The sequence below is a fragment of the Fructilactobacillus sp. X8R2C1 genome (assembly GCF_059900955.1).
Genome location: NZ_JBWXVI010000001.1, coordinates 230,687 through 288,357 on the forward strand (window position 1 = coordinate 230,687; position 57,671 = coordinate 288,357).

A 57,671-nucleotide genomic window follows, 5' to 3' on the forward strand; every position below is an offset into this window, starting at 1 on the left:
ATCGTTTCAACCGAGTCCTTTTTCGAAACATTCAGTTGAACTAATTCGGTCGTACCGTCCTTTGAAATCAGTTGTTTCTTGGCGGCGGCATTCTCGTTTGCTGAGGTAACACCCTTAATTCCATAGTAATCGGCATCATTTTTTAGCTTCGAAACGGTTCGATCAATGTTAGCCTGTTTACTAGCATTAATGCGTTTATTGCCGTTGTTATATACCAGTACAACTTGTCTGGTATCGCTAATATGATGGCCCCAATGCTTTTGAATATTTTCAGCAACCTGACTCTGCATGTTAGCTGGAATCTTAGTCTGTCCATGTTGTGCAGTTACCTGTGAAATGCTGGGCAAAAAGAAAATGGCAGCTAAAACAGCAAGAACCCAAAATATCGCAAAAAATATGTATTTTTTGACGAACCTATTCATCAAACTCCTCCTCAATGCTTAATATTTTACTTAAAACATTAATTCATTCATAACGCTTCCAATTATACAAAATTGATCACAAACAAGCAATCCGCCAAAAGCAGTTCAATCAAAAAAGCACCAACCGATTAGTCAGTGCTGAAGTGATGCTTTTCTGGGTCTGATTGCCAGGATAAAAACGGTACTCAAGACCAAAATGCCACCAATGATTTCATAGATATTGAAACTGGTATGTAAGAAAACCACGGTTCCAATCGTTGCCGACAAAGGTTCAAAAGTATCGAGTAGACCGGCAGTCGTAGCGGACACGTACCTTAAACTCGATGTGAAGCATAGAAATGACAACATTGTGCCAAAAAGCACAATGAAGGCCACTCCCAAAATGCCACCAAGAGAAAGCTTGGGAACATTCACCCAAAAGGGATGAACGCAGGTGAAGATCACTCCGCCAACGATCATTGCCCATCCAATGATGACAAACGTGCTGAACTTTTCCTGGAGTTTGACCGGCAGCATGGTCTGAAGCGCGCCAGCAAAGGCCAGGCAGAGGCCAAGCGTAAACGCTTTAGGACTCATTGCGAGATGGGTCAAATCTCCCTTTGTTACCAGTAACCACGTTCCAAGTAGGGCTACCACTACAGCGACACCCTGCTGAATCGTTGGTGCTTTTTTGTACACAATCACCGTCAAAATCATAATGATGACCGTTCCAAGGCTCTGCATGATAGTTGAAGTTGCCGCATTACTGGCTCTCGTTGTCAGTAAGTATAGGTACTGAACGGCCGATAAACCAAAAATCGCATAACAGAGCAGGATGACCCAGCTATATCCGGTGTGCCAAATCTTTAAAATCCTATTTCTTTGAACAAACTTTGTAAATAAAAGAATTAAGATGCCGGCAACCGACATCTTAACTCCCATTAACCATTCCGTTGAAAAATTCTTATCTTGAAACAAGAACTGCGAAACAGGTCCTTGAATTCCCCACATGATGGCTCCAGCAATTGCTAGGATGACACCAATGTAAGTTTTACTTTTCTTCAATATTTGTGCCCCATTTACTTATCTTCGTAACCATTTGGATGCTTAGTCTTCCAGGTCCAAGCGGTTTTAATGATTTCTTCAACGTTATCAAACTGTGGTTTCCAACCAAGAACTTCTCTCGCCTTGTCAGAGTTAGCAATCAAGGTATCAGGATCGCCACCACGTCTTGCGTCAATTTCAACCGGAATCTTCTTACCAGTAACCTTTCGAGCGGCATCAACGATCTGTTTATTGGAAAAACCAGTTGATGAACCGAGGTTAAAGATGTTACTTGGATTACCCTTTTCCAGATACTTCATGGCTAAAATATGAGCGTCCGCTAAATCAAGGACGTGCACGTAATCACGAACGTTGGTCCCGTCTGGCGTGTCATAATCATCCCCAAAAATCTTCATGGTATCCTGCTGACCTGCGGCAACCTTTAAGACGATGGGAATTAAATGGGTTTCTGGATGATGATCCTCCCCAATGGAACCGTCTTCCTTGGCTCCAGCAGCGTTAAAGTATCTAAGAGCAACAAACTTAATGCCGTAAGCTTCATCAACCCACTTCATAATGTGCTCCATGATTAACTTGCTTTCACCATAAGGGTTGATGGGGTCTTTTCGATCCTTTTCATAGATTGGAATTCGCTCTGGATTACCGTAGGTCGCAGCGGTGGAAGAAAAGACCAAGTACTTAATCCCAGCTTTCTTCATTGACTCCAACAGCTTAATCATCCCAATCACGTTGTTATCAAAATACTTCAAAGGATCCTTCATTGATTCGGGAACCAGTGAGAAAGCATCCATGTGGATTACAGCATCGATATTTTCCTTAGCGAAAACGTCATCCAAAAAGTCAGAATCACGAGTATCCCCCTCATAAAACTTTGCTTTAGGATTAACGGCCTTGCGGTGTCCCGTTGACAAATTATCAACCACTACAACATCGTAACCTTTATTAATTAATTGATCGACCATGTGTGAGCCAATGTATCCAGCTCCTCCAGCAACTAATACAGCCATCTTAATTACCTCCTATTTATCTAATAAATCATCATATTGAGTATTTTTTTCGAAAAATTTAACGGCAAAGGAACAAACTGGTTTGATTAAATCATGGTTTTCTTTGGCGTAATCAATCATTACCATAATTAACTTTCCAGCTAAACCCTGGCCACGATAACTGGGGTTCACAAATGTTTCGTTAATGGAGACTATTCCATTATCTTCAGTAAAAGTAACTTCAGCAATTAAATCACCATGGACATCGTTAGCATAGAAACGGCCTGGTTCATAATCAAATTTCATTTGTCTCACCACCTTAGCGTAAGTATATCACAGTCTTGACATCAATATAAAGGCGCTTACATTGACGGAGTGTCGGACTTTAATTATAATCCATATTAGAAGTTACAATTCAAACTATTCGACGTGGAAAAATTATTTCCAGGAGGAAAATTATGAGTGCAACAGATACTAAACAAGAATATGATAACTGGGTTTCTCAAGAAGATATGCCGGCAGAATTAAAAATCGATTTGGCCAAAATGAGAAACGATTCGGAACAAATTGAAGACGCTTTTGGGTCATCACTTTCATTTGGAACGGCCGGAATGCGTGGAACGCTCGGTGCTGGAACGAACCGGATGAACGTTTATACCGTTAGACAAGCCACTGAGGGTCTCGCCCAATTGATGGACACCCTTGATCCTGAGGTAAAAAAGCGTGGGGTTGTTATTAGTTTTGATCCCCGATACAACTCGCAACTCTTTGCTCACGAAGCGGCTCGGGTACTTGGTGCTCACGGCATCAAGACGTTTGTTTTTGATGACATTCGCCCAACTCCGGAACTTTCATTTGCTGTGCGTCACTTACACACTTACGCCGGAATCATGATTACCGCTAGTCACAATCCAAAACAATACAATGGTTACAAAATTTACGGTGAAGATGGTGGCCAAATGCCACCCAAAGAATCCGATCTAATAACTACTTACATCCGCAAGGTCAACGACCTCTTTAAAATTCCAGTTTCAGAGGAAAAGGACCTTAGAAAGGATGGGCTCATGAGTATCGTTGGTGAAAACGTCGACGTTCCTTATCTAGAAGCAGTTCAAACGGTCAACGTGAACCATGACCTGATTAATAAGGTAGGAAAAGACCTGAAGTTTGTCTACACCCCCCTTCATGGAACTGGTAAAATTGTTGCTAGACGGGCACTCTCAGACGCTGGGTTCAAGAACTACGACGCGGTTGTTGAACAAACCATCGCCGACCCTGAATTTCCTACTACACCATTTCCTAATCCAGAATTCCCGCAAACCTTCGATCTTGCCATCAAATTGGGTAAAAAAGAAGATGCGGACGTTCTGATTGCGACCGACCCTGACGCTGACCGTTTGGGAGCTGCCGTTAGACAACCCGATGGTGAGTACAAACTGATGACTGGAAACCAAATTGCCAGTGTTCTTTTAAATTATATTCTTCAAGCCAAAAAAGACGCTGGTACCCTTCCAAAGGATGGAGTAGTGGTCAAATCAATCGTTTCAACTGAACTTGCTACCGATATTGCCAAGAATTACGGGATCGAGATGAAGAACGTCCTAACCGGCTTCAAGTTTATTGCGGAACAAATCAAAAACTTTGAACAAAATCACGATCACACCTTCCTCTTTGGATTTGAAGAAAGCTACGGTTATCTTATCAAACCGTTTGTAAGAGATAAGGACGCCATTCAGTCGACCCTACTGCTTGCTGAAGTTGCTGCCTACTACCGGGAAAAAGGGATGACCCTGTACGACGGCCTTCAGGATATCTACAAGAAGTACGGTTACTTTAGAGAAAAGACCATCTCCAAGGAATTCGATGGTCTAGAGGGTAAATCCAAGATGGCCGCAATCATGACAGACTTTAGAGACCATCCCATGACAACATTCAACGGCGCCAAGGTAATTAAGCTTGAAGACTTCCAGACTTCCACCACCACGATGGCTGACGGTTCAACCCAAAAGATTGAGTTACCACAATCGAACGTTTTAAAGTATTGGCTTGATGATGGGACTTGGCTTGCAATTCGTCCTTCTGGAACTGAACCCAAGATCAAGTTTTACATCGGTGTTAAAGCTGATACAGCAAAGGCAGCTGATCAAAAACTCGAGAGCTACACTCAAGCCGTTGACGATGAACTATTAAATAAATAATTTTAAGCAAACAAAAAACTGGACTCGTTTGAGTCCAGTTTTTTGATACTTTCATTTAGTTACTGGTTCATCAGCATTAACAAGTGCGACCGTGTACACTTTTTCAACCTTAAATTCCTTAATGGCCTTCTCACTACGCCAGAACATCTGGATCGCAGCATGACCAGTTGTTCCCTGGCGCATATCACGCCGCATTCCCGTAACATAATCAGAAACATACGTAATCATCTTAATCAACTGCGCAATTAAGGAGGCCAACTTTGATTTTTTGGGTGCGTCCATTCTCTTTAACAATTTAATCGAATAAGCGCATTTTTCAAGCAAGTTATCGTCATTGACTAGGTCACCAATCGCAAACGCAAATGAATTCTCAACGGTGTAACCATCACCACGATAATGAACTAACCCGGAGTTATCTTTAAAACTATTAACAACCGTTTCAAGGTATTTTCCTTCGTTATCAATGAATTGAACGTTATCGGCCAGTTTCGAATCCGAAAGGCTCGGGGTCTCCTTATCCGTCAAATTACTAAACCAACTTTTTAAGCTCAAATTGCCAACCCCTTTCTGATGTTTGGTTTGTGAATTATTACTTTCATTATATCATTAGCTGTAAGCGCTTACCAATAGTAACTTTCTCTCGGTAAAATCATTGGTTTGTTAATTCCTGCTTACATAACCAATTAACAATGATGTATCATTATTATCATAATGATAAATTAAGGAGTGAATCACATGAAAATTGGAGTATTAGGCGCCGGCCATATGGGCAGCGCCATCATTAAAGGACTTGTCAACAAATATAACGCGAGTGACATTTTAGTAAAGGGACATCACGTAACCAACGAGCTCAAAAACTTCTCAAAAGACCTTGGCTTCACAATTGTCACCGATGATTTTCCAAGTGACTTAAACGTCCTATTTGTAACAACTCCCGCACCAATCACAGTGGCAGTGCTGAAGAACACCAAATTGCCAGACCAAACTGTGATCGTTTCAGCGGCCCAGGGGGTTAGTGAACAAGCCATTAATGACGTGCACCAAAACAACTCAGTGGTTTGTATCGTACCTAACATCCCGGTTGCCGTGAACGCCGGTTGCATCGCCGTTGGTAAATCTAAGAATGCTAATGAAGCAGACGTTAAGTCGGCTTTAGACGTTGTAACTAACCTAGGAACGCTCATTAAGACCAGTAACCAAAACCTTGGCATCGTGGGAACGGTTGCTGGATGTGGCCCAGCTTTTGTCGACGTCTTCATGGACGCCTTAGCTGACGCCGCCGTTCAAAATGGCCTTGACCGTGAGACCGCCTTTAAGGTCGCTGCAAGTATGGTTCAAGGCAGTGGCAAATTAGCACTCGATACTGGCATTTCACCGGCAACTTTGAAAGACCAAGTTACCTCACCTGGTGGTTCTACCATTCGTGGGGTGGTTGCTTTAGACGCCACCGGCTTTAGAAATGCCGTCAACAAGGCGGTTAACGACGCCAACAAATAAAATACGGTAATGGAGGAAATTATTTGGATTCAAAAGTAAGCTTAAAAACCAAAATCGCGATCCTCGCCACCGCGTTACTATCATTTTGTGGAATTCTATTAGAAACTTCAATGAACGTTACGTTTCCAGAACTCTCACAAATTTTTCACATTTCGTTAAACTTAGTTCAGTGGATTTCAACTGGATACCTACTAGTCGTTACCATTACCATGGCAACGACAGCATACCTCCTAAAGAAATTCCCACTAAAAAACATTTTCGTCTTTGCGGTCACCGCGTTTATCCTTGGTGATATTTTGTGTGCGGTCGCACCCAACTTCTGGCTCCTATTAGTCGGACGACTAATTCAAGCAGCTGCCACCGGAATCTCACTTCCGATGATGTATCAAATCATTTTTGCTGAAGTACCCCGACCAAAAATCGGCTTTTATACTGGAATTGCTTCAATGGTTATCTCACTAGCTCCCGCACTGGGACCAACTTACGGGGGAACGCTATCATCACTACTTTCATGGCGTTACATCTTCATCGTGGCTTTCCCAATCGTCCTAGTTACCCTGTTTATCGGACTTAAGAGCATTGATCTTAAAGCTCCGGGAATCTCCAAACGATTTGATTTCGTTAGCTTTGCCCTCTTGATCGTGACCCTATTCTCATTTGTTTGGGGTGCTAACCAGTTTGGCGTCAAGGGTGCAACGTTTATGAGTGGCCTCATTCCCATCGTCATTGGATTAATCACCCTGGTCTTATTTATCTACCTCAATGGTCACGGTGATTCACAGCTAATGTCGCTTCATCCCCTCAAGATCCCTACGGTTTCACTGAACGCCGTGAACTACTTCTTATTGATGTTCATTAACATCGGGGCGTCATTTGTAATTCCAATTTACGCTGAGACGGTCCTTCATACCAGTGCCATGGTTGCTGGACTGATCCTGCTTCCAGGTTCAATCATTGGTGGACTCATTTCGCCATTTGCGGGAGGCGCTTATGACCGGTTCGGAGCCTTTAAACCAATCATGATTGGGATGGTTCTTCTCTCAATCGCCACGCTCTTGTTTAGTTCCATGACGGCGGCCTTCACGGTTATCGTGTTGACGCTGTTATTCGCACTTTTACGAATTGGATTTAACTGCGCGTTCTCCTGTACCATTACCAACGCTCAAGAAACCGCTCCACAATCTGATTCAGCCGACGTGAACTCGTTATTTAACATGCTCCAACAATACGCTGGTTCAATCGGTACTAGTGTCCTGGCAACGATCTACGCCTTTAACCAGAATCAGGCTCACAGTGCTGCCCAATACGTCTCAAAGACGGTCATGGGTGGTCACATGGACTTCTTACTCCTGTTCGTACTGGCCGTTTTCGGCTTAATCCTTGCACTAGTTAACTGGACCATTCAAAGAAAGCACCTCGCAAAAAATGCATAACAATCAAGCAATTAAGAAACTTGCTCCCAACCTTCACCATTTAACTACGGAACAGGAACAATTAATTAATCAAATCGAACAATTTATTAATCAACGAATCGATCAAAAACAACCGTCCGTTTTCACGATCTTTGGAGATGCCGGTACGGGTAAAAGTGTCATTTTGAGTCAACTCTTTTTCAACCTTCAACAAGCCGCAAAGAAAAAAGGCAAGCTTCATGACACTAAGAACTACTTCTTAGTTAACCATCCAGAAATTTTGAAGGTTTACAAACAAATTGCTGGATCCGAAGATAATGTTTTAAAAAAGAACTTTATGCGTCCTACCTCATTTATTAACCAAATGCACAAGCGAAACGAACGTGCTGACGTTGTGATTGTTGATGAGGCCCATTTACTACTGTCTTCACCGGACCATTACAATAATTTCTACCAGGAAAACCAGTTAGAAGAAATCATTAAGTCAAGCAAGGTCGTCATTGCCATCTTTGACATGAATCAGGTACTACGAACCAAGTGTTACTGGGACAAGCAACGTTTAAACAAACTACTTGAACCCTACTATCACGAAAGTTATCAACTGACCCATCAGTTTCGCATGACCGCTAAACCAGACCTAGTTCACTGGATCAACGAATTTACGAGAGGCTAGTTGCTGCCAATCCCCAAGGACGCCGATACTGGTTACGACTTTCAAATCTTTGATGACGCTGAAAAAATGCGCCAAGCGATTGTGAAGAAAAACCATGAGGTGGGCTTATCCCGAATTGTTTCGACCACCGGCTATCCATCAACTTTAGATGGCGGAAAACATTACATCAAAGAGCTTGGCGGTTTCAAAATGCCGTGGGATCAGTACAATTACACCAGTACCCCGTGGGCGGAAATTCCCCAGACCATCAATGAGGTTGGTTCCATTTACACCTGTCAGGGATTTGATTTGAACTACGTTGGCATTATTTTAGGGCCACCAATCTATCTTGACCCTAAAGACCATCGCGTAAAGGTTGACTTAAAAAAGCAAACCGATGTTGAAAGCAAAAAACACCGAAAAGACATCACGGATCCAAAAAAATTTGCACAAATAAGGCGGCAAATCATCCTGAACTCCGTGAATGTGTTGATGAAGCGCGGCGTCTTTGGGACTTTCATCTTTGCTCACGACCCGAAGCTTAGAGAAGCATTGATGAAATCATTTCAAAAGATCAACCACTAAGTAAGTTCCATTTTAAAGATAATTAAGCTAAAAGGCCCCATAATGTTCGTATTTTGGGGTCTTTTTGGTTGTTCTGATAAAAAGATTTACTTTTGTGTAACAAAATGTGCCATCAGTGCTAGTAATTTCCTTTCAATGCGTATAATCTAGTCATAACCCCAAAATACATTTTTTGGAGCTTATGATAAGGAGGACAATTTAATGGGATCAATCATTCAATTCAAAGACGTAGAAAAGTACTACGGCAAATTTCACGCGTTAACCAACATTAACCTTGATATTCACGAAGGTGAAAACGTTGTGTTAATCGGACCATCTGGATCGGGTAAATCAACTTTACTTAGAACCATTAATGGACTAGAGACCATTCAACAGGGACAACTCATTGTTGACGGCAAAGATCTGTCAAGCAACAAAACCAACCTTAATAAACTTAGAACTGACGTTGGGATGGTCTTTCAACATTTCAACCTTTACAACAACAAAACCATCACCGAAAACATCACGTTGGCTCCACGAATCGTCTTAAAACGTCCTCAAGCTGAAAACGAAAAGGTAGCAAAAAAACTACTTGAACGAGTTAACCTACCGGAACAAGGAGCCAAATACCCAGCTCAATTATCTGGTGGTCAACAACAACGAATTGCTATTGCTCGCTCCCTAGCAATGAATCCTAAGGTGTTGCTGTTTGACGAACCAACCTCTGCCCTTGATCCCGAGATGGTCGGAAGTGTGTTAGACATCATGCAAGACATTGCTAACACATCGGACATGACGACCCTCGTTGTTACTCACGAAATGGGCTTTGCCAGATCCGTTGCTGATCGCGTTATTTTCATGGCTGACGGGAAAATCTTGGAAAACTCTAAAACCGACGAATTCTTCGATCACCCTAAGACCGAACGAGCTCGCAAGTTCTTATCACAAGTTGAACATAAATAAAAAGTGAGGTAGATTCCATGAGTAAATTTAAGTTAAAACGAGTGGGTTTGATTGCCTCCGTCATCCTAATTGTCATAATCATTGGCGGCATTTTCACCGGACTTGAGGCTAAGAAACATCAATCGGTCGCAACCAATGACTACGCCAGAATCAAGGACAGCCACGTCATGCACTGGGGAGTTAAGGGTGATACCAGACTGTTTGGCTTAATCAGTCCCAAGACCGGTCAAAGTGAAGGATTTGATGTCGACATGGCACGCGCCGTCACCGCCCAAATGGCCAAGGACGCCGGAACGAAAATCAAGCCCGAATTCACTTCGGTCACCACTAACTCTAAAATCCAATTACTAAAAAACAATCAGGTTGAAGCAGTAGCCGCAACAATGACCATCACACCCGAGAGAGCCAAAGTGATTGACTTTACCAAACCGTATTTTCCAGCTGGCCAATCAATTCTGGTTAAAAAAGATTCCCCAATTAAGGACATTTCTCAGTTAAACAATCCTAAATACACTGTTATCACGACGATTGGAACCACTGCGATTCAAACCATGAAACAGTTTGCTCCCAAGGCGAAGGTCATCTCGATGCCAGATAACTCCCAGGCCTTAAGTGCTCTTGAATCTGGTCAGGGAGTGGCCGTGACTACCGATAACGCCATTCTATATGGTCTAGCTGATCAAAATCGTTCCACCAAGGTTGTTGGAAAACCATTCACTAATCAACCCTACGGACTAGCAATGAACAAGCACCAACCTGAACTGAAGGCCGCCATGGATAAAGCTTTAGAACAAGTCATTTCCGACGGAACTTACAACAAGTTGATTAAGAAATGGTTCTCAAACGTGCCTGGATTAGATTGGAGGAGTCTTGAAAAATGATAAATATCTTTCTTGAAAATTGGAAAACTCTTCTAGACGGCTTCTGGATTACCATCCTATCCTCAATCATTGGATTAGTTGGATCACTAGTCTTGGGGACCATCTTTGCCCTTCTAGAAATGGCTCCAAATAAATTACTTAAATTCATCGGAAGTGCGTTTGTCGAATTCTTTAGAAACATCCCACTTCTGGTCATCACCTTATTCTTCTACGTGGTGGTCGCCGCTGATTTTCACATTTCTGGATTTTGGTCTGGGACCATTGGATTAATCCTCTATACGTCTGCGTTTATCGCTGAGTGTATTAGAGGTGGCGTTGATTCAGTTGATCCGGGCCAGATGGAAGGTGCCAGAGCGAACGGATTAACGTACACTCAGGCTATGATTCAAGTGGTCTTACCCCAGGGATTCAAACTGGCGATCCCATCACTTGGAAACCAGTTCATTAACCTGGTTAAAAACTCATCAATTCTGTCATTTGTGGCCGGATTCGATTTGATGTACCAGGCCAACGTTATCTCTGGTGAAAATCTTGACCCATTTAACACCTACATCATCGTTGGAATTTTGTACCTCATCATCACCGTCTCCGTTTCCAAATGCATGAGCGTGATTGAGCGCAAAGTGAACGGAGGTGTCACACAATGAGTGGAGCATTTAGTTTAATTAACATGCACTATTTACTGGGTGGTCTAGTCGTTACCATTCTGGTATCAGTGATTTCAATTATTATTAGTTTTATCCTAGGAACTCTAATCGGAATTATCCTATTTGAAAAAGTTCCCTACTTTACCAAAACGGTTCGTTTCATTTCCAACACCATCAGAAATCTTCCTTTACTGCTTCTTATCTTCTTCACCTTCTTCGCTTTACCAAAGTTAGGGGTGGAGTTGAATTCCTTTGCGGCCACGGTCGTTGCCATGTCGGTCTTTGAAGCCAGCATGGTTGGTGAGATTATCCGTGGTGGCTTACTCTCAGTTGGAGTTGACCAGGCTGAAGGTGCCCTTTCAACCGGGATGAATAAGGCCCAAACGTTATGGCACATCCTGTTGCCACAGGCCCTAAAGAAGTCCATTCCACCACTGATTTCCCAATTCATTTCACTAGTTAAGGATACTTCGTTAGCAACCGCCATTGTCCTTCCAGAACTAACCTTTAGGTCTCAGGTCATCTACGGTCAGAACCCTAATTACATGATCCCGATGTTTGTCACGATTGCCATCATGTACTTCATTATTAACTACGGACTCTCCTTACTTGCAAAATGGTTTGACAAAAGAATGGTCTAGCCTGCACAAATTGCTTCCCTTTCCCTTGATTTTGAGCTACATTGGATGAGGGCATATGGGAGGTTAATGCATGTTGACAAACAAAATTAAAATCACAGCAACAATGACGAGTAAGAATCAAATTACGATTCCAAAAACCGTCCGTGACATTCTCAATCTTAAGCAAAACGACCAACTAGAATTTACAATTCAAAAAGATGGTTCGGTAACAATGGCACCTAAAGAATCCTTTGAAGGGTTTTGGAAAATCGTTGAAGATCAGGAAAAGAAATACGGTAACGTCAGCAGTTCGGAACAAGATTGGGGTCCTGATCAGGGGTCGGAGGTTATCGATTAATGAATTATAAACAAGGTGAGATTTACTTCGTTAATCTTGAACCGGCACTTGGCACCGAAACCAAGAAAAAACGTCCGTGTCTGGTGGTTAGTAATAATCACTATAATCATCTAATGAACACGGTGATTGTAATTCCAATCAGTTCTTCCGCTAAGTACTTAGAAGAAAAGAAGTACGTGAAATCACCACTATACTTTCAGGTTAATAACAAAAACGTTCATGGGACTGCCATGCTTCAGCACGTCCGAACCGTGGACATGGAAGTTCGAAGTGAAACCAAGTTGGTCGCAAAGTTAGACGATCGGGACATGCGGAAAATTACTAATAACATTAAACAGTTCTTTTAGAAGATACGAAAAGAGGTCACACCTTCGTGTGACCTCTTTTTTATATGGATCCCCTTTCTGGTCAATTGACTAGAAAAGAAGACACTGAGCTTCATTGCATGATAACGACTCCACAAAAGTCACATGCAATTGGATAACTCTAATGCAATTTCATTTTTATTATAGCAATCAATTCGTCAATTTAGAATAAACCATGTTTTTTATTTATTCTAAATGATATAAAAAGCGGCGGACAACCTGTCTACTGCTTTCTTGTATTAATAAGTCATATGCAGATGGCATAGGTTGCAAAAATAAATATATGGCTCAATTTTATTTTCGGATAAATAATTGTTCCAACAACATTTGGCCTACATCATTTAATGAAATGATTGTTTCTCATGAATTTAATCGATAATCTTAAATAAAGACATTTAAGTAATTAATTAAGGAGAGCAACAATCATGAAAACCAAAGAACTTGTTTATGACGCACTATTTGCCGCAATCGTCGTTGTCTTAGGCCTCTTTCCACCGCTGACACTGCCGTTTATCCCAGTTCCAATTACGCTACAAAGTATGGGCATCATGCTTCAGGGAAGTTTTCTAGGTAAGAAAAACGGCTTTCTAAGTGCCCTACTGGTAGTTATCCTGGTCTTAATTGGACTGCCAGTCCTTTCAGGTGGACGTGGCGGTTTAGGAATTTTAGCGGGACCGACCGGTGGTTACTTCATCATTTGGCCCATTGCCGCCTTTCTTATTGGCTTCCTAGTTGAAAAATTGTGGAAGAAGATTAATTTCTGGAAGTACTTCATTGCTAATGTCATCGGTGGTGTGATTTTAATCGACGTTTTTGGGGCCATGTACCTCTCAGTGATTGCCCACATGTCAGTAACGGCCTCACTAGTTTCAAACTTAGCCTTCATCCCTGGTGATATCATCAAAGCCGTGATCGTTAGTTTAATCTGTGCTTCCACCAAGAAAATTAGTCTGGTGTCACAACTCAAACATGAATAATTTTATCTTTGGCACATACGCAAACAATCATTCCTTCATGCAGCAATTAGATCCGCGAACCAAGCTCATTTTCATTACGCTCATCACGATCACTTTCATGTGGTCAACCACGACCATTCAAATTGGAATCGGTGCTTTAGGACTAATTGGACTGTATCACTTGGCACACATCAAGGTAAGCATGGCACTTAGTTCCATCAAACCCATTTTATTCATTTTAGTGTTTATTTTAATTTATCATGGAATTTTTCCAACCAATCACGATTTGGATATAAATCAGATGAACGTGGGTGGTTGGCTTTATGGAAGCAAGCTTTGCGTTAAAATCATTCTCCTACTTCTAGTGGCCGCCCTTTTATCGTTTACGACCAGTCCATCCGATTTATCGCAGGCAATCTCGCGACTACTGAGACCATTAACTTATCTGCAGCTCCCTATATCTCAGTTTTCGTTAATGATTACTCTAACCCTGCAGTTTATTCCCATCATTTTGGGTGAATTAAACGATCTGAAAGTTGCCCAAATCAGTCGTGGAGTTGACTTTACTTCATCAAAAATGACCAAGAAAATCAAGCTCCACGTTCAACTCATTATTCCACTGTTGTACGCGGTCACAAACCACGCTAATAAGCTAGCCAATACTTTAGATGCCCGTGGTTACACGCCTAAATCCCAATCAACTAGATATCACGAAACCCAGTTTAGTATGCGAGATACTATCTTTGACGGCTGTGTCATCATCTACTTAGCTTTAATTCTTGCTTTAAGGTCATTTTAAAACTATCTTGAATCATCTTTTGGACCTGTTTTGAATCAACTTCACCAAGCACAACCGTAATCCAGTGCTCCTTGTTCATGTGATAAGCCGGTAAATATCCCTTAGACTGTTTCAAAAGTCCGGCAACATCTGGATCAACTTTCACGTCTAAGACATCGATCTCATCAGTCCCGTTTAATCCTAACTTATTTTGAGGCACGTTCATGACCAAGCCAAACCACTTCTGGTCATCTTTGTGACGAAAAGCCAAGTACTTCGGATATTCTTTAAAAGGTCGATCTGGTTCAACATCAAACTTCTTTTTAATGTATTCAACGACATCATCACGATTATTCATTTTAATTCCCTAATCCATTCTTGACCTGATATTCATGACTAAATTCAGAAACAGCTTTCATAGCGTTCATCACATCTATTGGAGTTACCGATACTGGCAAATTGGCCATGGTATCCTTTGGATCACATGCTTGAGTGGCTGCCTTCATTAACTCTTCATCACTAGCGTCCCCTAACTTCAGATCCGCTAACGTCGTTGGAAGGCCAAATTCAAGATCAAATTTCAAATACTTCTCAAATTGACGGTGATCAGAACCAGTCAGAACCAACTCACATAGGGTTCCAAAGGCGACCTTCTGTCCGTGAGATAACTGGTCAATCTCACCACTTAAAGCCGTAAAACCATTATAAATGGCGTGAGCAGCTGCTAATCCACCACTTTCAAAACCAATTCCACTAAGAAGCGTGTTGGCTTCAGCGACTTTATCAAGTTCGGAAGTAGCCGATCCAACCACGTTTGAAGCCACTGCTAAACTGCCATATTTAAACAACGTTTGTTCACACATTTGTCCAATCGCTTCGCCAGCAAGGGTGGATTTTCCACCTAGCATGTTCGTCCCGTTCGACTTGCGGGTATCTGTCGCCTCAATGTTAGTCGCCATGGCATCAGCCATTCCTGAAATCAGAAACTTGACTGGTGCCTGACTAATCACCTTGGTATCAAGAATCACCATGTCGGGATTCTTCTTATAAAAACGATAGTGGTCAAATTGACCGCTGTCAGTGTAAATTACCGATAACCGCGAACATGGCGCATCCGTCGAGGCAATCGTTGGGGCAATCACTACGGTTGTGTTCAAGTTGTCAGCAATCGCTTTGGCACTATCGGACACCTTGCCACCGCCCAGACCAATGACAATGTCATCATCGTTATTTTGCCCAATCTTAGTGACCCGATCAATCTCACTTTCAGATGATTCCCCGGCAAAATCAACGACGGTTACGTCAAAGTCATGTTGTTTCAAGTAATCAGCAAAGTCATTTCCAACCATTCTTAGTGCCGTCCCACTTGATAGAAGTAGCACCTTTTTCCCAAACTTACCAATTCGGTCCGCACTGTTCATTAATACATCTGAACCTTGGACATAATTACTAGGACTTGCATATAATTCAACCATTTTTTACTCCTCCTTTAAACTGTCATAATTATATTATTCACAAATTAAGAAGTAAACCATTTGAAAAAGGCATAAAAAAAGCCGAGACGCTTGTCCCGACTTTTTAGACTTGTTCATCTAAACTATTAAAATACTCAACCTTGATATCTTTATCAGTAATAATCAGCTTAGTGATACTACCGTTCTTAGCTGGTTCACCAATATCCAACGCTGGATTATACCGATCAACAATGGAGCGAATGGTCATCCCATGAGAAACGATCAGGATCTTGTCACCATCCTTGGTGTTTTTTCGGATTCGATCAATTCCACGGTCAACTCGCTTCCAAAACGTCTTGTTGTCCTCCGCATTATTGTACAAATCGGCTCTGGCAATCAAATCACGAGCCTTTTCAAGACCAAAGTTTTTGAGCACCCCGGCTTCAGAAGTCGTCTTGACCTGTTCACCAACAAATTGCCACATCTGCTCCAAGTTTTCACCCTCAAAGTAGCCGTGGAACTGTTCCCGTAATTCGGGGAACTGATAACTAATGATGTTAATGTTATTGTTGTTGGCTTGCAAAATATGGTGGGCGGTTTGAATGGCTCGACCAGAATCACTACTAAAGGCCGCATCAAAATTGATGTCCTTCAATCGTTCACCAGCGTTATCGGCGTCCTCAAGTCCCTTTTTGGTCAAGGGTGAATCAATCCAACCTTGTACCTTGTTATAAAGATTCATATAGGTTTGTCCGTGTCGTACTAAGTATGCAGTTACTTTCATAATTTATTACCTCACTCGTTTCCTTAACTCTAACCCAATTATAACAAAAAACATTCCCAAAGTATTTTTGGGAATGCTAATTTCTATTTATTTCGTTTTCGGTAGAATAGCCACTCGCAGAATGCCCCCAAAATTCCAACTAGGGTCAAAAGCAATCCCAGGATTAATCCTGGAGTGCGGTAATGGAAGTGAAGGGTGTGTTTACCGGGCTTTAATTTTACCCCAGTAAGGCCGTCAGCAACCATCAAAGTCTTGACTTTCTTACCATTCTCAGTCACGTGCCATCCCTTGTCATAAGGAATACTCAATAAGAGCACGTTGCGCTTTGAACTCGTCTTAACGTGACCAGTGAAATCGGCTCCTGAAAGTTTCAGGTTCTCAGGATGATCCACTCTCAGCTTGTATGGCTGAGTTTCGTCAACAAATTGATTGAAAGCCACACCGTCTAAGCCAGAGAAGCTCTTTAATAGACTCTTCTCCTTCAAACTATTAGAAGAAATAATCTTAACCGTAAATTTCTGTCCTTTATCAAAATGACCTAACTTAACGTTTTCAGTCCCGATCATCCGGTATCTTTCAGGAATCTTCTTGCCATTCACAAAGATTTTATCCTTGTAGAGGTTGGCCTGACTCAGATACATGTATTGGTTACCGGAAATAACCGGATTAACCGTCAAATTATACTTGTATCCGTCCACCGTATCCATTTGTCTAGTATCGTATGGATCAACCGTCTGATAACGGTACTTACCAGAATTATTAACGGTAACCTGAGCCTTATGCATGAACTTCTTCTTGGTTCCGGACTCGTCTCGAACGAAACGATTCAGGTTCTTAAAAACATGACCCTTGTTTAGTTTGGTCTTAACAATCCGATCAGAAACCGCATAGCCCAGTCCACTATAGCGTTCATTCTTTTTATTGATCGTCTGACCATTTTTCAAAATGGTTAACCGATTAGTAACTCCAAGTAGTTGGTCGGTAATCGGCGAACTACCAATCACGCTAACCCGGCGCACGTTTCTTGACGATAATCCCAGATTAGAAAGGACTGCTTGAGTATGCATGTTTAAAGTGGAACTATAGCCACTTACCCCACGGTAATTAAAGATAATCCCATCATTATACTGGTTGTAATCCTGATCAAAGATCCCACTGTACAGTTGATTATTCACGTCATTACGATGGAACGTCGTTTGATTCTTCTTATTATCAACTTTTTGGTCAATAATGCCTTTAGACTGGTTATAGGCATTTTCAAATTTTTTCTGATTCCCAAACATTGCAGGAGCATTCCTAAACGCATCAATCCGTCGTCCCTGAAGTGAGAGATAGAGGTTAACTCCCATCTCAACACACAGGACTGCGAAAAGCAGGTACCAAATCTTTTTGCCGTAGCGATTCGTTGCCATTAACAACAACGTGGTTATTAAGACAAAGATTAAGGCGTAGATCAAATGAGAATTTCCAGCAATAAGTTGAATGCCATACTGATGCATGTGGTTAAATAAGGCAAACAAATCGCCACAACCATAACCAATTACTAACAGGAAGGAAACGATTAAACCAGCGTTTTTAACAACTCGATTGTCCTTAAACGCTCCGTTAATGTAAGCTTCATAGGCAAACATGATGGTCACAAAACCGAACATGAAGGCTTCTCGATACGGGAATCCAGCTGGATTTTGGAACATGTGCCAAATAGTGTTAAAAGTGGTAATCCACATCCCGACGAAAATTGCCCCAACTAGCCAGAATGAAGCGTGTTTCTGTCGTTTCGTAATCTTCTTCGATAACCAAAACACCAGGAGGCCCATGATGAAGATCGTGCCCACAAAGATACTGGGATCATGGGACAAACGACCCATAAAATTATTGGCTCCCACCCCAAGATTAACAAAAACAGCAGGACTAAACCTTGGATAAGGCAGAAAGTCCCAGATCTTGAATAATCCCTTACTGGTTGAAAGCATCCCCACAATTGATGGAATCAACATGAAACACGACAACAGGGCGGCAATGATCGAACTAACGACGTACTTACACGTCATGGAACCATGAACCTTTAAGTAATGCCAAAACCCAGTTTTAGCTGGACGGTTCAAAAAGACGAGGTAGACAAAATAGATCAAAGAGTAAATACACAACATATAGCCCATGTAGTAATTCATGATAATGATGGCCGTCAAAGCGACGACGTATCCGCCCCATTTCCCCTTATAAAACAGTCGTTCAATTCCAAGGGTTAAAAGCGGTAGAATCATTAAAGCCTCAAGCCACATGAAATCATAGAAGTAGAGGGCAACGTAACCACTCAAACTGTATGCTACGGCAGCCATGATTTGCATCATGTCCTGTCTGTGATACTTCACCTTCAAAAAGAAGGCCATTGACCAACCAATTAGTCCGATCTTAATCAAAATGATGATTGAGATCAGAATTGGCATGTGAACCACACTGAACCATGAAACCAATAAGTTCAGAGGACTCATTAAATAGTAAGTGTAGATCGGAACAGTATTATCACCAATCGAGACCAAAAACGAGTATGCACTAAAGGTATGATGGAGCATTTGATCACGAAGTAACTTAAAAAATGGCATGTACTGCGTGAGCAAATCACTGATAAGTAGATTATGGTTACCAAATGGTGTTATTCCGTAAATTGCGAAGACGATGGAAGCCACTACGACCGGAATGATAAATGCGGCCGCGTAGTATTTCCAAACATGCATTTTCTTTTTCATAGCTAAAAAATCCCTCGATATTAATATTTGTAAAATTATGTAACCACAGTTCATTGTATTATATTTTTGTGACGTAACCTAACAAATGTGACAATTCTTTAGGAATAATTTGTTAGTTCAATCATTTAACGCTAGCGTCTTTGACAAAACCAGCTAGCCTTCATAACTAGGATACGTCAATTATTCCAATTAACTTCCCTTAAAGTTAAATATCTCCCTAAATTACGTCATTTAACATTTCAATGGTGGTTTATTTCTTAAATTTTGGTAAAATGAATTTAAGCTTAGGCTAATAAATAAAAAGGAGTGTTCATATGTTTAGTAAAACAAAGGGCTTTGACCCGTTTTCACTGGTTATCGGAATCCTGAGTGTGATCTTATCACTCTTCATTTTGAAGAATCCATTGAACTCATTTAAGGCATTAGTTTTCGTCATTGCCATCCTGTCAATCGTTGAAGGGATCTTCAAGATTGCTGAAATTTCTCAACTAGACAAATCATTAGGGATGTCACCAGTTTGGCTTGTCATTAACGGTGTGCTTGATATCATCATTGGTATCTTGATCTTCTTAGACCCTGCCGTTGGTGGAATCTACATCTGGTTGATGTTATCAATCTGGTTCATCATCGATTCATTGTTTGAACTATGGTACAGTCGATTTGCCGAAAGAAACCACAAGGGTTACTTCTGGTTTGAAGTCATTCTTGGTATTATTGGCTTGATCTTAGGAATTGTTCTATTATTCCAACCAGCCATGGCAATGTCAGTTGCATTATTCTTAGTGGCATTTTACTTCATGTTCTTTGGAATTTTGTTAATTGTTCGTTCATTCTAATCAAAAATAAAAGATCGCGGATTCGCGATCTTTTTTTGTACCATTAATTATTTGCGATCCTTATTTGGTTCTTCAGGACGGTCACTACGTTCGATGTGTTTATGAATTTCCTTCCCATCGGTTGAACGGTTTTCATGGCCACGATCCTTTTTGTGATCGTCTTTTTCTAACTTATGCAATAAGTTCTTTTCTTGTTTTTCACTAGGTCTTCTGTCACTCATACTAAACCCTCCTCTTCTGTTTATACGTTCCCATTATATCATTATCATCGTGGCTTTCATAAAGAATCATTTCCAAAAATGGTTTAATTGCCTTTTGAAAAGATTCATGCTAGTTTCTAGATAACGAAAATGAAGGAGAAAATACTATGAAATATGGAGTTACTGCCGGAACGGGTCGTTTCGGTGAACGTGCTATCTTGGGGTTGATTCGATTGGTCCCTGTCGAAGACATCGTCGTGATTGCCAGAAATACTGAGAAAGCCAAAAAGATGTATCCTGCGGGAGTGGAAATCAGAAAGGGTGACTACAATGACACTTTAAGTCTGAATCAGGCCTTTGATGGAATTGATAAGCTCCTGTTTGTCTCATCACAACCTGATCCAGAACATCCCCGCTACGTCCAACACGAAAACGTGGTCAACGCCGCCGTCAAAGCTAAGGTCAAGTTTATCGCTTATACGAGCTTCCCTCATGCTGACATCGCCAAGGTGCCACTAGCAGAGGACCACGCCAAGACCGAAAAATTAATTGAGGCAACTGGCATCAACCATTCCTTTCTTAGAAACAACTGGTACCTAGAAAACGACCTCGATCTCATCAAACGTTCCGCTAAGGGAGCAGACTTTATCTTCTCCGCTGGTGACGGCAAAGTTGGCTGGGCCGAAGAAAAATACTACGCGTTTGCGGCGGCTAAAGTCATGGCAAGTGACGAAAAAACGAAGGATGTTTACGAATTCTACGGTAACGAACACACCTACGCTGACCTAGCAGCCTCAGTCATTGCCAACACCAACAGGGACTTTAAGGTTAACTTGTTAAACGATGATAATTACCGCCAAGCTTTAGCAAAACGCGGCTATGACAAGGGTTCAATTGATTTCATGGTCAGTGTCCAAGACATGATCAGGGCCGGGGTCTTAGATGAAAACATCGACGAACAGGCCGTCAAATTTGGCATGACTCATCAAGAAATCTTGGCAAACAATACTGACAACGATCCGGACCTGCCGCAGGTCATTGGTAGACCATTACCAACCCTTGATGAACAGGTTAAAGATTTATTATCCACTAAACCATCATACGAAATCTAAGCAAAAGAAGTTCTTTGATTAAAATTTTAGTCAGAGAACTTTTTTAAACCCATTGATTGCATGATTTCCCCAAGTGTATTAACTTAAACTTAATTAACTACTAAACTTTCTAGCAGAATCGAAGTGAGTAACCATGCGGCAAGAATCACTTTTTAATAATCAAGATCAAAACGTTCCCTTAGCCAGTCGGGTTCGTCCCAAGACTTTAGACCAATTTGTGGGACAGCAAAATCTCCTTGGAGAGGGAAAAATTTTAAGAGAACTAATTGAAAACGACCAGGTTTCTTCCATGATTTTCTGGGGACCACCCGGGGTTGGCAAAACCACTTTGGCCGAAATTATCGCCAGAAAAACGCAGTCGAACTTTTACAGTTTCAGTGCGGCTGACAGCAGCATCAGCAAAATTAAAAAAATCATGCGGCAGGCCGAACAGGATCAAGCAATTGGGCAAAAAACGATTGTCTTTGTCGACGAAATTCACCGTTTCAATAAAGCCCAACAGGATGCCTTCCTACCCTACGTTGAACAAGGTAGCATCATCTTGATTGGTGCCACCACCGAGAATCCGTCGTTTGAGGTCAATTCGGCGTTACTATCACGCTGTAAGGTCTTTGTCCTGCACGCCTTAAAACCGTCCGACGTGGTGACGCTTTTAAACAACGCCTTAAAGAATCCGGATGGCTTTGGCAAACAGAACATCAAAATCGGCCAGGATGAAATTAACGAGATTGCTAATTTTGCTAACGGTGACGCCCGTAAAGCTTTAAACACCCTGGAAATGGCCGTCCTCAATGGTGACAAAAAAGACGGTGTCACTAAAATAACGTTAGATGGTCTGAAACAATTGATTGGTAACAAGTTTGTGCTGTACGACAAAAATGGCGAAGAACACTACAACATTATCTCAGCTTTGCATAAATCGATGCGTAATAGTGACGTTGACGCAGCCATTTACTGGCTTTCTCGTATGCTAGATGGTGGAGAAGACCCGCTTTACATTGCGAGACGATTGGTGCGGTTTGCCAGTGAAGACGTTGGCTTAGCTGACACGAATGCTTTAAACGTTGCCATTAACGTGTTTCAAGCCTGTCAGTTTCTGGGGATGCCAGAGTGTGACGTCCACCTCGTAGAGGCCGTTACGTACCTCTCACTCGCACCAAAATCAAACGCCCTCTATAAGGCACGACTGGCGGCCAAGAAAGACGTCAAGGAAACCGCTGATGATCCCGTTCCACTGCAAATCAGAAACGCTCCCACCAAGTTGATGAAAAACTTAGGATACGGCAAGGGGTACGAACTCGCACATAACTATCAAGACAAACTAACGACGATGAAAACGATGCCAACATCAGTTGAAGGCCACGTCTACTACAAACCCACGAGTGAAGGTCATGAGATCCGGTTTAAAGAACGCCTTAAACAAATCAAGAAGTGGCATGAACAACACGATAATAAAAATTAAGCCAAAAAATTGCCAGCCCGATAATTTTAATCAGGGTTGGCAATTTTAATTTACTGTAATTAAAAAAAGAATCGACGCCACTAATAATTAAATAATGCTCCAAACACAACTAATACCAACATAATTAGACCGAGAATCCAGAAATTAGCCGCAAACAAACCAATCGTAGCGGCTAACAGAAACATCAACAAAAGACAACCACAAGCGGCACTGCTGATAAACTCAAACAGTAACCAGACCAGAAACAAAAAAATAAAGATTGATATTGCAACAGTCATTTTTCGCCTTTCTAAGATACGATTAATTCATACACTTTATATTTAAACACAAAAAATGAACCTCTCAAAGTTCCTTTAGAGATTCATAATATTACATATTTTAAAAGTAAACAACGAATAATTCTAACGTACTGTGAACAGTCTCGTTAGAATAATTACAATTTGCTATCAAGTAGTTGTTGAAACTGGTCCATGGTATCATCAAACTTCGGTAGTTTACCCGTATCCTGGGCATTTTCAACAATCTTAATGACCAAGTCGTTGAATGGAGTCTTGATTCCATACTTCTTGCCCGTCTCGGAGATTACCCCATTGATGTCATGAACCTCAGTCTTTCTGCCCTTCTCCAAATCCTGCAGCATACTAGCCTTTAGGTTCTTACTGTTGTTCATCGCGGACTTCAAGTAGGCCAACTGTGCTGGTTCATCATTGGGATGTTCACTAGTAAGTGAACTGAGGTCATGATTCCCCATTTTGGCAAATTTAACACCGTCAGCATGACCGACCTTTAATCCCTCATTGACGATTTTTAGCGCACTCTTTAAGCCAACCTCACTATCAGCAACCTGGCCAAACGTAGCATCACTTGCGGCTGATAACCCACTAAATGATGAGTTAACCAAAAGTTTAGACCATTTGGTTCCAAGTAAGTTATCGGAAATGGCGGTGCCACCAACGTGACTCAACACGTCTTTGACCTTCTTAATGCGGTCCGTGTCCTTTCCGTCAAGTTCACCAATCTGAAACGCCGCATTTTCGAAAGCTGGAAGTGCCGTGGTCAATTCCGACTCCGTGTGGTTAAGTTGGGTACCACCAAATTCAACCGACCCAGCAACGATGTTTGCGGGATCAATGACCTTTGAAATCGCAATTTCTGGAAATCCGTTTTGAAGTGAAACCAAAGTTCCATCCGGTTTCAACACTTCTTTAACCTTGGGGAGAACTTCACCATTATGAGTCTGCTTGGTCAAAAGTAAGATGAGATCATACTCGTTCGATTTTAATTCATCCGGAGTCTTGGCCGATACAGAAACGGTAAAGTTAACCGTACCAGTGACCGTGGCACCCTGATCATTTAAATCCTTAACGTGCTGGGGATTGTTGGCAATCAAATCCACGTTGTCTTTGCCGTATGCTTTGGTGAGATATGCACCAATAATGGTCCCAAGTGAACCAGCGCCGTAGACTGCAATTTTCATTATTACCATACTTCTTTCTTTTTTGGAATACATGGGAAGTATGTAGCTGTAAAGCGGGAATGTCAAAAATGTGGGCTTATAAAAAATCGTTAATGATATCTTGTGAATTAGATTTTCTAATAAAGCAAACCATAAACAATAAACTAACCAATACCACAATTGACATCGTTGTAACAGCTGAGACAATCTCACTAGCAGGAATCACCTCCTGAATCCCATTAATAGCTGAAGTCGTAAAATTCCATAAAAAGTGCATCAACATCGGCAAAATAATGGTTCTGGTCCGAAGATAAATCACACCATTAATGATTCCCATTGCGATCGTGAACAGTACCTGAACTAGCGTTACCCATACTCCTTGATGAAGGGTTTCAATGTTAATTAAATGAGTTCCCGAGAACATCAGACTACTAACTACAACCGCTATGAGGCAAATAAAATAGGTTTTATTTTTTAGAACGGGAAGCAAGATTGACAGTAACATTGTCAAAATGACTCCTCTAAAAAGAAATTCCTCTAAAACGCCTGAGCCTAACGAAATTATCAATGGCTTAATCATTGACGTTCTAAATAAATCTACGGAAGACAGTTGCAATACAACTAAGCAAATATAAATTAGTATTATTAAATCAATTATCCACTGCTTTTTAAACGGGATGTTTGATTTTAAGTAAACTGGTTGTTTTAACCACCAAAAATTTACCAAAAAGAAAAACAAAAATAAACCAACGTATGTAACCGCAAATACAGCAATTCCCTTATCGGTAAATTCATAAATTAAGTGAATACATGGAAATGATATTAAAATAGCAAAGTAAAACACAATTAATTGAAATAAATGATTTTTGGTTAACGACTTAATTGAAAACACATCCTTAAGTATTTAGGTATAAAAAATGAGTGTTGATAGGCACTCATTTTATCTTTTAATTATAAAATAATAAAACATCTTTCAGTGTGAAATTTAGTTAATCATGATTATTAACTAGCTTGTTGTATTTTTTATAAAAGTCCTTCGTATCCGTATACGCCAAACGATACAACTCATAGTAATTGTTATACTCTTCGTGTCTTTCTGGATTGGGTTCAATTTTTTCATTAATTTTGACCCACTTTTGGACTGCTTGAGGTTGAATTTGATTCAATCCAATTCCAGCCAGAATGGCACTTCCGAGGTCGGCTTCACCACCAGAATCAGTCGTTTTGACGGTCTTACCCGTCACGTCCGCAATAATTTGGACCATTTTTCTAGAACTGCTAACGCCACCCACCAGAGTAAATGAGTCGCCAATGTGATCACCAAATTGCTCAATACTCTGACGAACGGAATAGGCAATGGCCTCCTGAAATGCCTTAAATAACTCATAACGTTTTGTCGTCATTGAAATCCCAAAGATGGTTCCCCGAACGTTGGAATCCCACACCGGACTGCGTTCTCCCATAAAGTATGGTAAAACAATCAAGCCATTACTACCAGCGGGAACGCGCTCACTCTCTTCGTCCAGCATTTTCGTACTGTTATTATTATCAACTTCCTGAGCGAATTCACGGGTGAACCACGCAATTACCGCGCCAGCCGTGTTAGCTCCGGCAAAGTTATAGTAATATTCCTTCGGCTTGTAAGCGTAAGGCCAAATAATCAGATTGTCATCTTTAAGTGGCTTGTCGGTCACAAGTGCCGCATTCATTGACGTACCTAATGCAATCGTCATGCGGCCGGTGCCAAGCACTCCCGTTCCGACCGTTGCTGGTCCAACGTCAACGCCTGTATTAAAGATTGGTGTCCCCGCTTTAACGCCTAATTCCTGCGCCCACTCGTCAGTGACTGTGCCGGCAACATCCGTACTAGCAATCATCTTTTGTGGTAATTTATTTAAATCAATGCCTAATTTATCAGCCAATTCAGGTGACCACTCATCATCATTAATGTTGAAAATTCCAGCTAAGTTACCAGCCGCAGAGTAGTTAATGCTGATGTTCCCCGTTAACTTGTAAATGACGTACGATTCGGGTGGCAAAAATTGATAGGTATCGCGGTACAATTCTGGCTCGTTTTGTTTCAACCACATAATTTTAGTGTAGCCGTAGTACGGATCAGCCAAGTTACCAGTGATGTCCATCAGTTCGGACTTACTAACGAGCTTTAGCGCTTCTTCAGTTTCTTTTGTGGCCCGACGATCCATCCAAATTAACGCGGGACCGAGTGGTTGACCGTTTTTATCAATTGGAACCCCAGAACCACCGTAGAGACCGTCGATGCCAACGCCAATGATGCGGGTACTATCGACTTTTTGGGCTAATTTTTTAATCAAGGACGTCACTGCCTGAAGCCAGTCGTCAGCATTCTCTTGCGCCCACTCTGGATGTGGGGTTTCTAACTGATATGAAGCTTTGTCTTGAGCAATAATTTCACCAGTCGTTGTCATCAAGATGGCTTTGGTGCTTGAGGTACCGATGTCAATTCCTAAAATGTATTGGGTCATGGGAAGTCTCCTTTGCGAAATAAAGTGAGCTTTTTTGATGACTTAAGTTTAGCTTATTGAGAGTAATTTGTTAATGAGTGAACATAAAAACAATGTATCTCCAAAATAAGTATTACAATTCCATCTCAGTTGCTAGCTTGTGATTATCATGATGTTTAATCACTAGCCTTTCAAAAGCGCTTCTATCCTTTGCCATCTGAAACAATGCATCTTGTTGGGTACTCTGGACAATGTGATTATTTTCAATCTGGTTCAGTGTTCCATATCCCATTCCCAATGTTTTAGCAAAGTCCCTACTAGACAATCCATAACTCTTCCTGAGCTTTCTAACATCTGTTGGCACCATAAACCCCTTTAATTTACGGTAAGCATCAAATATCTTATGAATATTTTCGTCTGGATCATTAAAATCAAGCCATTTTTCACCTGATTTATCGACGAGAAAATGTTCGTTAACACTAACATCTACGCCCTTAAAATTGACAGTTTTATTTTCGTAAACATCTCGGTATTGACCAGTTTGGTTTGTTTCTGGATTATATAATAATTTCATCATTATTTTCTCCCTTCTACTTATAACGATAATGTATTGGATATTCAGCAATATGAATTGAAATCCAATATACTGAATTCTTCTTTAATTGAAATTTTAAATACAAATCATAATTTAATCTAGTTAACCCGAATACCCAAATGTCTCCAGAAATTGGCGGAACGTGGTTATCACTTTCAGGACCACAAACATAATCTTTCCAAGAAAGATTGTTATAAATAAAATTCATGATTCCTACTGAATCCATTTCTAGTTTGATTTGAGTTTCCAAGTTTTTAGAGCGCCTGCTTACCTGCCAAGTTGATCGATTCTTTTTGATCTTCTTTAAAACACCTTTAACTTTACGCTTAGATGCATTATTCATGGTGCTTATCACCATATCTCCCTTGGCTAATATCATAATACCATTTGTTTCTAATCAGAAACAAAACAATAAATTAACCCATAATAAAAACCACTCAGTTAAATTAATTAACTAAATGGTTTTCATAGTGCATATACGCTAATTTTCAGGAAAAAGCGTTTTTTCATTAAATCCTTCCTTATCTAGTTCACTTAATATTTCCTTTTTTTCAAAATGATCTATAGTAATTGATCCTGTCATCTTATTACTTATAAAACTTTCATATGCTTCTTTAATATCATACATCCAAGGTTGATACAAAAACATTCCATGCTGTGCTTGCATATTTTTATTATCATCATTAGGTGCTATTAAGAATTCTTTATATACTGGTATAGATAGCTCACTAACAATTTTCCAAACTGGACATTTATCAAAATGTAAATTTTCTCCAATAAAATTTGAAACTAGTTGCTTAGATCTATTATATTTAGAATCTATTATATTACTTAAATTTATAATAACTTCATCATTTAAAACATTGTCAACACTAATCTGATTTTTTACACTTTCTAAATACTTATCTATTAATTCATCCCCTGTAGAATTGATTTTATCAGGATTTTTTGTAAGTTCAATACACATATTTTCATTTTCACGGGGATAAAATTTTCTTAAATTCATTATTTCTTTAATTATACTTTTATCATAAAAATTATTATTATGTGTTTCCAAAAACGCCATAAACTCAATAAATGGATCATTATATTTACGATTATTGATCCCATGTCTAGTAAATATATAAAGTTTCCCATTTTTATTTTCATGTCCGTGACATGCAAAATATAAAGCAACTTTTGCAGATGTAGTAATATCTAATAATTTAGTTGGGTTACTATTATTTTCTTGCCAATTTATTAACTCACTAAGATTACTATTAAAGTTAGATTTATCATCTGGTGTAATATAAATTTCTTCGTCATTTATTTCTTTTCTATTACGAGTTGCAAGAAAACTACTTTCTTTATAATTCTTTGCCTCACCACGAAAAAGCCACATATCATCATTCATGCCTAATGTTGTATCTTGTCCAAATCCAGAAGTATGATTATTCTTTAACAGTATTATCTCTTTTTCCATAATTTCATTTAATTTATTGTCTAGCTTTGTCATCAATCTTCTCCCCATTTATGTAGATGGTATTATTAATAAAAAAGAAGGGAATTGTAACCCTTCTATTGATATCATTTCTACAACTCATACATATACTTCACATCATCCGCCTGGGCATCCGACTTAATCAACAAGGTCTCAAACAAATCGGTTAAACCGACAATTTCATTGGTATGAAAAGTAATGGTGTTTTCTTTTTTATCAATCTCAGTATCAAACGCATTTTCGGTAATGCGCCAGTTCTCGTTAGTCCAATCTTCCTGATTAAAGGCCTGGAAGGCAATGTAGTTATTGATCAACATCTCACCCTGTTTGGACAGCCAAGCGAGCACGTTCAAGTCGATTCCTTGAAAACCCTCCCTTAAGTCCGGTTGCAAAATTTTCTCTGGGTCATATGGCTGAAAGACCTCTAAATCAATGTTGTCCTTAATCAAATACTTTTTAGCCCCAATGTAACCACGTTGAAGTGAAGCAATGGTGGCCTCTTTCATCTTGTCATCCATGGGTTGCTCAAATTGACCATAGACTTCCATGAAAGTTGAAAGGAACTTCTGTTGGTCCCGCTGGACGCGGTCGTAAAATTCGTCCCCATTGTGATTCATATCAGCCGCTAGTGCTTCCACCGTCGACGGAATATCATCCCGGTTGAAGTCAACGTTAACCATGTACACCCCAATCGCAGCGTTTGACAAATAATCATCGACGATTACGTCCCTAATTTGTTGCGGAATCGGTCTGACCTTGTTGAAATCAAACTGATTACTGTTATCGTTGACTCCTGTCGCTACCAATCGTTTAAACACTCGCCCGTTATCTGCCTTAATAATATGTTTCATTTTAAATACTCCATTCATTAATTGATTGTGATTATGACTATACAACATCACACATTTTTACAAAAGTCATTTCACATCAATTTATCGAAAATAAAAGAGACTTCACGACTGAAATCTCGATTTCATTATTTACTTTTTAGGATGCTCAAGATTTACCAAGAAATCACGGGTCATTTCGTTTGTCCGGTATGGATAACGTCCGTTTCGATCCGTTACCCGGTGAAGTGGCAACACGATCCAGATGGGACTTCTTGAAATGGCAGCCTCCACTTTATCCTGACTAACACCAGAACGGTCTGCCAGATCGGAAACCGTAACTAATTCACCAAACGGGATCTGGGCAATTTCGTTCCAAACCAACCGGTCTTCATCAGAACCGTACCCCATAAAATCAGTTGGCAAATCAAGACTGGTTGACTTACCTCTTAAATAGTTTTTAATTGTTTTACGATACTGCAAGCTGTGCTCACTATTTTTGGCGTACTCAAAATGATCACTCGTATAAAAATCAAGCAGTTGAGACACTCCTTGACCTGGACTGCTTACGAAATTCAATCCATGATCGTCAATCGTGAAGAAGACTTTATCCCCGTTAACATGAACGGAATCCCAATACAATCTTTGCATTTTTTTACCTCATCCCACTCTTTCCATATCATCATTTTATCATAAAATGTGATGGTAACCTAACTCCAGGGAAACAATTATCGCCGTCTGCGTGGTATCCTAGGGGTAGAATACGAAAAAGGAGAACGCTTATGACTAAAGAAATGAATGCCGTTGGTTACACAAAATACCTACCAATTGATGACCCCAAGAGTCTGTTTGATTTCACCACCGAAGTGCCCAAACCGGAACCACACGACCTGTTAGTAAAAGTGGCTGCCGTTTCGGTTAACCCAGTGGACGTTTTCACCCGTGAAGCTCAAAAAGAGCCACTAAAAGAACCGAAAATTATCGGATGGGATGCCGTTGGAACCGTTGAAGCGGTTGGTTCTAAGACCAATCGTTTCAGTGTCGGTGACCGCGTCTTTTATGCCGGCTCACACGTTCGTCCAGGTAGCGATAGTGAGTATCAGGTGGTTGACGAACGCATCGTTGGCATTGCCCCGAAGAAGTTAGACAATGCTCACGCTGCCGCTATGCCACTCACTAGCCTGACGGCGTGGGAGGCCATGTTTGAACAGATGAACATTGATTTTTACGACCGTGACGAACAGAACCACAATAAATCAATCTTAATCATCAATGGTGCTGGTGGAGTCGGTTCAATTGCGACCCAATTGGCTCACCGCGCTAACCTCAAAGTCATTGCCACTGCCGGAAAAGATGAGACGAAACAGTGGGAACTCGATCACGGCGCCGACATCGTTGTTGACTACCACGATGACATCGTTTCAAAGATTCACGACCAGGGTTTCAAATACGTTGACTACATCTTAGATTTACGTAACATTGACGCTTACTGGGACGAAATATGTGAGTTAATTGCCCCATCTGGCACAATCGTATCAATCACCGGCTCTGGTAAGTCACTCGACATGAGTAAACTAAAGGAAAAACGTGCTCGCTTTGCTTGGGAATACATGTTTACCAAATCCGAATTCCATACTCCTGACATGATCACCCAACACGAAATCTTGGATAAGATTAGTATCATGCTCGATGAGGGGAATTTAGTAAGCACCATGACCAAGCAGTTTGATCCCATCAATGCCGAAAATTTACGAAAAGCTACCAAGTTAGTCGAAAGTAAGCAAATGATTGGGAAAGTCGTGGTGGCCAATGATGAAAACGAAAAATAATAGTGCTACAAGGGAAACCGAAGAACTAAAAAAGAATGGTCAACTCAAAGAGGCACTTGAAGGCCCAAAAGACCAGAATCCAGATCACTATTCTGATATTAGTAAAGGAATTAACTGGAATAATCTTTAACATTAAAAAGGATTGAACTTTTTTCAACGGCTCAATCCTTTTTGTATGTCTATTATTTTTTTAACCAATGATAGATTCCTCTAACAATCACGTATCCGACCGTCACAATCCATGCCAATACAGACAGAGCAACCACTGCCATGAAATGTGCTGGCTTTTGGTATCCAACCGTCAGCTGATTCTGACCAGGTTTTTCTTTAACCCTTGCCGCTCCAATATCGGAAACGCGATATTGATTACGACTAAGTTTGGCCCCGTTCAGTTTAACCGTCGAACTATGGTACAAAATTACCGGAACGGTTCGATAATCATTCTTCATCTGACTGGTATCAGTGTTCCACTTAACGGTTAAATCACCATTATGGTCCACTTGTTTTTTAAAACCATGATTATTCATGACATCAGCATGGTACTGCGATCCAACCGAATTAAAGTTGGGATTACCAGAATCATTTGGCAAGTAGTCCCCGTTTGACTCAGAAACGTCGCGCAATGGCTTATCAAGGTTGCCACTTATAAAGTCTAAGCGAACCTGTTTCACGCTCAAATTCTTCTTAAACGGACTCTTAGCTGGTGGCAGGTACTTGCGTGGTGTCTCCACGTTTGGAAGGGCGCGAATCATATTACGTTTAATCGGGGAACTCTTCGGGTTATGCCAAACATCAACGCCATACTGAACGTTTGAATATGCAAAACAGAGGGCAACAACCGCCATGACGGATACCACGATTCCCATAAAAATCTTCATGTAATTATAGCGAATATTACCGTGCGATGCGCTGATTTTTTCGTACCAATCACTATTAATCTGACTGAGTGACATGAAAAAACCCACCATCAACAAAATTGCCGCATACGGAAAGAAACGGTATGGGAACTGGATGAAGTTCTGCATGTAGGTCCACTTCTCACCCATTGCGTTCCAAGGGAGAATCGCCGATGACACTATAAGAAACAAACCACCCACAATCGTGACCACGATGTTAGTCAGATTCTTTTTTTTGGCAATAATCATGTATCCCAACTGAAAGACACAAATCAGTATCAGCACGATTCCAACTTCATTGGGTAAGTTATTATAAAAATTAAAATTAGCCGAATACGTACTCATGTCCTTCATCATAAATGGTGGCATGAGTTCGTTTTTTCCGAAAATGTTCAAGAAGCCAATGAAGTAGTTTCCAGCCAAAATCAACGTTAAGAGCACGTTCAACGCAATCTTCCCTAGATACTGCCACTTAGCTCGTGAACGCCAAAGACCAACAACCGCAAACGGGATTAGCATAATGACCGTGAACAAGGAACTCAGGATGTGCATCTCAAGTAAAATCGCAACGACTAACGCTAACGTCATGTGAACTTTCTTCGGTGAACCATCCAGCAAATCAAGAGCCACCATCACCGCAAACGGCAGGATCGCTGCGCCCCAGGCTAGAAACTGGGCATCAGTCTGCCAACCGGTAATGAAGTTCTGTGACAAATAAATAATGGCGCCAGCTGTGGCAAAAAAACGATTGACTTTAACCCGGCGAAACAAGCCGTACGAACCCAGTCCGGCGATGACATACAGAACAAAACTCGTTACCAGTTGGAAGCTAAACCAACTCTTAGTCACTAGCAAAACTAATCCCAAGATAAATGCCATGTAAGGTCCATAGACCGCATTGACGATTCGACCAGTCTGATTGAAGCCATAGTTAGTCATGAAATAATTGAAGTTGCCAGTCTGAAGCTGTTTTTCAACGTCATAAATGCGATTAAAATGAAAGAGCGAGTCGTTTCCTAGTAGGATACTGTGTGAAAAGTACTGAATTCCAACCAAGAAAAGGGCCGCTAACAAAATTAAAAGAACCGCTAGTGTCGTTTTAGCATATTTATTCTTCTTCATGATTTCCTCTTATAAGTAATTGTGATTAACTTCTTAATTATCATCGATTATACACTAATTAATTGCCACAAAAAAAGACGGTTACCTATCGTACCGCCATTATTTCGCTATTTTTGATCAGAATTATGTCGACTGGATCCCTTTTGGTGTTTCTTTTTCTTGTAAATGTAAACTAGCGCCATTACACAAACAATGAACGTCGTAAAAACCACTAGTAACGCCAATAAAATCGTCCAGATTGAGGTTGGTTTGGTTAAAAAGTAAACTACGATAAAAATCACAACCAGCGGCGTTAAGCCCCAGTTGGCAAAGTTATGCAGATTCTTAATCTTTTTGTTTAGTGCTTCCTCTTTACTTTTTGACTCCATTAAAAAGACTCCTTTAGTTTTCCCGTTTTGACATCAAAATCGTGATGATCAGTCGTCCATGCGTTAAAAATTGCTGAATTTTGGGCCGCTTTAAATAAATTATCCTATTGTTTCGTTTGAACTATTTTATCATTTTCAATCCGATTAAGCATGCTTGAAACAAATTTACTCACAAAAAAAGCGCTCTGTAACTCCTAGATTCACCCTAGTAATTACAAAACACTTCAATAAACTTTATATGGCACTCTTCAAAAGGTTCTCACTAGAACCACGTTGACTGATTAGTTCCATGATCTGACCAGCAATCATAAATAAAGCGACGTTGTTAGCGTAAAACATGTGGTCGGTAAAGACCCCTTCGATTAGTGTAATGATAATAATCAAGGCTAAATATGAGGCCACCGCACTGTCTTTCGACAATAAACGAACGAGTCCAATGGTAATTAAAACCATCAATATTACAAACACAATGTAACCATCCATAAACAGCACCCGTGAAAAACTGGAATCAATGTAAAAGTAATGTAAGACATCACTCACCTTACCGCCGTTTCCGCGCTGCTTGATGTATTGACCAAGCATGCCTGGCATGTACTTTAAATAGGCTTCATGCACCAGAGCCAACCGGTTACTAAAAAGCTTATTTAAAGTTAACCAAAGACTATCATTTTTATAAAAGATCATTGATATGATGGTCCAAAAGGCAATCAAGAGCGGCGTCAGTTCCGCCAGTATCTTCGTGTATCGATTTCTTAAGTTAATGGAAAAACATGAAAGGATGATGACAATTACGATTGCGATGTTAAGCAACAGATCGGTTCTGGAATCAGTAATCAAGTAGATGGCAATCGTTCCAACCGCCATTATTAATGAACCAATCAGCTTGTTCTTAAACGATATTTTATTAATCAATAAATAACTCGCTAACGCAACGTTCAAGAAAAAGACCGCTGAGGACAATAATAATGGATAAACGAAACCTAAACTATTGCGAATTAATCCGTTTCGGGGGAATTGCAGATTCGGCAAAACGCCAAATGCTGAAAATAAAATAACTACCCCAATCACACAGATCGTAACAATTATTTCTGTTTTAATAATCCGTTTAATCGGAACGTCTTTCATACCAACAAGAAACACCATCGTATATAACAAACTTTGGTCTCTGGCAAAATGACCATTTATGAATATAAAAGTAATTAGGACAAAAATTCCTATCAAATAAATCGGCTTTAAGTTATCAAAGAAAAAAATCTTAAAAAATACATAGACAAACGCCAACAGGAGCACCAAATGTAACACGTGTCCAATGACTGGATGCATTTTAATAATCATCGTGGTACCAACTAATGCATCGAGGATTCCGACTACCAGAGCACACAGATACAAAGAAGATTCATGTTTTTTTAAAAAATAAATTGAATCTTTTATCATTTTTCGGTTACAACTCCATTTACGTAATTCTCATTTAATAATTTTAATTGTTTATTAGCAGAATCGTCATTAGGCACAAAATCCTTATGGTTTTTATACTTAAAGTCGTATTTACATGACCTTAACGTTACTTTACTACCCACCGTTGCATTACTAATCACTGGTTGCGTAATTATCGTCCCACTGAAGGGATGAATCGGTGGCTGAACGTCCATGCTAACAGGCTTATCCAGCATCGAAACATAGACGGTCTGATTTTTACGTTTACCGTTAACTTTAATCTCATACAAGTAATTATCATCAGATTGATTAATGTTGGTGATCGTACCAGTCTCATCAAAGTTAACTTGATTCGTTCTTTCAATCTCGTTCGGGTCCACTGCTCTATCCTTAACGTACTTAGAACCAACAAAAAAGATTCCGATGAAGACGATCCCAATACAAACCAGCCATACACCTGTTTTTTTATGATTTGGTTTGATGCCATGGCTATTGCTTGCCTTGTCTTGATAGTAACTATTTCTGATCAAAACATATCCAAGGACTAAAATAACAAACGCTACCAGTAATATTAATAATACAAATAGTTTGCTAGATAGTAGCTCAGAGGCTTTATATATAACCCATTGCGTATTTGAATATTTGATAATACCACTCCTACTTATAAATGATAATACGATTAATGTATATATTATTTTTAATTAATAGATACGTTAATAATACAGATATTATAGCACAAACCATTGTATCACTTTCATAAGCTTTAGATTAATACCATTTTCACGTCCTGCCAGACAATAAAATAAACAAAAAGTTAATTTCTTGCTAAATATAAAACACAAACCGCCTGAATTGAGTATAATTGTTACATAACTAATACAGAACTGGAGTGAGAGTAGTGAAGCTTTATTCATATTCATTTATTTCCCACAATTTCAATTTTACCAACTACATCTTTATTGGTTTAATCATTGTGATTGCGTTGGTCATCATTGGAACTGGGATCTTCTATTATCGAAATAGAAGTAACCTAAGATTTCGAAGCCTATTCATCCTAGTTACGATGTTAGGGGCACTGATTATCGCGATGCAGACAGGCCGAGTCTTTCAGCAAAAAAACGCTGATAGTCAAACTACTCAGACCGTCCAAATCATGAAAAACATCAGTAAACAGAAAAAAGTTCCGCTAAACCAGATGTATGCTAGTAGCAATAATCTGGTTGATGGAATGACGATTCAAGCGGGAAAAGACGCCTACGTGGTTCACTTCAATACTGACATGACCAACTACACGGTCACCCCAACTAAACTAGTATCTAAACCCAAGCATATCAACAAGGGTGGCTTCACGTGGAGTAGTAGTGACTCTCAATATTGGACCATCTTCTTGAAGTTCCTGATTGGATTCATCATGATTGTCTTACAGATTAACCTTTCTGGCAAAGGTAATCTGGCTCCATCAAATGCCGTCGACCAACTCCAGAACTATATTCTTGGTGGAATTATTGGTGGTGTTATTTACAACCAAGACATCACTCCAATTCAATTTGTCATCATTCTGTTAATCTGGTCTGTTATCGTCTTTGCAAGTAAGTTCTTAACCGGAACGAGTAATACGCTGAATAAGCTGATCAACGGAAGTCCGCAGATACTGATTTTAAATGGTGTCGTAAACGTCAACCGTGCACTGCGGAACGGTTTAACCGCTAATCAGCTTGCTTTCAAACTCAGAACTCATGGAGTTAACGACTTCAAGGACGTTAAAAACGCAACTCTTGAAGAAAACGGTCAGTTGACCGTGACGTTAAACGATGAACCTACTATGAACTACCCTATTATCACCGATGGCCAATTAAACGAAAACGTTGCTAAACGTCGTAACTTAAACGACGATCAAGTTGAACAAATGTGTGAGAAACAGGGATGCACCATTCAGGATGTCTACCTAGGTCAGTTTGGATCTAAGGGTGATTTAGACCTTGTGTTGTATCCAAGGAAGCGAAAAAGTTTGAAGAAAACGAAATAGATAGTAAATAAGCCCAATCCAGATGGATTGGGCTTATTTTTATCAAGATTTACTTTTTATTATCATTTATTTGTTTCAAAAAGAAATTTCTGAATACAAAATATATGAGCAATAACCATGTAAATAAACTGATCCAGATAGAAATAATTTGAATTATTGTTTTTTTGTAAACAATATCTACTCTATTAATTCCCTTGGTCAATTTAACTTGGATTATGTTTTTATTATTAGGCTTTATCGGAACAATCTTTCCATTGTTATAAACATGGAATCCATCATAATATATACTTGGTATTTTTGTCCAATTTGTATTATGTCTACTTTCTAAATTATAACTAATTTTGTTATAAGATGTAATTCTACTAATTTGTCTTATTTGGTAATTTTTCCCGTTTATATCTGGAACAGAATGTTTCAAAAGCAATGGAACAGTATCACTGGATCCCATTGGTAGATAATCATATGCATCATGAAATTCTGATGTGTCTCTAACAAAGCTCTTTCTTTGTCCAATAGAACCTGACTGTTGTTTTATTTGCCCAGAATCAGAGAAAGAGATGCAAATAACAGAACTAACGAACAAAAGTAAAAAAGTAATTTTAGCTTTAGACTGATTTCTAATACTACCGCCAGAAAAAGCTAAATTAATGCAATTACCACCTAATAGAGATATCAAAAGAACAGGAATTATATATAATCTAGTTGGAAATTGTAATATCTTCAAATATGTCTGCAAAATTTGCCAAGGAAAAAGATTAGAAATTATGAATAAAAATATTATTGCTTCAATGAATAAATATTTTAAAACATTATTCATCCTTCTAAAGTAAAACATACAAAAAATAAAAACAACTGATAAAACAATTCCCAATCCCATTGGGATAGCAATATTACCAAATGCCATTGTTTCAACACTAGGAGCATTTTTCATCAAATCAACTGGAAAATTTTCAATAACGAATGGTGAATATTTTTTATAATTAACCAATAGAGGAACTATAAAAACAGATGACGCTAGAAATGAAATAAATGAAGAAAATATTAAGTAAATAATCCTTTTTAATCTTAATTTCCAACCTTCAGATTCACAAAAAATCAATCCCAAAGATAACAATATAAAAAAACTAATGATGATAGATGACAATATGTGTGTAAGAAGGCATAGAGACATTCCAATTACAAGAATCCACCATTTTTTATAATCTTTACATAAAATTTGGTACATACCATAAAAACAAATTGGTAAAAATATAAAAATTAATGCTTCAGAAATATCTTGTCGAAAAAACATGTCAATTTCTCTATACTGAGAAAATACATACAAAATTGCACTAATTACACCAGAAAATTTATTCCTAATTATTTTCTTGGTAACAAAATACATTGATACAAAAGTTAATAAAGTTACTAGGAACAAAAATATCAAATATGAATCATAAGGATCAAAACCAATTAATCTGAAAATTAATTCTGGCAATAAAAAATAAGATGGATAAAATAGATTCAATGGATATCCAAATGATCCACCATTTTTTGTTAATATATCAGGAAACAAATGTGATAAGTTACCATTTTTTATATAGCCAAACGTCTCATTTAATGGTGCTAAATGAAACGGTAAATCCCAATTAAGTACTGGTTGTTTTATATACGGAAGAATAATAACTACGCTAAGAATCACGAATAACAGTAGAATAAATAAATTAATATTCTTTTTTAAATACGAACCAAGTTTAATAATAGCAATTCCTCCAATAGTAAATTCAATATTTTATATATTTTGTTAAATTGGAAGCTATGTTTAAGGTAAAATCTCCTTTAAAAGTGGAACCCTTTTTAGTCCAAACACTAATAATCCACACAGAACATATGTTACAACTGGCATAACAAATACATGAACCAGCCCTGACGGATTTGATTTAAAAATAACATCAAATAGTTTAAAGAATAATGGATGCAAAATATAAATACCTAAACTAACAGAAGCCATCTTTGCTAAAATGCTTTTTACACGAATATTATTAAATAATTCAAACTTACCTACTAACAATTTAATCAGGGTAAATATACCAATCACATAGAAAAATAAGTATGGAGAATTTCCTAAAATGTTATGAGAAGCAACATTTGGAAGAAAAATTTCTGATATTAATAAGAAAGCTAAAGCGCATATACCAACAACTGAGATACAGGTTTCAATTTTTTTAGAAAAATAGTTAATATTAATCAAATACCCCATGATGAATATCCCGATAAAGGCAGAAGCAATTGGATTTATTTGAACTTTAGTTGGATCAATCGGTAATTGATACGCTTGAATGGCATATATATAAAGAAAGTCTCCAACAAAGTTTAGAATTACAAGATAAAATAATAAATCCTTATGATGATCAGCTAACAAAGATAATAAAGGAACTAATAAATATAAAAGAATAATGGCATAGAAAAACCAAAATATATTATCAATGTTGTTATTTAAAAATCCCAAAATAAAATCTTTGATACTTGGATTAGGATGAGGAATTGGTCCTGGAAATGCTGTAAATTTTATATCATATAAATACCAAATAATACTCCATACAGCAAAAGGAATGACAACACGTTTAATTCTTTTAATAAAGAATGTTTTGGTATCGTATTTTGATCTATACCCAATCAAAGTTGCCCCAGAATTCATCAAAAATAAGTAAATTGCTGGAATAAAAATTGCTTGAATAATATTATTTTTTAAAACAATCCCATTAGTAAAATACTGTGATGAATGCAACATCAAAACAGCAAAAATTGCAATGATATTAATTACATCAATATAGGTTAATCTTTTTTTCATAGTTTCTCCTAATTATTACCTTTATGGAAAAAGATGCTTAATAACAGGGATCTTTTTCATCAAATAAACAAACAGACCACAAACAACATAGACAACAAATGGCATTAAGAAAATGTCCCAGTATGAAGAATAAGTTAAATGAAAAATCTTATTAAATGTCTCATAAAACATTAAGTGCAAAATATAAATTCCTAAACTAACTGATGAAACCTTAGCTAAAAATGACTTAATCCTCAGATTATTAAACCAATGTGCTTTACTAATTAATCTTCTAATGACAACGTAAAATCCAATTGAATAAAAGAAAGTGAAAGGTGAACCATAACCAGTACTGCCATAACTAATTAATTTTGGCCCAAAATTTTCTGGAGAAACAAATTGAATCGCAATTACAAATATTAGTGATACCAATCCTAATCCCACTAACATGTTTTGAAATTTCCTACTAAAATACTTTTCTTTCAGTAAATAACCCATGATGTAATAGCCGACATAATTTGCTGTTGAAAATAAATACATAAAGGCAATAAAATACGGTGTGGTTCCTAAATTAAAAATATCATGAATAAATAAAATCAGATTATTAATAAAAACCAAAATGACAATGTAAAAAAGCGTATTTTTACTTAGATCTGCTAAAACTGGTGTAACAATATACATCGCAATAATGGCATAGAAGAACCAGAAAGATCCGTCGATATTATTTCCAATAAAATTCTTAATAAAATCAATAATCCCCGGATTAGTGACAGGTGTAATTGCTCCTGTAAAATGACCACTACATGCAATTAAATAAAAAATCAAACTCCATGCCACTAAGGGAATTACAACTCTTGATATTCTCTTCTTCGCAAAGGTTAAATTATCATATTTATTTTTATACCCAATCAACGTTGCCCCGGAATTCATAATAAAAAGAAAAACGGCACAAATACATATCGCATGAATAACTGAAGTTATCATTAACATTGGAGTACTAATCGTTGTCCTATCATTCCAAGCAACGGATGACGCATGAAGCAAAAGAACAAATATAATTCCAATTATGTTAGTTACATCAATATAAGTTAATCTTTTTTGCATATTTTCTCCTGTACTATGTAATATTTAACACAATTACAATGATATCAGAACTTCTAAAAAATAAGAAATTTAATTTTACATACAAAAAGAGCGTGAAGACAAAATTTTCACGCTCTTTTACGTATTATTCTATTTAAGCATTCTAAATCGCTTGCTATCATCCATGAAATCTTTTTCGCTAGCAGGAGTGTTGATTGAACCAAAGTTCATTTCAGCCCGTAATTGCCAGTGATCAGTAATATCAAAGGTGGAAGCCACTTGCGCATTAATCAATGGATCATAGTGTTGAATGTTAACGCCAAGTCCATTTTCTTCTAGACCAGTCCAAACGGCAAACTGAGCGTTCCCTTGTCCTTCTTCAGACCAGTTGTACATCTCGTATTGATAGGTCTTAAATTGACCTTGCAATTCTTTAACCTTGTCCATATCAGTAAAAAACAAGATTGATGCATAGGCATCCCTAAAAGTTGAGATCTTTGCCTTCGTTCGAAGAAATCCGTCGGCTGGTACCTTTTCTCTCAGCGCATCTTCAACGATATCCCATAACTTATCATGGTTTTCGTTAAAAAGTACCACAGCTCGAACCGTCTGCCCATTGAAGGCACTTGGTGTGTATTTAATTAATTCCTTGATATAAGTATATAGATCGTCCTGTAAGAAAGGCACGTCTTTACCCAGGTCATAGATGGTTCGTCGATTCTTCTCAAGATCTAAGAATTGTTTCTTTAATTCCATGTTCCAAAACTTCTTTCGTTAAATTTGATTCTTGGTCTTTCCCGTTGTCATTGCTTCGTGGAAATTATCATAGCTAACCTTGATCATGTCGACCGTGGCTGGCTTAGTCAGATAACCAATGTGCGGAGTAATAATAACATTTGGATAACGCTTCATCAATTCTAACACGTCTTTGTTTGGAAGGTCATCTAATGAGTTGAACTCGTTACCATCAATCTGATTCTCATCAATAATCACGTCAGCAGCGTAGCCACCAATGTTACTACCAGACAATGCAATCGTAACGGCCTTAGTATCAACCAGCTCACCACGCGCAGTGTTGACTAAAATAGCGTTTCGTTTCATCTTGGCTAACTCTGGAGCACCAATCATCTCGTCATTTTCACCCGGTACGTAAGGAACGTGAATGGAAACAATATCCGACTTCTTTAACAACTCATCTTCATCAACGAAGGTTACATCGGGATTGTCATTTGGATGACGTTGATAGCCAAGCACGTTGGCACCAAGATTGTGATACAACTTAGCCTCAGCACTCCCCATGTGACCAACTCCGATAATTCCGACGGTTGCATCATGAATTTCATTACTGAAATACGTTGGCAGAACCCGAAAGTCAGCGTTATTTGTATTTACAGTTGCCTGGGCAACGTGTCTGAATAGGTCCATTCCCATCGTCAGTGCTAATTCGGCAACGGAATATGGTGAATAACTAGGAACGTTAGCAACCATAATTCCGTCTGCTTTAGCAGCATCTAGGTCAATGTTGTTGTAACCAACAAAACGGGTAAACAGATACTTAATTCCCATATCCTTGACCTTATCCAAGACATCTTTATCAGCGACACAGGAACCGTCAATCAGGATGGCATCCGTGCCCATTGCCTCGTCAACCGTATCAATCTTCAATGGTCTTTCAACCAAATTTAAATCAAAGTCATATGAATTTAAATCCACAAAGTATTCTTTTTCAAATGGCCTTACATCATAAGCAGTAATCTTTGCCATTATATCTCTCCTTAGTTTAATGGATGAAGTGGTTTTCCAGTCTCAATCACTTTTTGAAAGTTATCAAAACTGATCCGAACCATGTCCTTATTGGCTTCCTCGGTGAACGAACCCATGTGTGGCGTGACGATCACATTGGGATAGTTCTTCATTAGCTTCTTGTCTTCAGCATTAGGAACATCATCCAAACTGTTGAATTCTTTGCCCATAATCTGACCTTCATCTAGTAGGACATCGGTTCCATAACCACCAATTTCAAAATTCTCGACGGCATCAGCAACCGCGTTGTTATCAACCACGCCGCCCCGAGCTGTATTGACTAGGATGGCATCGTTCTTCATCTTGGTTAGTTCGGCCTTGCCAATTAATTTCTCCGTACCAGAAGTTAGTGGAACGTGAATGGAAACAATATCAGATTTTGTAAGTAACTCATCCATGTCAACAAACTTAACGGAATGATTATCGGGATCAGCATGCCGTTGATAAGCCAAAACGTTTGCCCCAACTGCATCATACATCTGGGCTTCAGCCGTTCCGATCCTACCGGCCCCAATGATTCCAACCGTTGAATCGTGAATCTCACGACTAAAGTACAGTGGTAAGATACGAAAATCAGCGTCATGCGTGTTGGCGGTTGCTTGAGCAACATGTCTAAAAAGCGTCATTCCAAGGGTAAACGCCAATCCTGCTACCGAATGTGGTGAATAGTCGGGCACGTTAGCAACTTTAATGCCCTTTTCAGTCGCCCGCTTAATGTCAATATTATTAACTCCAACCGAACGAGTAAACAAGTACTCAACGCCATAATCAGCTAAGTGGTCAACGATTGTACCATCAGCGTCGCACATCCCATCAATCAAAACCCCGTTTGATCCCTGAGCCTGACTTACATTGGCCATCGTTAACTTTTCATTGACAAACTTTAAGTCGAATTCTGTTTGATTATAATCTTCAAAGTATTGCTTCTGCATCGCATCAGCATGGTAAATTGTTATTTTAAACATTAAACTATCTCCTTATCTTAACAACCCAATTATGAATTAAATCGTGGTTAAAATGCAATTCTTTTCTCTTATTAAATGCTAAAATGTTCATAACCGATCAGAGGAGAATAGTATGGCAAACAAATTTAATAACTTTCACAAAACTCAAGTTAAACGAATCGTAGTAATGGCGGTGGTAATGATCATCCTGGTCATCGCTGGTATTTACGCAATCCTAACGAAATAATTAAGCAAAAGAAAAAGACGACTGATTAGTCGTCTTTTTATCATTTATTTTCAAACTTAAGAACCATATTTTCTGGAGCCTTATCACAAATATCTATTTTCTTTGGAATTTTGTTATAAAAGACTTTAGGATTTAAAATTTTGGGAATTAGTAAACCCATATCATCCCTTTCAGGTTCATCATTAACTAAAAATTTTTCAAAAATTTTCTCTCCCGCTATTGTTTCACCAACAATAATTATTTTTAGATTTTTTAATGACAAATTCTCTGAATAAAGTAGTATTAATGAATAATTATGTTCCATTGCAGGAAAGTAATATGATAATTTTGTTTTATCATTAAAAGTCATATATATGTGACATCTTAATAATGTTTCACCATAGTTAGTGACGATCGGTGGACTTATCCAAGCTACGCTAGAAAATCCTCTTGTTTTAAACTCTAAACGACGAAAAGTATTTGAATCAGGTGTGGAAGCATTTATTAAAAAATAAGCTTTATTTTTATCAAAAATATTATTCCCAAACGATAATGCTAGTTGTGGTCTTTTACTTTCATTATTTAATCTATTTGAATTACTTATCTGTCTTTGAGTTTGCCAATACACACCTAATATAGCTATTGAAGATCCAAGAAATGCCCCACCAAAACCTATCCAGTCACCTACACTTCCTTTTGATCCAGGAAATAAGCCAAGTTTAATTATTACCGAAAACATAAGTGGAATTAAGAGCAAAACACCGACTAATAATAAATGTAACTAACCAATTTTCAATGAAAAATGAAAAATAAGACTTAGTATTACGCCACTGGTATTTTATATTTTTATAATTACTTTGTTTTTTCATATGAAATAATACCTTCTTACTTATTATTGATAATTTAAAGGTAACATGAGTGAAATCAATAATTACCAATAGCTTTTATACTCTTAGCATTAAACATATATGCATAAGAAGTATTTTGCCAATTTGTTGGATCATCAAAAATGATACTACCTAAAGAATAATTCGAAGAACCAACATTTGTAATTTGAGGAACAATAACATTTCCCTTATTTTGCTTCTTTTTCAATTCATTTTTGATTTCTTTTTGTTGATTTAACAATTGCTTATCTGTTTTATAGGATATTACAAATCCAGAAGTAAGATTAAGGACTAAGTATCCACCCAAACAAATTATAAAAGCACTAATTAATAATTTAATAATATTATCTTTAATATTAAACGGAACTAATTCTACAATTGCAATTATTAATAATACTGTTCCAAAGAAATAACACCTTCCTTGGTCTGCACCTTCTGGAGAAATTACTAAAGCATAAAAAGTAATAAAAGCTGAAACAAACAAAATTAGAGCATTAGTAATAGCTTTTTTGTTTTTAACCAGATAAATATTAATGCAAAGAAAAATGACAAAAATAATGAGGATGGGCATTAAATTATTAATAATGTACTGATTAATAAGTGGAAAATTAATCCCAATTTTTTCAAAAAAAGTTTTATCTAAAAATGAAGAGTCTCTCAATCTTGCCCTTGCCATGTTACCAGGAGCAATTAGTAACAATACATACCCAATAACATACGATATAATCATTACAATTCTAGGAACAGTTAATCCCATGTGTTTTTGAGAGGAAAATAACATCAGTCCTAGAAGTAAAACAATCATTCCAACTCCAAGGTTTTCGTTAGAACATCCAGCTATCAAACCAAAAATTCCCAAAAAGAAAACAAAAATCGTATTTAAAATTCGATTATTCTTTTTTTTATATGTAATCCATAAGCTTACAAACAGTAAATTAATTACAGTTGTCCATAAATAATTTCCAGAACCAGCTCGGTAAAAAATTGTAAGTGAAAATTGGGGAATAAATACGAAAGCGAGAATTGTTGCAAGTAAATATTTTGAATTAATATTTTTAAATTTAATAGAAAATTGAGCTGATAAATAAGTAATTAGTAATAGTAAAACTATAAATGCTAAACCATTTATTAATCCGAAAGATGTTGGCGACAAATTTACTAAACATCTGTAAATAGTTTGGCCTACAAACCTACCATTCCAAACAAACCAATCTTTTATCCCTTCATGAACTATATTTTCCAAATTCATTCTAACTGCTAAAGCATCATCACCAAAGATCGGGGTAATCATACTCCAAAAAGACACCAAGCAAAATATAAGCACCGACATAATTCCAATAAAATACTTTTTACAAAAAGACACTATCTTATCCATAGATAATTCACCTCATAATATAGATATTATAATTGTATCATAAGAAAAAATATCAAAATACAGAAAAAAGGACTATACACATAGCATAGTCCTTTCATTCTCGTTTTAATAAATCTTATTGAGCCGTGTAGCCACCATCGACCACTAACTCACTACCAGTCGTGAATTCAGATTCATCAGAAGCCAAGTAAACAGCTGCATATGCGATGTCTTCTGGTTTACCTAAGTGTCCCATTGGAGTTTTGGTTCTTTGTGACATGGCTTTCGCAAAGTCTGGTTTAACCATTGGAGTTTGAATATATCCAGGATGAACAGAGTTAATCCGAATACCATAATCTTTCAACGCACAATCAAGTGCCGCTGATTTGGACATCATACGAACTGCACCTTTAGAAGCATTGTAAGCGCCTAGGTTAGGATCACCAACTAATCCTTCAATCGACGACATGTTCACAATTGAAGCACCAACACCTTTATTCTTCATTTGTTTGATGCCTTCACGTATCCCATAAAAGACTCCGTCTAGATCGATGCTTAGAACTTTATGCCACTCTTCGGTTGTAGTATCTTCAATAGACTTACCAAGGGCAATTCCAGCGTTATTAATTAGGGTCGTTACCTGTCCGAAATCTTTTTTGGTTTCTTCAAAGACTTCTGGCCAACGGTCTGGATCAGAAACATCCTGTTTCATGAATTTTACAGTTCCAGGATACTTTTTATCAATCGATTCAACTGCTTCGCGTCCACGATCTTCATTACGTCCAGTAATCGTTACTTTAGCTCCTTCTTTAGCGAACATTTCAGCAATAGCATAGCCAATTCCTAGTGTTCCACCAGTAATGATTGCAACTTTGTTTTTTAATCTGTCTGTCATAATATATCCCTCCAATTACTTAGTCATTTACCGACTTAACTGTATCATGAACCCTTATAAACGCACACAAAAAGGCTCATGACTTTCATCATGAGCCTTCCGCGCTAAAACTAATTTAGTACCAGTTATTACTTTCCCAATGCTTCTTAGCATTTTGCCATGAACCATAGCGATCATGAACGTAGTTGTCAGCAGTACGTTCTTGATTCTCCTTCGAGTAATCCCCGTGAAGGTAAGTCTTAGTCAATTGATACTTGCCATACACTTGTGGATTAGTTGGATTCTCAGCATGATACTCACCACGTGATTCATGATAAGCAATCCAATTCTTAGCTGTCATCTCTGACGGACTTAATTTCGACACTGAACTTTCTGATTTTATAACTTTGACAGGTTTGTTGGCGTGTGGTGCTTTTCGAAATTTAACTAGCTTATTAACGGTGGTGTAGCGCGATGAATCAGCATTAACATTAGCGCGTGAGCTATTTGCGACTGCTATGCCCGTGGTAAAAATAGCTGTAACACTAACTGCTGTAAGAATAATATGTTTCCACTCCATTTTGTTCCTCCTCTCAACAGTCAATACATTAAGGGGAAAAAATTTCAATAATATTAGTAAAATATTACACGGATGTTAAAAAACATTGCAGAAATCGGGATTTAGTATTATTAATTTTCGCAAGTCATTTTACTATCTTGTATTCATAAATGAAGTGTCATTGAGCTTCCCCAAATCGAGAATGGGCTCCCTTACGTCCTTTCCTTCAATGCTTTCTGGGGAGATTTTCAAAATGTGACTTTTCAAAATTGTCTTGGCAAATTCACATGGAGTAATTAATTTTTCGTTTGTTAAATGATACATCCCATATGGTAAATCACTTTGGATTACAAACAACATAAACTCCGCCAATCTTCTAGTATCGGTTACCTGCATTGGTTGGTTACTAGTCTTAATCTCACCACTTTTTAATAATTCATCAACAAATTTACTTCCATTTTCATCATATAGATTGGCCGTTCGAATTGTATAATATTTCGTACTAATCTCTTCAATGGCACGTTCTGCCATGCGTTTCTGCTTACCATACTCACTTACTGGATTAGGAATATCCGTTATCTCATGTGGTTTAGAATTATCATTTCCGTCAAACACTCGATTCGTACTGATGTGGACTAGCGTTGCGTTCACGTCTCTAGCGGCTAACGCCACATACTGGGTACCAAGAAAGTTCACGTTCTTATTGATGGTTTTACCCGGTTCCTCTTCGGCGTTAACAATGTCGGTGTATCCAACGCAATCAAAAACAACTTCTGGTTGATGGACCTGAAAATAATCCATTACTTGTTTCTGATTAGTTACATCAACTTCTTTTGAAGAAGGTGCCTCAAATTCGATTTGCTTCTCATTTAGCAGATTTGTTAACGTTTGACCTAACTGACCATTTGAACCCAGTACCAATACTTTCATCATAAAATCACTCCCATAAAAAAATAACGACGTGATGATCATTAGCTAATAATATTAACTAATAGATTAACACGTCGTTTCTAATTTGTTTTACTTAATTTTCTCAAACACCTGATTAAAGGCCTGTTTAGTGTAAAAGCCATCATGAAGTTGCTTTGAAAGTTCATGGGCATTATCCACCATTTGAGTAAAATCATCATCAGTCACTTTTTTAAGTGATGAAGCTAGGTCAGAAATGGAATCCACTGATAACCCAACGTGATGCTGTTTTACAAATTTAGCCACGGCTGATTCTTCCCAGACAATCACGGGCATCCCAGCACTCAGATACGACGAAGCCTTATATGGGTTATTGTAGCGCAAATAGTCGCCAATCTTGCCATCCACAGTATCAACACTATTGCCATCCCACACTAGTCCGTAACCATGGCCTAATTTCTTTGATAACACGTCCGGTGACACACTTCCCATGTACTCTAATGAGGAATTCAGTGTATTTGGATCATCAATATTTCCAAAGACCTCGCATTTAACTGCCTTTGAAACGTTTAGATATTTTAAGAAGACTGACTTATTCAAGTTCCCAGCAAACGTCACGTTATCTTTGTATTTTACCCCGTTTTTTTGACTTTGAACGTCAGAAAAGTAGTCAAAGATTTCAAGGTCCACACAGGGAACGTTTAATCCATTTTCTTTTAACGTATCTGACATCGTACTATTCGGTGAAATAACGGCCGTAAAGTTATTTAAAAACTCGGCTTCTTCCTTGACGGTTGCAAAGGTACTGTTAGGAAAACGCAGTGAATCAATATCATGGATCACCGCTACTGTCTTAACGTGACGGCCATTGAGATATCTTAAAAGGGTTTCTTCAAACTGTTTTCCAGAATAAATTGGATATTGAATAACGATTACATCAGTTGATTTTAGGTGATACTTATCCAGTTTATTAATTCGATAATTAATCAAAAAATGACGATCAAATTTACCGTATTTATACTGCTTTAAGTAAGCCATTTGGAAGCCATAATTCTTTTCAAGGACTTCATTAATGTCCTCTTTAGGCTTACCAATCCCATCATTAGCTTTTGACCGGACCACATCAATAATCAATTTTTTCATCAGTTCTACTAAACTCCTTCAAGGTCTACCTAATTATTAAACTGTTGGGTTAATTCGTTAAAACCGCGTTCCCACGCCTTCCAGTTCAATTTGGTTTTATATAATTTTCGAGCGTTTTTAGACATCGTTTCTAATTTTTCTGGTGACTGTGTCAAATCGATCACTGCATCGGCAAAATCCATTGCCGTAGCGTTCTTATTGAGCCGATAACCATTGTAATCATTAATGACATAGGTACCAATTCCACCAGTATCATACGTAATAGAAGGCAGACCATATTCGGAAGCTTCCGCAAACGCAATTCCCGCACACTCTGCCTTTGTTGGCAAAACAAACAAATCACTCTCATTATAAAGTTGAATCATCTTGTTAAGACCAGAGCCTGTATGTTTAGAGACGAAACCATGAAACTTAATGTTGTTGGGTAAATCTTGGTCAGTTGGCTGATTAAGACCAATGACGTTAATCATAAACTTATCTGGGAATCGTTCGTTCAACTTGTCCATCATGGCACAGATGAGATCCATTCCCTTTCGTCTCCACTCAACACCAACAAACAATAATCTGATTTTACTGTCTGGGTCAGCTTTGTGAGCTACAAATTTATCTGGTAAATTAGCGCCAAAAGGTAACACTTTGACCTTGTTTTCATCAATTCCATAAGATTCAATGGCACCCTTTTTGGCCCATTCATTGGCCATTAAAATCAAAGAAGCTTTTTCAAGGGTAACTTTGTCCATTTGGGTGTGTACTTCAATCTTCTTTTTCGTCAAATTGAAGTAGTAATAATTAATCATTTCGCTAAAAGTCGCATCATTTAAAAAAACAATCGGTAGGTCGGTTTGCAAAAATTCAACGAGGTTATCCTCAGCAGCAACAAAGATAAAATCAATATCAGATTCATGCTTCAACTTCTGCTGTAAAGATTGACCCTCAACCCTTGCAATCCACTCGTCAGAGAAAGCTTTTAAATCAGGTAACTTAAACCACTTGGTAAACTTTCGAAAGACTTTTCCCAAAAACAGCTTAATACCAGATGGACGCACTGAAACAACTTGGTTTTGTTTAGCAATGACGTCATAAATGTTGCTGGTCGTCCCAGACCAAACCGAGACATCAGTTAATTTATCCTCACTAATAAAAGCAATCTTCATTGGCTCTTAACCTCTTATTATTTTAACTAGAATTTCTTTTTAACAATGGTAATTATATCCTTTGAAACCTTTGTTTTAAACAAAAAGATCAGGAGACCATAAATTACAATTCCAATCCCAACTTCGATGATCAGATCAATCCATTTAACATTTAGAGTCATGTCTAGGACAGAAACGATCGCAAACATTATGAGACCAGCAATAAAGTACTTAAAGAATCCGTGGTACAACTTTCTAAAGTCAATTTCATCCTTAACAGCATATAGTTGGACTAGAGTGACAATGGCTTCTGAAAGAACCGTCGCAATCGCGGTTCCCACTGCTCCCCACAGTAAAATTAAAGGAACATTAGCAACGATGTTAACAATTGCACCAATAATGACCGAATAATTATAGGCCTTGTTTTGGTTGGTCGGAACCAAGTATTGGACTCCAATCGCATTACTCCACGCAATCATGACTACCACAATTGACTCGATCATCATTAGCGGAACAACTGCCATAAATTTCGGACTGAAAAAAAGTGGAACAAAGCTCGGAGCAACAGCCGCAATCCCAAACGCAATGGGAATGGACAACGCCGTCACAAACTCAAAACTCTGATACAAGTAGTCTTTAACCTTCTCGTGTTTTCCTTGCATGAAGGCATTTGCCACGTGCGGAAGCATGACGGTTCCCGTCGCAGTAACGACCGCTAATGATAGCTTGACGATCTTATCCGACTGATCAAAGTAACCAGCTGCCGTAACGGAGGTCATTGCCCCCAGCATCGTCTTATTAACCACTAAATAAATCTGAGTGGCAATTTCTGGAACAAAAAGAACCATCGACGGCCAAAAATGCCTAAACCAGTGAAAGTTTTTCCAGTCCACTTTTCCTAAATATCTTCTTAAACTTGGGAATAAGGTCAGATTTCCAATCAATAGCGACATAGACAGTATAAATATGTATAACCACAAGTCACTATATGACTTGACGAACGCAAAAATACTGAAAAGTGTAATTATTTTAACAACAAAGTTTCTTAAAACGGTCACAGCAAAGTTTTCCACCCCCTGAAAGAACCAGGAGATATCAAAAGCTGCCGCAAGCAATGAAAAAGATTGGGCAATGTAATAACTGTGAAAGCGATGCACAAATGCCAAAAAAATAAAGAAGGCAATATACGCCACTCCAATCGTTACCATTCGCATAAAGAATATTTCATAAAAGGTGTTGGTTAGTTTTTGCTTATTATTTCGCACATACGCAATCTGCCGATTACCATAGAGTGCGACCCCAACACTTCCAAAGATAATGAAATATTGAATATTAGCATTTGTATACGAATTAATACCAACCCCTTGTGGTCCCAAAACACGGGACAAGTATGGAGTGGTGATTAAAGGAACTATCAACACAAATAGTTGATAGGACGCATTATACAAATAATTCTTAATTACTTTACCCAAATTTATTCACCAAATTCGTTTTTAACTAGTCTCAAAGCTGACATGATGGTTTGGTCCATGTTGTAGTAACGGTACTGACCTAAACGACCACCAAAGACAACGTTTGGCGCATCTTTTTCAGCTAATTCGACATAATTCTTGTACAAAGAACGATTCTTTTTATCATCGATTGGGTAGTATGGTTCATCCCCACGGTGCCATGTCTTTGGATACTCATGAGTAATGACGGTCTTGTGCTTATTACCCTTACCAAATTCAAAGTGTTTGTGTTCAATGACTCTAGTATAAGGGGTCTCAGCATCGGTATAGTTGACTACCGCGTTTCCTTGGTAGTTATCAACGTCTTTCACTTCAGTATCAAACTTCAAGCTACGGTACTCCAGAGCTCCCAACTGATATTCAAAGAACTGGTCAATCATTCCGGTAAAGATGATACGTTTACCGGATTTTAAATATTCGTCCTTTTTATCAAAGAAATCAGTGTTAGTTTTAACATCGATTAAGTCACTAGCAAGCATTTTTTCGATAATTTGAGTATATCCACCAATTGGAATTCCCTGGTATGGATCACTAAAGTAGTTGTTATCATAAATGAAGCGAACTGGAATTCTTCTAATGATAAAGGCTGGGAGATCAGTGGCTTTTCTGCCCCATTGTTTCTCGGTATAGCCCTTTACTAATTTCTCATACAAGTCAGGACCCACTAGTGAGATAGCCTGTTCTTCTAAGTTAGTGGGCTTATCCGGAATATTAGCACTCCGCTTCTGTTCCTCAATCTTAGCCTTAGCTTCTTCCGGCGTTCTAACTCCCCATAGTTTATTGAAGGTGTTCATGTTGAACGGCATGTTATAAATCTCACCGTGATAGTTAGCAATCGGACTGTTAACGTAGTTGTTAAAGTCCGCAAATTGATGCACGTAATCCCAGATGTCTTTCATTTTGGTATGAAAAATATGAGCTCCATATTCGTGAACTTGGATGCCCTCTACTTCTTTGGTATAGATATTGCCACCAACGTGATCACGTTTTTCGATCACCTCAACGTGATTGCCGCGTTTAGCAGCTTCGTATGCAAAGGTTGATCCAAATAATCCAGAACCAACCACTAAATAATCAGTCATGTTATCCTCCAAAATGTATTAATTTACTAGGGCAAGCCCTGCTTAAATGTTTTATTTTCTGTCTGAAATGTACAAATAACTTACTAAATTAATAGATAGTCTTACTTTATCAATAATAGTAAAGAATAATGATACAAGCAACAATGCAATTAAGATTGTAATGTCAATTAACTATCCTTTACTTCATTAACAGCCTTCCCATTAATTTTGGTTCTTTTTTTATCCCCGTTTAAAAACCAAGTATACTCTACATCAAAATGTCCGATATCAAGAACCTGTTTGTTTAAGGTTTTAGTCAGGTCATACGAAAGAATGGTCGCCGTTGGTCCCAGTGCAACTAGGACTAAATCTGGATTTTCTTTTATGATGAGGCCTTTCGATCGCGTGAGGATATCATCATATTGTTCAAAGGCATTGTGACTTGGGCATTCTAGCCTCAAGACCTCACTGGCACTTTCTAACAAATCGTTTCCCTTGCCAAAGTGGGTTTGGTCACCCTCAATTACTAATATCTTTTTATCTGAGACATACTTTTTAAATTCACTAAAAACGTACTTAGCAATGTTCTTATCTTTTAAATCCATATACGGGCGTGTCACACTGGTATTATAGTAAATCTTATTTTGGTTTAAATCCTTAAGCCACTCAGAACCATACTTCCCCATTTCACGTTCCCAATATTTATGGGCAGTCATAGCTTGAGGGTCACGAAACGCCTGAGGTAGTCCAACGGCTAAATCACTAATATTTGAGTGTAAAACATCTAAGAGCCGTTTACTCAATTCATTAGAATCATGCTCATATGATTCCTGATAAATCTTATAAATCCATTTAAATTCACCATCACCAAAACGACTAATTGAAATATGATCATTTGTTATTGCATCAATTGTCTGCTTAATCGATTCGATTTTTAAAGATTTATATTTACTTTTAAATTTAACTTGATAAACAGGAATATATAATACGTCATTATATGCTTTATAAAAAAAAGAAGTTAATTTCAACTTTATTCCTCATTTCTCTTAGAATATAAATCAATATAAACTTTTGGAAATTGCATAGCCAAAATCAACGCAATTTTATATTTTATTGTTAAATATTTAAACGATTTAAAATTAGTACGTTTTTTCAAAAAGTATTTTTGTTTCTTTGCAGTCCACTTTTCATTATTAACAATATTTCTATGTACATAAAAAATATTGATTCTGGCCTCAAAACTTTTAAAGTAATCTAATTTTACATTGTGTTGAAGCAAAATATCTTTAACTTCATCAATATACTGATCACATTTAGATAATAACTGAGGTTCATATGAGTTAGTGATAGAACCATTACGTTTTTTTAACTCATACACGGAATGAGTAACATAACCAATTTCATTATAATTTATGCATTCAAGATATTTCAACATGAATAAACTATCTTCAAAATAAGTTTTACCTGTAAAAATAATATTATTATCGATTATTGTTTCTTTATTAAATATTTTATTCCATGCACCAACATCCATTTCTTCATTCTTAGTTAAATAAGACTCAATCATTTCTTCATTACTTGAGCAATTTTCTAGAACTGAAGTATTCTCATAAGATGTTTTCCCATTTTGAAAGACCTTTTTTATCCCACCGATAGTAAGTTTATTAGATTTCATTTCATCTAGCATATCTTGTACATAATTTGAAAGATATTGATCGTCATCGTCTGAAAATGAAACATAGGTTCCTATTGCATTTCTAATACCATTATTACGACTTTCTGATAACCCACCATGTTGTTGTTGAATTAATCGAACGTTCTTATAATTTTTAGTGTATGAAGATGCAATTTTTATAGTATTATCACTAGATCCATCATCAACAATAATAATTTCATAACTATATTGTGTATCTTGGTTTATTAAAGCATCAAACGCATGTTTAATCATTTTTTCTGAATTATAGGTGGTCAATATAATGCTTAAATCGTAATTATCCATACGTTTTCTACTCCATTTTCCTATTTTATTTCTAGTAGTGTGTTTCGTCTTTTCCGACGTTACTGGAGAACTTTCGTTTTACAAAGCCCCACGCCTTTTTAACTAAATGACGATCACCGATTTGAATCCAGTTACACTCGGTGTATTTAACGTGATTCTTATCAATCCAAACGTCCATCAAAACTTCGGATAAATAACCGAAGACCCGCGCCTCTTGAACCGAATAATTGGAAATGTCAATTCGTTTTTCGACGTTAAAAAGAATGTTAAAGAGCCATTTACAATAGTCGTCAAAGTAATTTGTTTTCATGATGAACATGTTAAACATGTGTGCTGAACGACTGTGCATGACCTGGTCAAAACTGGCTAAGTAATCGGGATCGATTTCTGAAATGACCTGACGAGTCTCCTCTAATGGCTCTTTGTAGTGAGAGTGCACATAATGCGAATAAATGGTTTCAACGACGTAGTACCGCTTTCGCGGCAACACGACTGGAGCCTTTTCTAGCATCTTTTCGGCCTGCTCCTTAGTTAGCACCTTATCAAGCGAACGATCAAGGTGTTTGCTAAAAAGACGACGATAATGAACCAGCCCAATGGCATCGACATCATGTAAGTTCTTCCATGCCCAGTAAACAGCAGTTAGTTCATTGTAATTGGGATTTTTGGCCGAGATGTTGTCACCTCGATTATCCAGTTGAAAACCCTTTTGGCCCTTGTAATTTTTGTCAGCACCAACCAAAACTGGCCGGTACAAATCTTGATCTTTTGGCATCGGCGCATCTTTATGGGACGCCACCAAAATTGCAATTTTCATCCTTCAACCTCTTTAATAAGCAGCGTTTGGAACCACCATAATCTGAACCGTCTTGCATATGATCTTCAGATCAAACCAGAAACCACTGTTCATAATGTAGACGATGTCCAAATAAACCATGTCATCAAAACCGACGTTATTTCTCCCCGTCACCTGCCACAAACCAGTACAGCCAGGTTTGACTAACAGTCTCTGGCGATCATAGTCCGTGTATTCGGCCACTTCTTTTGGAAGCGGTGGCCGTGGTCCAACCAGTGACATTTCACCAATTAAGACGTTCACTAACTGAGGCAGTTCGTCTAAACTATACTTTCGAATGAAACGCCCGACCTTGGTAACTCGGGGATCATCCTTCATCTTAAACATGGCCCCGTCAACTTCATTAAATTTTTTAAGTTCAGCTAATTTTTTGTCAGCGTTAGGGATCATCGACCGAAACTTATACATGTTGAAGACGTCCCCATTACAACCAACTCGTTTTTGCGTGTAAAAAACCTTACCATGAGACCCATCACACTTTATTAGAATGCTAAGCACTAAGAATAAAGGACTTAGTAAGATAAGCCCAATTAGACTGGCAGTGATGTCAAATATTCTTTTACACGTAAAGTAGACTGGACGATTCTGGACTTTTTTGGGATCAAGCCAGATCGTCTTTCTCTTTAGGTTCTCTTCCATTCATCATGACTCCCTCATACTTAGTTCTAATTAACCTTTACGCTAAAATGTTCTCCTCATAAACTTAGGAGAACATCTCGTTGCTATTTAAATCTAGTGATAAGCTGCGGTTCCAGTCTTAGCGGCAGGCAAACCTAGATTCTTCCGAATAAAGTTGGTGGTCTGTTGCAATTGACTTTCCGTTGGCACCTGCATTGCTGAGTTCTCAATCATTTGGTTTTCACCCTGAAGATGATTATCAACAAAGTCACCGTGTTCACGGTAACTAGTAGCAAGTTTCGTCAAATCACTTGAGTCCAAATCAGTTTGACTGGACTTGGCAATTGAACTAATGAAGTCGTTGTTCATTAGATGGGAGACTGAACCGCCCTTGGCCGCAATGGCTTGAAGAACCTGACGTTGCCGCATTGTTCTCCCATAGTCACCA

At 38.3% G+C, this 57,671-nt stretch carries 60 protein-coding genes and 1 pseudogene (2 of these 61 running past the window's edge); 18 read left to right on the forward strand and 43 right to left on the reverse strand.

Going from position 1 to position 57,671, the window contains the following annotated elements; translation table 11 throughout:
• The 4 genes from AC6UD6_RS01250 to AC6UD6_RS01265 all read right to left on the reverse strand — a co-directional run.
• On the reverse strand, positions 1–422 hold the start of the coding sequence (locus tag AC6UD6_RS01250) for an MMPL family transporter (protein ID WP_500695370.1). 2,308 nt of this gene lie to the left of the window's left edge; the window shows 422 of its 2,730 coding nt (coding positions 1–422); its start codon is at positions 420–422; its stop codon lies beyond the left edge, outside the window.
• Between the two features lie 132 nt (positions 423–554).
• On the reverse strand, positions 555–1,466 hold the full coding sequence (locus AC6UD6_RS01255) for a DMT family transporter (protein WP_500695371.1): 912 nt from the start codon (positions 1,464–1,466) through the stop codon (positions 555–557).
• 14 nt (positions 1,467–1,480) lie between these two features.
• Entirely contained in the window at positions 1,481–2,473 is a 993-nt protein-coding gene (gene galE, locus AC6UD6_RS01260; RefSeq protein WP_500693389.1) for a UDP-glucose 4-epimerase GalE, read from the reverse strand.
• A 12-nt stretch (positions 2,474–2,485) separates the two neighbouring features.
• A complete protein-coding gene (locus AC6UD6_RS01265; RefSeq protein ID WP_500693388.1) occupies positions 2,486–2,758 on the reverse strand; it encodes a GNAT family N-acetyltransferase in 273 nt (90 codons plus the stop codon).
• Between the two features lie 152 nt (positions 2,759–2,910).
• Here AC6UD6_RS01265 and AC6UD6_RS01270 point away from each other — a divergent pair, with 152 nt between their 5' ends.
• Positions 2,911–4,650: a phospho-sugar mutase gene (locus AC6UD6_RS01270; RefSeq protein ID WP_500695372.1), complete on the forward strand. Its 1,740-nt coding sequence runs from the start codon at positions 2,911–2,913 to the stop codon at positions 4,648–4,650.
• Between the two features lie 51 nt (positions 4,651–4,701).
• On the opposite strand, the gene AC6UD6_RS01275 is transcribed toward AC6UD6_RS01270, so the two are convergent.
• Entirely contained in the window at positions 4,702–5,202 is a 501-nt protein-coding gene (locus tag AC6UD6_RS01275) for a hypothetical protein (RefSeq protein ID WP_500693386.1), read from the reverse strand.
• A 183-nt stretch (positions 5,203–5,385) separates the two neighbouring features.
• On the opposite strand from AC6UD6_RS01275, the gene AC6UD6_RS01280 reads away from it, so the two are divergent.
• The 11 genes and pseudogenes from AC6UD6_RS01280 to AC6UD6_RS01330 all read left to right on the forward strand — a co-directional run bounded on the left by AC6UD6_RS01280 (position 5,386) and on the right by AC6UD6_RS01330 (position 14,364).
• Entirely contained in the window at positions 5,386–6,147 is a 762-nt protein-coding gene (locus AC6UD6_RS01280; RefSeq protein WP_500695373.1) for a pyrroline-5-carboxylate reductase family protein, read from the forward strand.
• Between the two features lie 23 nt (positions 6,148–6,170).
• Complete coding sequence (locus AC6UD6_RS01285) at positions 6,171–7,580, forward strand: MFS transporter (protein ID WP_500695374.1); 1,410 nt, start codon at positions 6,171–6,173, stop codon at positions 7,578–7,580.
• Positions 7,573–8,796, forward strand: a pseudogene (locus AC6UD6_RS01290) (DUF2075 domain-containing protein). The gene AC6UD6_RS01285 and the pseudogene AC6UD6_RS01290 overlap by 8 nt, the downstream one beginning before the upstream one ends.
• 201 nt (positions 8,797–8,997) lie before the next feature.
• Positions 8,998–9,738: an amino acid ABC transporter ATP-binding protein gene (locus tag AC6UD6_RS01295; RefSeq protein ID WP_500695375.1), complete on the forward strand. Its 741-nt coding sequence runs from the start codon at positions 8,998–9,000 to the stop codon at positions 9,736–9,738.
• A 17-nt stretch (positions 9,739–9,755) separates the two neighbouring features.
• Entirely contained in the window at positions 9,756–10,619 is an 864-nt protein-coding gene (locus AC6UD6_RS01300) for a transporter substrate-binding domain-containing protein (RefSeq protein WP_500695376.1), read from the forward strand.
• Positions 10,616–11,266, forward strand: a complete 651-nt coding sequence (locus tag AC6UD6_RS01305) for an amino acid ABC transporter permease (RefSeq protein ID WP_500693380.1) — start codon at positions 10,616–10,618, stop codon at positions 11,264–11,266. The genes AC6UD6_RS01300 and AC6UD6_RS01305 overlap by 4 nt, the downstream gene beginning before the upstream one ends.
• On the forward strand, positions 11,263–11,907 hold the full coding sequence (locus tag AC6UD6_RS01310; protein WP_500693379.1) for an amino acid ABC transporter permease: 645 nt from the start codon (positions 11,263–11,265) through the stop codon (positions 11,905–11,907). The genes AC6UD6_RS01305 and AC6UD6_RS01310 overlap by 4 nt, the downstream gene beginning before the upstream one ends.
• A 70-nt stretch (positions 11,908–11,977) precedes the next feature.
• The gene (locus AC6UD6_RS01315) at positions 11,978–12,244 is read left to right on the forward strand and encodes an AbrB/MazE/SpoVT family DNA-binding domain-containing protein (RefSeq protein ID WP_500693378.1); all 267 of its coding nucleotides are present in this window, start codon (positions 11,978–11,980) and stop codon (positions 12,242–12,244) included.
• Positions 12,244–12,591: a type II toxin-antitoxin system PemK/MazF family toxin gene (locus AC6UD6_RS01320; protein WP_500693377.1), complete on the forward strand. Its 348-nt coding sequence runs from the start codon at positions 12,244–12,246 to the stop codon at positions 12,589–12,591. The genes AC6UD6_RS01315 and AC6UD6_RS01320 overlap by 1 nt, the downstream gene beginning before the upstream one ends.
• Before the next feature lie 443 nt (positions 12,592–13,034).
• Positions 13,035–13,586: a biotin transporter BioY gene (locus AC6UD6_RS01325; RefSeq protein WP_500695377.1), complete on the forward strand. Its 552-nt coding sequence runs from the start codon at positions 13,035–13,037 to the stop codon at positions 13,584–13,586.
• Positions 13,579–14,364: an energy-coupling factor transporter transmembrane component T family protein gene (locus AC6UD6_RS01330; protein WP_500695378.1), complete on the forward strand. Its 786-nt coding sequence runs from the start codon at positions 13,579–13,581 to the stop codon at positions 14,362–14,364. The genes AC6UD6_RS01325 and AC6UD6_RS01330 overlap by 8 nt, the downstream gene beginning before the upstream one ends.
• Here the strand turns inward: AC6UD6_RS01330 and AC6UD6_RS01335 are convergent.
• From AC6UD6_RS01335 to AC6UD6_RS01350, 4 genes are all read right to left on the reverse strand, one after another.
• Positions 14,324–14,701 (reverse strand): MmcQ/YjbR family DNA-binding protein, encoded by a 378-nt coding sequence (locus AC6UD6_RS01335; RefSeq protein WP_500695379.1) that lies wholly within the window; start codon positions 14,699–14,701, stop codon positions 14,324–14,326. The genes AC6UD6_RS01330 and AC6UD6_RS01335 overlap by 41 nt on opposite strands.
• A 1-nt stretch (position 14,702) precedes the next feature.
• Positions 14,703–15,818, reverse strand: a complete 1,116-nt coding sequence (locus tag AC6UD6_RS01340; RefSeq protein ID WP_500695380.1) for a glycerol dehydrogenase — start codon at positions 15,816–15,818, stop codon at positions 14,703–14,705.
• A 103-nt stretch (positions 15,819–15,921) separates the two neighbouring features.
• On the reverse strand, positions 15,922–16,581 hold the full coding sequence (locus AC6UD6_RS01345) for a histidine phosphatase family protein (protein ID WP_500693372.1): 660 nt from the start codon (positions 16,579–16,581) through the stop codon (positions 15,922–15,924).
• 83 nt (positions 16,582–16,664) lie between these two features.
• A complete protein-coding gene (locus AC6UD6_RS01350) occupies positions 16,665–19,328 on the reverse strand; it encodes a YfhO family protein (protein WP_500695381.1) in 2,664 nt (887 codons plus the stop codon).
• Between the two features lie 314 nt (positions 19,329–19,642).
• Here AC6UD6_RS01350 and AC6UD6_RS01355 point away from each other — a divergent pair, with 314 nt between their 5' ends.
• Positions 19,643–20,164, forward strand: a complete 522-nt coding sequence (locus tag AC6UD6_RS01355) for an HdeD family acid-resistance protein (RefSeq protein ID WP_500693370.1) — start codon at positions 19,643–19,645, stop codon at positions 20,162–20,164.
• Between the two features lie 47 nt (positions 20,165–20,211).
• Here AC6UD6_RS01355 and AC6UD6_RS01360 read toward each other — a convergent pair whose 3' ends face one another.
• Positions 20,212–20,385, reverse strand: a complete 174-nt coding sequence (locus AC6UD6_RS01360) for a hypothetical protein (protein ID WP_500693369.1) — start codon at positions 20,383–20,385, stop codon at positions 20,212–20,214.
• A gap of 146 nt (positions 20,386–20,531) precedes the next feature.
• On the opposite strand from AC6UD6_RS01360, the gene AC6UD6_RS01365 reads away from it, so the two are divergent.
• Complete coding sequence (locus AC6UD6_RS01365) at positions 20,532–21,476, forward strand: NmrA family NAD(P)-binding protein (protein ID WP_500695382.1); 945 nt, start codon at positions 20,532–20,534, stop codon at positions 21,474–21,476.
• 133 nt (positions 21,477–21,609) lie between these two features.
• Positions 21,610–22,938 (forward strand): replication-associated recombination protein A, encoded by a 1,329-nt coding sequence (locus AC6UD6_RS01370; protein WP_500695383.1) that lies wholly within the window; start codon positions 21,610–21,612, stop codon positions 22,936–22,938.
• Positions 22,939–23,018: 80 nt separating this feature from the next.
• Here the strand turns inward: AC6UD6_RS01370 and AC6UD6_RS01375 are convergent, their stop codons facing one another.
• The 9 genes from AC6UD6_RS01375 to AC6UD6_RS01415 form a co-directional block, all read right to left on the reverse strand.
• Positions 23,019–23,216 (reverse strand): hypothetical protein, encoded by a 198-nt coding sequence (locus AC6UD6_RS01375; RefSeq protein ID WP_500695384.1) that lies wholly within the window; start codon positions 23,214–23,216, stop codon positions 23,019–23,021.
• Positions 23,217–23,371: 155 nt separating this feature from the next.
• Complete coding sequence (locus AC6UD6_RS01380; RefSeq protein WP_500695385.1) at positions 23,372–24,415, reverse strand: ketopantoate reductase family protein; 1,044 nt, start codon at positions 24,413–24,415, stop codon at positions 23,372–23,374.
• A 76-nt stretch (positions 24,416–24,491) separates the two neighbouring features.
• Positions 24,492–24,974, reverse strand: a complete 483-nt coding sequence (locus tag AC6UD6_RS01385) for a CPBP family intramembrane glutamic endopeptidase (RefSeq protein ID WP_500695511.1) — start codon at positions 24,972–24,974, stop codon at positions 24,492–24,494.
• A gap of 409 nt (positions 24,975–25,383) precedes the next feature.
• A complete protein-coding gene (locus AC6UD6_RS01390) occupies positions 25,384–26,898 on the reverse strand; it encodes an FGGY-family carbohydrate kinase (protein WP_500695386.1) in 1,515 nt (504 codons plus the stop codon).
• 112 nt (positions 26,899–27,010) lie between these two features.
• On the reverse strand, positions 27,011–27,451 hold the full coding sequence (locus AC6UD6_RS01395) for a helix-turn-helix domain-containing protein (protein ID WP_500695387.1): 441 nt from the start codon (positions 27,449–27,451) through the stop codon (positions 27,011–27,013).
• A gap of 16 nt (positions 27,452–27,467) precedes the next feature.
• The gene (locus AC6UD6_RS01400) at positions 27,468–27,815 is read right to left on the reverse strand and encodes a hypothetical protein (protein ID WP_500695388.1); all 348 of its coding nucleotides are present in this window, start codon (positions 27,813–27,815) and stop codon (positions 27,468–27,470) included.
• 138 nt (positions 27,816–27,953) lie between these two features.
• The gene (locus AC6UD6_RS01405) at positions 27,954–28,967 is read right to left on the reverse strand and encodes an FRG domain-containing protein (protein ID WP_500695389.1); all 1,014 of its coding nucleotides are present in this window, start codon (positions 28,965–28,967) and stop codon (positions 27,954–27,956) included.
• A 77-nt stretch (positions 28,968–29,044) separates the two neighbouring features.
• Positions 29,045–29,803 carry a hypothetical protein gene (locus AC6UD6_RS01410; protein ID WP_500695390.1) on the reverse strand — a complete coding sequence of 253 codons (759 nt, stop codon included), beginning with the start codon at positions 29,801–29,803 and terminating at the stop codon, positions 29,045–29,047.
• Between the two features lie 129 nt (positions 29,804–29,932).
• Complete coding sequence (locus tag AC6UD6_RS01415; protein ID WP_500695391.1) at positions 29,933–30,430, reverse strand: methylated-DNA--[protein]-cysteine S-methyltransferase; 498 nt, start codon at positions 30,428–30,430, stop codon at positions 29,933–29,935.
• 131 nt (positions 30,431–30,561) lie between these two features.
• Between AC6UD6_RS01415 and AC6UD6_RS01420 the strand changes: the two genes are divergently transcribed.
• Together AC6UD6_RS01420 and AC6UD6_RS01425 are read left to right on the forward strand one after the other, a co-directional pair.
• On the forward strand, positions 30,562–31,608 hold the full coding sequence (locus AC6UD6_RS01420; protein ID WP_500695392.1) for a zinc-binding alcohol dehydrogenase family protein: 1,047 nt from the start codon (positions 30,562–30,564) through the stop codon (positions 31,606–31,608).
• Positions 31,592–31,738, forward strand: a complete 147-nt coding sequence (locus AC6UD6_RS01425; RefSeq protein WP_500695393.1) for a hypothetical protein — start codon at positions 31,592–31,594, stop codon at positions 31,736–31,738. Before AC6UD6_RS01420 ends, AC6UD6_RS01425 begins: the two co-directional genes overlap by 17 nt.
• A gap of 52 nt (positions 31,739–31,790) precedes the next feature.
• On the opposite strand, the gene AC6UD6_RS01430 is transcribed toward AC6UD6_RS01425, so the two are convergent.
• The 4 genes from AC6UD6_RS01430 to AC6UD6_RS01445 all read right to left on the reverse strand — a co-directional run bounded on the left by AC6UD6_RS01430 (position 31,791) and on the right by AC6UD6_RS01445 (position 35,958).
• Positions 31,791–33,626: a putative glycosyltransferase family protein gene (locus tag AC6UD6_RS01430; RefSeq protein WP_500695394.1), complete on the reverse strand. Its 1,836-nt coding sequence runs from the start codon at positions 33,624–33,626 to the stop codon at positions 31,791–31,793.
• 107 nt (positions 33,627–33,733) lie between these two features.
• A complete protein-coding gene (locus AC6UD6_RS01435; RefSeq protein ID WP_500695395.1) occupies positions 33,734–33,994 on the reverse strand; it encodes a hypothetical protein in 261 nt (86 codons plus the stop codon).
• Between the two features lie 234 nt (positions 33,995–34,228).
• Complete coding sequence (locus AC6UD6_RS01440; protein ID WP_500695396.1) at positions 34,229–35,428, reverse strand: hypothetical protein; 1,200 nt, start codon at positions 35,426–35,428, stop codon at positions 34,229–34,231.
• Positions 35,425–35,958, reverse strand: a complete 534-nt coding sequence (locus AC6UD6_RS01445) for a hypothetical protein (RefSeq protein ID WP_500695397.1) — start codon at positions 35,956–35,958, stop codon at positions 35,425–35,427. The genes AC6UD6_RS01440 and AC6UD6_RS01445 overlap by 4 nt, the downstream gene beginning before the upstream one ends.
• A 368-nt stretch (positions 35,959–36,326) precedes the next feature.
• Here AC6UD6_RS01445 and AC6UD6_RS01450 point away from each other — a divergent pair, with 368 nt between their 5' ends.
• On the forward strand, positions 36,327–37,454 hold the full coding sequence (locus AC6UD6_RS01450) for a DUF3290 family protein (protein WP_500695398.1): 1,128 nt from the start codon (positions 36,327–36,329) through the stop codon (positions 37,452–37,454).
• A 49-nt stretch (positions 37,455–37,503) separates the two neighbouring features.
• Here AC6UD6_RS01450 and AC6UD6_RS01455 read toward each other — a convergent pair whose 3' ends face one another.
• The 20 genes from AC6UD6_RS01455 to AC6UD6_RS01550 form a co-directional block, all read right to left on the reverse strand.
• A complete protein-coding gene (locus AC6UD6_RS01455) occupies positions 37,504–39,135 on the reverse strand; it encodes a YfhO family protein (protein WP_500695399.1) in 1,632 nt (543 codons plus the stop codon).
• A gap of 120 nt (positions 39,136–39,255) precedes the next feature.
• The gene (locus tag AC6UD6_RS01460) at positions 39,256–40,284 is read right to left on the reverse strand and encodes an acyltransferase (protein ID WP_500695400.1); all 1,029 of its coding nucleotides are present in this window, start codon (positions 40,282–40,284) and stop codon (positions 39,256–39,258) included.
• A 21-nt stretch (positions 40,285–40,305) separates the two neighbouring features.
• Positions 40,306–41,367, reverse strand: a complete 1,062-nt coding sequence (locus AC6UD6_RS01465) for an acyltransferase (RefSeq protein ID WP_500695401.1) — start codon at positions 41,365–41,367, stop codon at positions 40,306–40,308.
• Between the two features lie 129 nt (positions 41,368–41,496).
• A complete protein-coding gene (locus AC6UD6_RS01470; protein ID WP_500695402.1) occupies positions 41,497–42,102 on the reverse strand; it encodes a nitroreductase family protein in 606 nt (201 codons plus the stop codon).
• An 18-nt stretch (positions 42,103–42,120) separates the two neighbouring features.
• Positions 42,121–43,110 (reverse strand): NAD(P)-dependent oxidoreductase, encoded by a 990-nt coding sequence (locus AC6UD6_RS01475; RefSeq protein WP_500695403.1) that lies wholly within the window; start codon positions 43,108–43,110, stop codon positions 42,121–42,123.
• An 11-nt stretch (positions 43,111–43,121) separates the two neighbouring features.
• A complete protein-coding gene (locus AC6UD6_RS01480) occupies positions 43,122–44,114 on the reverse strand; it encodes an NAD(P)-dependent oxidoreductase (protein WP_500695404.1) in 993 nt (330 codons plus the stop codon).
• A 266-nt stretch (positions 44,115–44,380) separates the two neighbouring features.
• A complete protein-coding gene (locus tag AC6UD6_RS01485) occupies positions 44,381–45,058 on the reverse strand; it encodes a hypothetical protein (protein WP_500695405.1) in 678 nt (225 codons plus the stop codon).
• Positions 45,059–45,243: 185 nt separating this feature from the next.
• On the reverse strand, positions 45,244–46,581 hold the full coding sequence (locus AC6UD6_RS01490) for a DUF3329 domain-containing protein (protein WP_500695406.1): 1,338 nt from the start codon (positions 46,579–46,581) through the stop codon (positions 45,244–45,246).
• Between the two features lie 115 nt (positions 46,582–46,696).
• Positions 46,697–47,455, reverse strand: a complete 759-nt coding sequence (locus AC6UD6_RS01495; RefSeq protein WP_500695407.1) for an NADP-dependent (R)-specific alcohol dehydrogenase — start codon at positions 47,453–47,455, stop codon at positions 46,697–46,699.
• Positions 47,456–47,570: 115 nt separating this feature from the next.
• The gene (locus tag AC6UD6_RS01500) at positions 47,571–48,014 is read right to left on the reverse strand and encodes an aggregation-promoting factor C-terminal-like domain-containing protein (RefSeq protein ID WP_500693341.1); all 444 of its coding nucleotides are present in this window, start codon (positions 48,012–48,014) and stop codon (positions 47,571–47,573) included.
• A gap of 132 nt (positions 48,015–48,146) precedes the next feature.
• Positions 48,147–48,926, reverse strand: coding sequence for an SDR family oxidoreductase (locus tag AC6UD6_RS01505; protein ID WP_500695408.1), 780 nt, complete (start codon positions 48,924–48,926; stop codon positions 48,147–48,149).
• Positions 48,927–49,013: 87 nt separating this feature from the next.
• Positions 49,014–50,045 (reverse strand): glycosyltransferase, encoded by a 1,032-nt coding sequence (locus AC6UD6_RS01510; RefSeq protein WP_500695409.1) that lies wholly within the window; start codon positions 50,043–50,045, stop codon positions 49,014–49,016.
• 29 nt (positions 50,046–50,074) lie between these two features.
• The gene (locus AC6UD6_RS01515) at positions 50,075–51,199 is read right to left on the reverse strand and encodes a glycosyltransferase family 4 protein (RefSeq protein ID WP_500695410.1); all 1,125 of its coding nucleotides are present in this window, start codon (positions 51,197–51,199) and stop codon (positions 50,075–50,077) included.
• 26 nt (positions 51,200–51,225) lie between these two features.
• Positions 51,226–52,650, reverse strand: coding sequence for a flippase (locus tag AC6UD6_RS01520; protein ID WP_500695411.1), 1,425 nt, complete (start codon positions 52,648–52,650; stop codon positions 51,226–51,228).
• Positions 52,651–52,652: 2 nt separating this feature from the next.
• Positions 52,653–53,771: a UDP-galactopyranose mutase gene (gene glf / locus AC6UD6_RS01525; protein ID WP_500695412.1), complete on the reverse strand. Its 1,119-nt coding sequence runs from the start codon at positions 53,769–53,771 to the stop codon at positions 52,653–52,655.
• 167 nt (positions 53,772–53,938) lie between these two features.
• On the reverse strand, positions 53,939–54,778 hold the full coding sequence (locus AC6UD6_RS01530) for a GT-D fold domain-containing glycosyltransferase (RefSeq protein WP_500695413.1): 840 nt from the start codon (positions 54,776–54,778) through the stop codon (positions 53,939–53,941).
• 2 nt (positions 54,779–54,780) lie between these two features.
• Positions 54,781–55,749 (reverse strand): glycosyltransferase family 2 protein, encoded by a 969-nt coding sequence (locus tag AC6UD6_RS01535; protein ID WP_500695414.1) that lies wholly within the window; start codon positions 55,747–55,749, stop codon positions 54,781–54,783.
• Positions 55,750–55,780: 31 nt separating this feature from the next.
• Positions 55,781–56,566 (reverse strand): DUF4422 domain-containing protein, encoded by a 786-nt coding sequence (locus tag AC6UD6_RS01540; RefSeq protein WP_500695415.1) that lies wholly within the window; start codon positions 56,564–56,566, stop codon positions 55,781–55,783.
• A gap of 12 nt (positions 56,567–56,578) precedes the next feature.
• Entirely contained in the window at positions 56,579–57,244 is a 666-nt protein-coding gene (locus AC6UD6_RS01545; protein WP_500693331.1) for a sugar transferase, read from the reverse strand.
• Between the two features lie 93 nt (positions 57,245–57,337).
• A protein-coding gene (locus AC6UD6_RS01550) for an LCP family protein (protein WP_500693330.1) crosses the window boundary here: on the reverse strand, positions 57,338–57,671 show its 3' portion. The gene runs 644 nt beyond the window's last position; 334 of the gene's 978 nt are visible here — the last part of the coding sequence; its start codon lies beyond the right edge, outside the window; it ends in the stop codon at positions 57,338–57,340.

Coding starts and splice junctions, on each gene's coding strand:
- galE (WP_500693389.1), bottom strand. CDS start 2,473: ATGGCTGTATTAGTTGCTGGAGGAGCTGGATACATTGGCTCACACATG.
- AC6UD6_RS01265 (WP_500693388.1), bottom strand. CDS start 2,758: ATGAAATTTGATTATGAACCAGGCCGTTTCTATGCTAACGATGTCCAT.
- AC6UD6_RS01270 (WP_500695372.1), top strand. CDS start 2,911: ATGAGTGCAACAGATACTAAACAAGAATATGATAACTGGGTTTCTCAA.
- AC6UD6_RS01280 (WP_500695373.1), top strand. CDS start 5,386: ATGAAAATTGGAGTATTAGGCGCCGGCCATATGGGCAGCGCCATCATT.
- AC6UD6_RS01295 (WP_500695375.1), top strand. CDS start 8,998: ATGGGATCAATCATTCAATTCAAAGACGTAGAAAAGTACTACGGCAAA.
- AC6UD6_RS01300 (WP_500695376.1), top strand. CDS start 9,756: ATGAGTAAATTTAAGTTAAAACGAGTGGGTTTGATTGCCTCCGTCATC.
- AC6UD6_RS01305 (WP_500693380.1), top strand. CDS start 10,616: ATGATAAATATCTTTCTTGAAAATTGGAAAACTCTTCTAGACGGCTTC.
- AC6UD6_RS01310 (WP_500693379.1), top strand. CDS start 11,263: ATGAGTGGAGCATTTAGTTTAATTAACATGCACTATTTACTGGGTGGT.
- AC6UD6_RS01315 (WP_500693378.1), top strand. CDS start 11,978: ATGTTGACAAACAAAATTAAAATCACAGCAACAATGACGAGTAAGAAT.
- AC6UD6_RS01320 (WP_500693377.1), top strand. CDS start 12,244: ATGAATTATAAACAAGGTGAGATTTACTTCGTTAATCTTGAACCGGCA.
- AC6UD6_RS01325 (WP_500695377.1), top strand. CDS start 13,035: ATGAAAACCAAAGAACTTGTTTATGACGCACTATTTGCCGCAATCGTC.
- AC6UD6_RS01330 (WP_500695378.1), top strand. CDS start 13,579: ATGAATAATTTTATCTTTGGCACATACGCAAACAATCATTCCTTCATG.
- AC6UD6_RS01335 (WP_500695379.1), bottom strand. CDS start 14,701: ATGAATAATCGTGATGATGTCGTTGAATACATTAAAAAGAAGTTTGAT.
- AC6UD6_RS01340 (WP_500695380.1), bottom strand. CDS start 15,818: ATGGTTGAATTATATGCAAGTCCTAGTAATTATGTCCAAGGTTCAGAT.
- AC6UD6_RS01345 (WP_500693372.1), bottom strand. CDS start 16,581: ATGAAAGTAACTGCATACTTAGTACGACACGGACAAACCTATATGAAT.
- AC6UD6_RS01350 (WP_500695381.1), bottom strand. CDS start 19,328: ATGAAAAAGAAAATGCATGTTTGGAAATACTACGCGGCCGCATTTATC.
- AC6UD6_RS01355 (WP_500693370.1), top strand. CDS start 19,643: ATGTTTAGTAAAACAAAGGGCTTTGACCCGTTTTCACTGGTTATCGGA.
- AC6UD6_RS01360 (WP_500693369.1), bottom strand. CDS start 20,385: ATGAGTGACAGAAGACCTAGTGAAAAACAAGAAAAGAACTTATTGCAT.
- AC6UD6_RS01365 (WP_500695382.1), top strand. CDS start 20,532: ATGAAATATGGAGTTACTGCCGGAACGGGTCGTTTCGGTGAACGTGCT.
- AC6UD6_RS01370 (WP_500695383.1), top strand. CDS start 21,610: ATGCGGCAAGAATCACTTTTTAATAATCAAGATCAAAACGTTCCCTTA.
- AC6UD6_RS01375 (WP_500695384.1), bottom strand. CDS start 23,216: ATGACTGTTGCAATATCAATCTTTATTTTTTTGTTTCTGGTCTGGTTA.
- AC6UD6_RS01380 (WP_500695385.1), bottom strand. CDS start 24,415: ATGAAAATTGCAGTCTACGGCGCTGGTTCACTTGGGACCATTATTGGT.
- AC6UD6_RS01385 (WP_500695511.1), bottom strand. CDS start 24,974: ATGATTAAGCCATTGATAATTTCGTTAGGCTCAGGCGTTTTAGAGGAA.
- AC6UD6_RS01390 (WP_500695386.1), bottom strand. CDS start 26,898: ATGACCCAATACATTTTAGGAATTGACATCGGTACCTCAAGCACCAAA.
- AC6UD6_RS01395 (WP_500695387.1), bottom strand. CDS start 27,451: ATGAAATTATTATATAATCCAGAAACAAACCAAACTGGTCAATACCGA.
- AC6UD6_RS01400 (WP_500695388.1), bottom strand. CDS start 27,815: ATGAATAATGCATCTAAGCGTAAAGTTAAAGGTGTTTTAAAGAAGATC.
- AC6UD6_RS01405 (WP_500695389.1), bottom strand. CDS start 28,967: ATGACAAAGCTAGACAATAAATTAAATGAAATTATGGAAAAAGAGATA.
- AC6UD6_RS01410 (WP_500695390.1), bottom strand. CDS start 29,803: ATGAAACATATTATTAAGGCAGATAACGGGCGAGTGTTTAAACGATTG.
- AC6UD6_RS01415 (WP_500695391.1), bottom strand. CDS start 30,430: ATGCAAAGATTGTATTGGGATTCCGTTCATGTTAACGGGGATAAAGTC.
- AC6UD6_RS01420 (WP_500695392.1), top strand. CDS start 30,562: ATGACTAAAGAAATGAATGCCGTTGGTTACACAAAATACCTACCAATT.
- AC6UD6_RS01425 (WP_500695393.1), top strand. CDS start 31,592: ATGAAAACGAAAAATAATAGTGCTACAAGGGAAACCGAAGAACTAAAA.
- AC6UD6_RS01430 (WP_500695394.1), bottom strand. CDS start 33,626: ATGAAGAAGAATAAATATGCTAAAACGACACTAGCGGTTCTTTTAATT.
- AC6UD6_RS01435 (WP_500695395.1), bottom strand. CDS start 33,994: ATGGAGTCAAAAAGTAAAGAGGAAGCACTAAACAAAAAGATTAAGAAT.
- AC6UD6_RS01440 (WP_500695396.1), bottom strand. CDS start 35,428: ATGATAAAAGATTCAATTTATTTTTTAAAAAAACATGAATCTTCTTTG.
- AC6UD6_RS01460 (WP_500695400.1), bottom strand. CDS start 40,284: ATGAAAAAAAGATTAACCTATATTGATGTAATTAATATCATTGCAATT.
- AC6UD6_RS01465 (WP_500695401.1), bottom strand. CDS start 41,367: ATGCAAAAAAGATTAACTTATATTGATGTAACTAACATAATTGGAATT.
- AC6UD6_RS01470 (WP_500695402.1), bottom strand. CDS start 42,102: ATGGAATTAAAGAAACAATTCTTAGATCTTGAGAAGAATCGACGAACC.
- AC6UD6_RS01475 (WP_500695403.1), bottom strand. CDS start 43,110: ATGGCAAAGATTACTGCTTATGATGTAAGGCCATTTGAAAAAGAATAC.
- AC6UD6_RS01480 (WP_500695404.1), bottom strand. CDS start 44,114: ATGTTTAAAATAACAATTTACCATGCTGATGCGATGCAGAAGCAATAC.
- AC6UD6_RS01485 (WP_500695405.1), bottom strand. CDS start 45,058: ATGTTTTCGGTAATAATTAAACTTGGCTTATTTCCTGGATCAAAAGGA.
- AC6UD6_RS01490 (WP_500695406.1), bottom strand. CDS start 46,581: ATGGATAAGATAGTGTCTTTTTGTAAAAAGTATTTTATTGGAATTATG.
- AC6UD6_RS01495 (WP_500695407.1), bottom strand. CDS start 47,455: ATGACAGACAGATTAAAAAACAAAGTTGCAATCATTACTGGTGGAACA.
- AC6UD6_RS01500 (WP_500693341.1), bottom strand. CDS start 48,014: ATGGAGTGGAAACATATTATTCTTACAGCAGTTAGTGTTACAGCTATT.
- AC6UD6_RS01505 (WP_500695408.1), bottom strand. CDS start 48,926: ATGATGAAAGTATTGGTACTGGGTTCAAATGGTCAGTTAGGTCAAACG.
- AC6UD6_RS01510 (WP_500695409.1), bottom strand. CDS start 50,045: ATGAAAAAATTGATTATTGATGTGGTCCGGTCAAAAGCTAATGATGGG.
- AC6UD6_RS01515 (WP_500695410.1), bottom strand. CDS start 51,199: ATGAAGATTGCTTTTATTAGTGAGGATAAATTAACTGATGTCTCGGTT.
- glf (WP_500695412.1), bottom strand. CDS start 53,771: ATGACTGATTATTTAGTGGTTGGTTCTGGATTATTTGGATCAACCTTT.
- AC6UD6_RS01535 (WP_500695414.1), bottom strand. CDS start 55,749: ATGGATAATTACGATTTAAGCATTATATTGACCACCTATAATTCAGAA.
- AC6UD6_RS01540 (WP_500695415.1), bottom strand. CDS start 56,566: ATGAAAATTGCAATTTTGGTGGCGTCCCATAAAGATGCGCCGATGCCA.
- AC6UD6_RS01545 (WP_500693331.1), bottom strand. CDS start 57,244: ATGGAAGAGAACCTAAAGAGAAAGACGATCTGGCTTGATCCCAAAAAA.